This window comes from Sphaerisporangium flaviroseum (assembly GCF_039537005.1).
Lineage (GTDB): Bacteria > Actinomycetota > Actinomycetes > Streptosporangiales > Streptosporangiaceae > Sphaerisporangium > Sphaerisporangium flaviroseum.
Genome location: NZ_BAAAZR010000008.1, coordinates 1 through 57,671, shown reverse-complemented (window position 1 = coordinate 57,671; position 57,671 = coordinate 1). Strand labels below are relative to the sequence as shown.

The window sequence follows — 57,671 nt, the reverse complement described above, 5'->3', positions numbered from 1 at the left end:
ATGCCAGCGCATCCAGTGATCGCCGCCCAGCTCTCGCGTGCGGGTGAGGACGAACGACGTGCCGCACCCGAGTAGAGCGATCACCACGTGCTGCAGGCAGGTGCCCGGCGCCGCGTGCACCACCACGAGTTCCGGACGACCGGCTTCGGGCCGGAGCCGCGCGACCCAGCCGGCGTTCCTCGGAAGGTCGAACAGACCGAGCGCGATCGCGCGGGCCACCGCGTGGCTCTGGGTGCCGACGCCGAGCTTCTGGTAGAGGTGCCGCTTGTGACTTTCGACGGCGCGTGGGCGGATCTTCAGCCGCTTGGCGATCTCCGGGACACTGTACCCGCAGCCGATCAACGAAAGGACGGTCAACTCCAGGCCGGTGAGAACATTGACCGATTTGCCACCGGCATCAGGCGGATGAAATACATGGCCGGTCTCGTCCATGATGGCTCAGGCTTCGTTCGTCATGCGGTCCGCCACCCTGTCCTGGTGGACGCTCCGGGAGGGTGCGATCATCCCTACAGAGTCGAACGATTAACCCGGGTTGTCAACAAATATGACTCTTCCGATAGGTCGATCAGGCTACGGATGGGAAACTTTCAGCAGCCCACGCACCAGAGGCTCTTCGGATGCCTAGCGATGTGAGTGAGCGACATCCACCCAAGAAGCAGGGGACATCCGCCGCAGTCGGCCTGACCTCCGCCACACCATGTGACAGCGGTCAGCCCAGGTAAGCGGCGCGGACCGAGGGGTCGTCCCTTATCTCGGCCGGGGTGCCGGTGGCGATGACCTTCCCGAGGTCCAGGACGATGAGGCGGTCGCAGGTGTCCATCACGAAGCCCATGTCGTGCTCGACCAGCAGCACCGTGGTGTCCAGGGCCGCGATGATCTCCTTCAGGCGGGCGGTCTGGTCGCCGTCCAGACCGGAGGTGGGCTCGTCCAGCAGGAGAACCTCCGGCCGGTCGGCCAGTGCGCGGGCCAGCTCGACCAGCCGGCGGCGGCCGATGGGCAGCGTGGCGGCGTAGGCGTCGCGGAGATCGGCGAGCCCGCACAGGTCGAGTACCTCATCGACCCGCCGGCGTCGCTCTCCTTCGCGGGCCCGGCGTGCGGGCCAGGCCACCAGGTCCGCCGGCAGCCCTCCGCCGCCGCCGCGCCACTCCATGGCCGCGAGCACGTTGTCGGCCACGGTGAGGCGGCCGAACACCTGGGTGCGCTGGAAGGTGCGGCGCACGCCCGCACGGGCGCGCCGTACGGCGGGGACGTCGGTCACGTCCCGGTCCCCCAGGCGGACCGAACCGCTGCTCGGCCGCCGCAGCCCGGACACGACGTCGAACAGCGTCGTCTTCCCGGCGCCGTTGGGGCCGATGACCCCGCAGATCTGCCCGGCGGGCACCTCGAACGACACCTCGCCGAGCGCCTTGACCCCTCCGAACGACACCGAGACGTTCTCGACGGCGATCATGAGACTCCCAGGTAGGCGGTGGTGAGACGGTCCGGGTCGACGTCGGAGCGCGGCCCGGTCCAGGTGATGCGGCCGAGTCGCATGAACGCCACCCGGTCGGCGACGCGCAACGTCTCGGTGGCCTTCTCCTCGACCAGCAGCAGGGCCACCCCTCGCTCCCTCAGCTCGGTGAACAGGGTGAAGATCTGCTCGACGATGAGCGGGGCGAGGCCCAGCGACGGCTCGTCGGCGATCAGCACCCGGGGCGGCCGGATCAGGGCCGGCGCCAGGGTGAGGAGTTGCTGCTCGCCGCCCGAGAGCGCTCCGGCCGCGAGATGGCGGCGGGCCGCGAGCTGCGGCAGCCGTTCGTAGACCGGATCGGGGTCGGAGAGCCATGTCCGGAGGTTCTCCTCCACCGTCAGCCCGGGGAACACCCCCCGGCCTTCGGGGGCGAGGAGCACCCCCTGCCTGGCCCGGCGGTGGGCGGGCCAGGCCGTGACGTCGATCCCGTCGAGCCGTACGCGTCCGGCCGTGACGGGCAGATCGCCCGCGGCGACCGCACAGGTGGTGGACTTGCCCGCGCCGTTCGCGCCGAGCAGGGCCACGACCTCCCCCGGCCAGACGACGAGGTCCACGCCCCGCAGTACGGTCACGTCGCCGTACCCGGCCACGACCGACTCCAGCGCGAAGACCGGCGCCCTGTCGTGATCGGTCGCCTGGGGCGCGGACACCTGGCCGGCCTCTCGCGGCGCGGGCGCGCGTTCCTGGGCGGATCCCCCCTCCAGCGCGGTGGCCCGGGATCGGGCGACTTCGCGTTGCGGGGCGGTGGCGCTCGTCCGGTCGAGGCGGCGTCGCCGCCTGCGGTGACGGATCTCGGCCATCTGGGCGAGCACGCCGTCGGGGTGCTTGGCGAGGATCATGCCGCCGGTGCCGAACAGGATCGCCCCGACATGCGCTGATACTTCGAAGTTGGAGAGGATCTCCGGGAACGCCGCCGCCACGACTCCCGCGAGCACCGCGCCACCGATCCGGCGCACGCCCTGGAGCACCACCACGGCGAGCCACAGGAAACCCGCGAAGGCGGGCAGGTCGGTGGCGGTGACCGAGCCCTTGAACGTGGCGAACAGCACGCCGCCCAGACCGGCGATCATCGAGGCCAGCGCGAACAGAAGGATCTTGGTCCGCGGCGCCGAGATGCCGGACGTGGTCGCGGCGGCGGGCGCCGATCGTACCGCCAGGATCGCGCGGCCGGACGCCGACCGTTCCAGGTTGCGGACCAGCACCCCGATGAGGCCGATCAGGACCAGCGGCAGCACCACCCGCACGCGCGGGTCGGTGGTGTCGGCGAAGCCGAAGCCGAGCGCCGGCAGCGGCCACCCGATCGTGCCGTTGCTGAAGGCGTCGATCTGGAACAGCACCTGGTCGGCCAGCAGCGCGAGGGCCAGCGTCGCGAGCGTCAGTATCCGCCCGCCGAGCCGAAGGGCCGGCAGCGCGACCAGGACGCCGACCGCGGTGGCCGCCAGCACCCCGATCGCGATGGCCAGGATCAGCGGCAGCCCGGAGGAGAAGGCCCAGCCGCAGGTCAGCGCCGCCATCGCCGCGAACGACGCCTGGGCCAGGTTGACCATGCCGCCGATGCCGGTCACCACGACGAACGAGCAGAAGATCAGTGCCAGGACCAGCCCTTGCGCCAGGATGCCGACGTAGTACTCGTCTGCGGTGAACGTCCAGGCCAGCAGCGCCACGGTCGCGACGATCCAGGGGGCGCGGCGCCGCCAGAGCGGCAGGTCGGCCAGGTAGTCGGGCGGTGGGGCGTCCTCGGAGGCGGATCCGGCCACCCGTTCCCGCGAGCGGTTCAGCAGGACCAGCCCGACGAACAGCAGGAGAACGGGCACGGCTGTACGCAGGCCGGTGACGTTCTCCGCGAAGTCGGCGTAACCCGCGACCAGGTTCTGCACGACGCCCAGTCCGAGACCGGCGGCGAACGTCACCGGGATCGAGCTCAGCCGCCCGAACACCGCCGCGGTCGCCGACACGAACAGCATGACCGTGAAGGCCGTCGAGTCCAGGCCGATCGTGGGGACGGCCAGCACGCCGGCGAGCCCGGCCAGCGTGGATCCGAGCATCCAAGCGAGCGCCGAGGAGGCGTCCGCGTCGATCCCACGCAACGTGGCGAGCCGCCGCCGGTCGACGGAGGCCCGCATGCGCAGGCCGTACGGCGTGTGCCGCATGAACGCCCACAGCCCGGCGGCGGCGAGCACGGCGAAGCCGAAGGTGATGAGCTGGTCGGAGTCGAGCCGGACGCCGCCGAACTCGACGGTGACCGGCGGGTACGGGCCGAGGCCGCGCGGCAGGGCGGTGGCGTCGGCCGCCGCCAGCACCCCGCCGGACAGTTCGACGATCCACAGGCCGATGGCGGGAAGGGCGATCGTCAGGCCGATGGTGCCGACGATCTGCGCCGTCTCGCCGGCCTGGGCGAGACCCCTGAACATCGCCTTGTGCAGCACGTAGCCGAGCCCGGGGGCGAACAGGACGAGCGAGACCAGGCCCGCCGCCCACGTGGGCCGGCCGAACCCGACCGTGAGCTCGTAGAAGACGAGAGCGGTGAGGAAGCCGATGGCGCCGTGGGCGAAGTTGAACACGCCCGTCGCCGAGTACGACAGGGTCAGTCCCGACGCCATCACCGCGAAGATGGCGCCGGTGACCAGACCGCTGAGAATGTAGCCGAGAAGCTCCGACATGGATCCCCCTGGTGTCAACCATCAGACGCCGGAGTCGCCTCCGGCGCCAGATGGCCCGCCGGTCACTTCAGCGGAACGTTGTCGAAGCACTTCATGTTCTTGGCGACCTGGAAGGCGCCGTCGACGAGCTTGACCAGGGCGCCGCAGCCGTTCGGCTCGCTGTGGTCCTTGGGGTACTCGATCCGGCCGAAGCCGGCGTTCTGGTAGGTGAAGCCCGAGTTGGCCGTCCGCAGGAAGCTCTCCCTGGTGACGTCCTTTCCGGTCTTCTCCAGCACCTTCAGGAAGATGTCCGCCGCCCAGTAGCCGATGGCCAGGTGCTGCGTGAGCGTGGTGCCGGGGGCGACCTTCTCGACGTCGGTCTTGAGCTGCGCGACCTCCGGGGCGGTCGACTCGAACGGCTCGAACATCGGCGCGGCGACGACGCCCTCCAGCGCCTGGGCGGTGGCCGGGTCCTTGAGGATGGCCGCGTCGTAGCTGGTCGCGTCGGTCAGCATGCCCTTGTAGCCGGCCTTCTTCAGCGCCGAGTAGAGCCCGGTGTTGAACTTGGTGCCCGCGATGATGGACACGACCACGTCCGGCGCCTTGCCCCCGTTCGACTTCATGATCTTGTTGACGTACGGCAGCCAGTCGGGGGGCGGCGCGGCGGCGGGCAGGCCGGAGTTGACGCCGACCAGCTTGAATCCCGCGGCCTGGAACGACTGGGAGATCGTGGTGCCGCCGTACTTGCTGCCGCTGGAGTCGGTGGTCTGGACGTAGACGGTCTTGCCCTGTGCTCCGCCCACGAGTTCGGCGAACTGGTTGCCCCACCAGGTCTGGGAGCCGGCTCCGGGCTTGGGCGCCAGGCAGCCGTTGTAGCCGAAGCCGGTGGTGGTGCCGCACCACTGGGGGCCGGTCGCCCAGCCGAACCAGGGCACCTTGTTCTGTTCCAGGAACACCGCGCCGCCGAAGTTGGGCGCGTGCACGGGGACGACGGCGAAGACCTTGTCCTTCTGGACCAGCTTCTTGGCGGCCGCGTCGCCCTTGGACGCGTCCTGGTTGTCGTCCTCGGCGCCGACGAACTCGATCGTGCGGCCGTTGACGCCGCCCTGGGCGTTGGCCCGCTCGAAGCGCGCCTTGGCGCCGATCTCGGCGTCCTTGGTGGAGTATCCGCTGGCGCTGGTCTTGGTGAGCACGCCGCCGATCTTGATCGTGGTGGCGGTCACGCCCTCCGTGCCGGACGCGCCCGGTGCGGCGCCGCCTCCGCCCGCCTTCTGCTCGGCCGCGCATCCGACCAGCGCCGCGACCATCACCAGCCCAATGAGCGCCTGCCGTCGCATACTCACTCCTTCGCGCCTTGTAACCGAGCGGGCTCCAGAGTTTTGGCCTAGCGCTCGCTTGGTTTCACGCAGACTAAATTCACGCCGTGAGCGTGTCAATGGAGGTACGGCGCACGGAGACCGCGGCCGATCGCCGGTCGAGCGGCGGACACGACCGTCGCTCACCTGCCAAGCGTTTGCTTGCTTTGATCTGGCCGTGTCGCTAGCGTTCGCATCGGAGCCATGGCTGACCCCGTGGGAATTCAGGTGGACGGAGCCCGGCGGATGTTGATGCGCGCAGCCGTACTGACCGAGTTCAAGGCCCCGATGGAGATCCGCGAGATCGAGATCGCCGACCCCGGTCCCGGCGAGGTCCGCGTGCGGATCGCCGCCTCCGGCGTCTGCGGCTCCGACATCAAGGCCCTCGACGGCAAGAGCCCCGTCGTCCGGCGGCTCCCCTTCGTCCTCGGCCACGAGAGCGCGGGCGTGGTCGAGAGCGTCGGGGCGGGCGTCACCGCCGTCGAGCCGGGCGACCACGTGATCGTCGCGATGAACGGTGCCTGCGGCCGATGCCGCAACTGCGGCGCCGGCCGCTTCCACCTGTGCGCCGGCCCGGCGAGGATGGCCGCCATCATGGGCACCATGCGCGACGGCGGCACCCGCCTGAGCGTCGACGGCACCCCCGCCCGCACGATGATCGGCATCGGCTCGTTCGCCGAGTACGTCGTGGTCAACGAGCCCATGTGCGTCAAGATCGGCAAGGACGCTCCGATGGACCTCATGTGCCTGCTCGCCTGTGGAGTGATCACCGGGGTCGGCGCGGTGCTGAACGTCGCCGAGGTACGGCCCGGGTCCAGCGTCCTGGTGGTCGGCTGCGGCGGCGTCGGCCTCAACGTCGTCCAGGGAGCCGTGCTCGCCGGAGCCACGACGATCATCGCGGCGGACGTCGCCGAGTCCAAGCTGAAGCTCGCGGAGAGGTTCGGCGCGACCCACACGATCCTGGTGGAGGACCTGGCCGGACAGGTCGGGGAGATCGTCCGTGGCGGGGTCGACTACGCCTTCGACGTCACCGGCGTGGCCGGCGTGCTCGGCACCGCGTTCGCGGCCACCCAGCCCGGCGGCACGACCGTCATGGTCGGCAGCCCGCCCGCCGGGAGCCCCCTGAGCATCGAGCCCTCCCTGCTGTTCGCCTCCCGCCGCCTGATGGGCACCCAGGGCGGCGACGCGGCGCCCGTACGGGACCTGCCGATGCTGGCCGAGCAGTACCGCCGGGGCCGCCTCGACCTGGACGCCCTGGTCAGCGAGCGCGTCCCCCTCGACCAGATCAACGAGGCCGTGGAGCACGTACGCCAGGGCGCGGTCGCCCGCAGCGTCATCGTCTTCGACTGAGGACCGAGGGACTGCGGCCGCGGCGGCCGGCCTAGGCGTCGAGGCCGAGCAGCCGGACCGCGTTGTCCTTGAGGATCTTGGGCCGGACCTCGTCCTTGATCGGCAGCTTCTCGAAGTCGGCCAGCCACCGATCTGGCGATATGAGCGGGTAATCAGAGCCGAACAGCACCTTGTCCTTGAGCAACGTGTTCGCGTACTGCACGAGCTGCGGCGGGAAGTACTTCGGCGACCAGCCCGAGAGGTCGATGTGGACCCGTGGCTTGTGCGTGGCCACGGCCAGCGCCTCGTCCTGCCAGGGGAACGACGGATGCGCCAGGATGATCGGCAGCCCGGGGAAGTCGACGGCGACGTCGTCCACGTACAACGGGTTGGAGTACTTCAGCCGCACTCCCCCGCCTCCCGGAACCCCGGCGCCGATGCCGGTCTGGCCGGTGTGGAACAGCGCCGGCACCCGCAGCTCCTCCAGGACCTCGTAGAGCCCGTACGCCATCCGGTCGTTGGGGAAGAACGCCTGCAGGTTCGGGTGGAACTTAACGCCGCGCACGCCGTACTCCTCGATCAGGCGCCGCGCCTGCCGGACCGCCGCCTTCCCCTTCCACGGGTCCAGCCCGGCGAAGGGGATGAGCACGTCGGCGTTGTCCGCACAGGCCTGGGCGATCTCGTCGTTCGGCACCGGAGGGTGCCCGGTCGCGGTCTCCGCGTCCACGGTGAACACGACGGCCGCCATGTTCCGCTCGCGGTAGAACGCGGCCATCTCCGGCACGGTCGGCCGCCGCTGCCCGGCCAGCTTGAAATAATCGTCGGCACCGCTCTTCAGCGCGCCGGAGAGCGACTCCCCGCCCTTCTCGGAGACCTCCGCGTGCGCGTGCACGTCGATCGCGACCAGGGAATCGACGTTCATCTTCGCCATCACATCCATGTCCCATCATTCGAATGCCGTACGACGCGTTCCTGCCCCGGTCACGCGGCCACCCTCACGTCCCGCCGCCGACCGGCCCGTAGAGCGACCGGAGCCGGGCCTTGAGCACCTTGCCCGACCCGTTGCGAGGCAGGGCCGGCACGAACTCCACCTGCTTGGGGATCTTGTAGTTCGCCAGCCGCCCGGAGAGGTGGCCGAGCACGTCGTCCGGCTCGGCCGGCACGCCGGGCCGCAGGACGACCAGGGCCTTGCCCACCTCGCCCCACTTCTCGTCCGGCACGCCGATGACCGCGCACTCGGCGACGGCCGGATGCCCGTACAGCACGCTCTCGACCTCGGCGGGGTAGATGTTCTCGCCTCCCGAGATGATCACGTCCTTCACCCGGTCGACGATGCGTATATATCCGTCTTCGTCGGCTACGGCGATGTCGCCGGAGTGGAACCACCCGTCCGGCGACACCACGCTCGCGGTCTCCTCCGGGCGCCCCCAGTAGCCCATCATGACGTTAGGCCCCTCGACGACCACCTCACCGGGCTCGCCGGGAGCGGCGTCGGTCCCATCGGCGGTGACCAGCCGGACGTCGGAGAAGAAGCAGGGCACTCCCGCGGTCCCCGCCTTGCGTACGGAGTGCTCGGCCGCCAGGAACAGCGCCCCGGGCGAGGTCTCCGTCATGCCGTACCCCTGCAGGAAGGTCAGTCCCAGCTCCTGATAGGTGTGGATCAGCGGCTCCGGCACGGGCGCGCCGCCGCACAGCAGGTTGCGCAGGCTGGACAGGTCCGCCTCGCGCCACCGGGGCGACTGGGCCAGGAAGTTGAACATCGCCGGGACGCCGAACATCAGCGTCACCCGCTCCGACTCGATCAGGTCGATCACCTGGTCCACGTCGAACGACGGCAGCAGGATGGCCTTGCCGCCCTTCAGCACCGTGGGCACCAGCGTCTGCGCCAGAGCGGCGATGTGGAAGAGCGGAGCGCTGATCAGCGTGACCTCGTCGTGCGCCAACTCGACGTCGACCAGGAGGTTGACGGTGTTCCAGGTCAGGTTCGCGTGGCTCAGCACGGCGCCCTTGGGCCGCCCCGTCGTGCCCGAGGTGTACATGATCAGGCACGGCTCGTCCGAGCCGACCGGCTCGTCCAGCGACTGGGCGTCCCCGGCGGCCAGCAGGTCCTCGTACTCCGTGGCGACCGACACGCGACGCGCCACGGGCAGCGCCGCGCCGATCTCCGCGTGCTCGGCTCCGCAGAGCAGGACGCTCGCGCCCGCGTCCCCCACGATGTACGACAACTCCGGCGCGGTGAGGCGCGTGTTCAGCGGGACGAACACCGCTCCCAGCGCGCCCGCCGCGAAGAAGGTCTCGACCAGGGCCGGATGGTTGAGCCCGAGGAACGCGACGCGGTCACCATGACGCACGCCGAGCCCGCGCAGCGCGGAGGCGAGCCGGTTGACCCGCTCGTGCAGCTCCCCATAGGTCCATTCGCGTCCGCCGTGGCTCAGCGCCACCCGCTCCGGCGTCATCCGCGCCCGCCGTCCCGGCCACGACCCCAACCCCTGATTGCGCATGACGCTCCCTGACGGTCAGGTGATCTCGCCATCAACTTAGGCTAGGCGGTGACGGCTGTCACTGTTCTGCCCAACCAACGGCGGCGTCGGGAACGGTCTCCAGGACGTGCGTGGCGATGGCGAGGGCCTCGCCCCGGAACCGCTCGTGCAGGGCGCGGCACACCCGCTGCGCGTGTTCGGCGGGCCAGCCGCGCGGCAGGTATCGCACGGGAAGCCGCGGATCGGTGCGGATGATGCGCAACCACTCGGTCAGCATCACCAGGGAACGTGCCAGATCGTCGGGCGCCTCCGGCATCGGGGCGGGCCGGTCCCACCGGTCGAGGAAGGCGCGGTACCGCCCGCCGAGATGGTCGAGGTCGTAGGCGTCCCGGATGAGGCGTTCCATGTCGGTGGGCTCCCGGGGCTCGGCCAGGAACACCTTCACGTTGGCGTCGGGCCCAAGGTCCAGATCTCGCACCACCGACTCCACGTCCACCTCGGCCGGAGAGATCCACAACCCGTTCTGCAGCGGGCCGAACCCCGCCCAGATCAGCCGCGAGCGCAACTCGTGCCGCTGGCGCTGCCAGGACTCGGGCAGGGAGAAGCCGATGAGCGTCCACCGGTCCTCGGCCGTGTCGTTGACGACACCGGTGTGCCAGATGCGCCGCTCGCCGTCCCTGAGGATCTCAAGGGTCCGCGGCGTGAGTCCGAAATACATCCGGCGGCCGTGCCGCTGCCGCCGCAGCAGCCCGCGGGAGGCCATCCGGCTCAACGTCGATCGCGTCGCCTCCTCCGAGACCCCGACCCGGGCGAAGACGTCGATGAAACTCCCCGAGAACACGCAGACGGGCCGGTCGTACACGTGGTTGCCGAGGAATGTGAGCATCACCGACTGGGATCGCAGAGCCGGCCCTGTGAGAGTGCTCTGAGCACGTGCCATCAACGCCCCCCTCCAAGATGTTCGGCATTCTATTGACAGCCGTAAGTGACATGCCTAAATTCAGGGCCGTCGGGGGTCCGGATCACACCGTCTTTTCATCACGCGGTGGCCGAACCAGCGCTTGATGGAGGCATGCGCGGGCGTCTGTCGCCGCGAAACCACCTCCAGGAGGCACACGTGCGCAAGCTCGTCCCAGCGATCGCCTGTCTCGCCCTGGCCGTTACCGCGTGCGGTGGAGGCGGTGGAGACGGAGCCACCGGCGGAGCCTCCGCAGACCCCATCCGCGTCGGCCTCATCGTCTCCCTCACCGGCAACTACACGCCCCTCGGCAGCGAGGACAAGAAGGCCGTCGAGCTCGCCGTCGAGCAGGTCAACGCCAAGGGCGGCCTGCTCGGGCGCAAGATCGAGCTGGTCCAGCGCGACGACAAGACCGCGCCCGACCAGGGCATCGTGGCCTTCAACCAGATCAAGGGCCAGATCGACGCGCTCATCGGGCCGGTGTTCTCCAACTCCGCGCTCGCCATCGAACCGCTGGCCCAGCGCGAGAAGATCCCCTACCTCTCCCTCGCGCCGGCGCAGGAGCAGGTGGAGCCGATCAAGTCGTACATCTTCGTCACGCCCGCGCTGTCCAGCATGTACGCCGAGCGGTACCTGCAGTACATGCAGGCCACCAAGGTCACCAAGATCGCGGTCGCGCACGACACCAAGAGCGCCTACTCCGTCGCCGGGCACAAGTCGATGGTCGCCCTCGCGCCGAAGTACGGCGTGACCATCGTCCGCGACGAGCCGTACGAGACCACGACCTCCGACTTCAGCGCGATCTTCACGCATGTGAAGGACTCCGACGCGCAGGCCCTGGTCTTCTGGGGTTCGGGCGCCCCCGGCGTCACGGCGGGCAAGCAGTACGCCGCCTCGGGACTGAAGGTGCCGCTGTTCCTGACCGCGTCCCAGGCCAGCAAGCTCTGGCTGGAGCCGATGGGCGCCGCCGCCGAGGGCATGACGGTGCAGAGCGCGATCGGCGTCGTGGGCGACCACCTGCCGGCCAGCAAGCAGAAAGAGGTCATCGACCAGATGGCCACGCCGTTCAAGCAGAAGTACGGATACCCGCCGCCGCAGTTCGCCCAGGACGGCTACAGCGCGAGCCTCCTGCTGTTCGAGGCGATCAAGAAGGCCGGGAGCACGGACAAGACCAAGGTCCAGCAGGCCCTGGAGAGCATGGACCTGGTGACCCCCAACGGCCGGTTCCGCTACTCCCCCACCGACCACTCGGGGCTGAGCCCGGACTTCATTTCCGTCAACACGGTGAAGGACGGGCAGTTCGTCCCCACCGAATGGGCCGAGGAACAGCTGTCCAAGACGGTCTCGGCCGAGTAGGTTGCCAGGTGCCGGGGGTCACGAACAGCCAACGACGGCAACGGAGTCACAGGACGTGCTGAGCGTCAACGGGGTCTCCCGCTCCTTCGGAGGGGTCTACGCCGTCCGCGAGGTGAGCCTCGACATCGCCGAGGGCGAGGTGCGCGGCATCATCGGGCCGAACGGCGCCGGGAAGTCCACGCTGTTCAACCTCATCACCGGCCACCTCCTCGCCGACCAGGGCACCATCTCCTTCCGCTCCACACCGGTGGACCGCCTGCCCCCGCACCGGCGTGCGCGGCTCGGCATCTCCATCGTGTTCCAAGGCGCCCGCGTGTTCCGTGGCATGACGGTCAGGGAGAACGTCATGGTGGGCGCGCACACCCGCACGCGCACCGGCTTCGCGGCGGCCGCCCTGCGCCTGCCCCGGCACCGGCGCGACGAGCGTGAGATCGCGAGGCGGGCCGACGAGGCGCTCGCGCGGGTCGGCCTCGGCGCGTGGGCCGACCGCCAGGCGGGCCTGCTCCCCCTCGGCCAGCAGCGTTCCATGCAGGTCGCCCGCGCGTTGTGCGCCGAACCGCGCCTGCTGCTCCTGGACGAGCCCGCGTCGGGGCTGCGGGCCGGGGAGCGCGAAGCCCTGGCGGTGCTGATCGAGGAACTGCGCGCCGCGGGCCTGACCATCATGCTGGTCGAGCACGACGTCACCTTCGTCACCCGGCTCGCCGACCGCGTCACCGTCCTGGACCTCGGCCGGGTCATCTCCGAGGGCACGCCCGGCGAGATCCGCGCCGACCCCCTGGTGGTCTCCGCCTACCTCGGAGACGCCTCGTGAACGAATCCGATACGCCCCCTGAACCATCCAGGACCGGCGGCACCATCGAGGTCACCGACCTGGTCGTCACCTACGGCTCGGCGACCGCGCTCGACCACGTCCGGCTGTCCGTGCGGAGCGGGGAGATGGTGGCGCTCCTCGGGCCGAACGGAGCGGGCAAGTCGACACTGGCCGACACGCTGTCGGGCATCCTCACCCCGCGGTCCGGCACCGTCGAGGTCGGCGGCAGGCTGGCGCACATCCCCGAGGGCCGCCAGCTCTTCCCCGACCTCACCGTGGAGGACAACCTGAGCCTCGGCGGCTGGCGCTCGCGCGAGCGCGATCCCGCCTTCGTGTTCGACCTCCTCCCCCGGCTCGCGGAGCTACGGAAGCGGCGGGCCGGCGTGCTGTCCGGAGGCGAGCAGCAGATGGTCGCGTTCGGCAGGGCGATGATGTCCCGCCCGGACGTGCTCGTGGTCGACGAGCTGTCCCTCGGCCTCGCCCCCATGGTCACCCGGGACCTCGCCGCCCACCTGGTGGCGCTCAACAGAGAGCAGGGGCTCACCGTACTGCTCATCGAGCAGAACGCCCGGCTGGCCTTCGGCGTGTGCGAGCGGGCGTACGTCCTGGAAGCCGGACGGGTCGTCGCCGAAGGGCCGTGCGCGGAGCTGGCGGAGAGCCCGCGGGTCGCCAGCGCCTACCTCGGCGGATCGATCGAGGAGACCCAGATATGACCGGGCCCGGGGATCCCGCGCCGGCCGCGCCGGCCGCGCCGGGGATGCGACGACGAAGGACCGCGACGTGAGAGAGCTCCTGACCTATCTCGTCAACGGCCTCGCCGTCGGCTGCGGGTTCGCGCTCATCGCCAGCGGGCTGGTCGCCGTCCACCGGGTGACCGGCGTGGTGAACTTCGCCCAGGGCATGTTCGCGGTCGTCGCGGGGCTGAGCGCGTCGTGGCTGCTCGGCACCGGCCTCCCGCACGGGCTCAGCGAGGTGGCCGCCGTGCTGATCGCGACGGTGACCGGGCTGCTCACCGGCCTGCTGGCGATCGGCAGGCGCGGCACCACGCCCCAGTCGTCCCTCATCATCACCCTCGGCATCGGCGTGCTGGCCTACGCGATCGAGATCTTCGTCTGGGGGGACCAGCCGCGGTCCTTTCCCGGCCTGCCCGGCTCGGTCACCCTGGGCGGAGTCGGCGTCCAGCGGCAGCACCTGCTCGTCATCGCCGCCACGGCCGTGACGTTCCTGCTGCTCACCGCCTTCTTCGGCCGCACCTACCTCGGCAAGGCGCTCAGCGCCTGCGCCTCCAACCCGTATGCGGCCCGGGTCATCGGCATCGACGTCACCAAGATGGGGCTGCTGGCGTTCGCCCTCGGCGGCCTGCTCGGCGGCGTGGCCGGGGTGCTGGTGACCCCGCTGCGCCCCATCTCCTTCGACACCGACGTCACGCTCATCGTCAACGGCTTCGCCGCAGCCGTGTTCGGCGCGCTGACCCGCCCGGGTCTGGCCCTCGTCGGCGCGCTGCTGCTCGGCGTCGCCGAGTCGATGGCGGCGGGATACGGCTACGCGGCCTACCAGACCGAGCTCGCCCTCGGCCTGATGCTCGTCATCATGGTCGTCCAGTCCACCCGGCGCGGGCCCGTCCTGGAGGAGACCGCATGAGCGACCGTATGAGACGCCTGCTGCCCGGCCTCGCCGTCGCCGCCGTCACGCTGGCCCTCCCCGCGTTTCTGGACGACAGCGCGCTGTCGGTGTACATCTTCCTCGGCCTGGCCGCGATGGTGACGGTCGGCGTCTCGCTGCTGATGGGGTACGCCGGCCAGGTCTCGCTCGGGCAGGGCGCGTTCTACGCCGTGGGCGGCTACACCGCGGGGATACTCGCCGTGCACGGCGGCCCCCCGGTGGCCGGGCTGCTGGCCGCGCCGGTCGTCGCGGCGGCGTTCGCCGTCGTGGTCGGCGTCCCGCTGCTGCGCCTGCGCGGGCACCATCTGGCGTTCGCCACGCTCGCCACGCAGCTGATCCTGCTGTCGCTGGCCGGACAGCTGGAGTTCACCGGCGGTGACATCGGGCTCCAGGGCATCCCGAGGTTCGGCGCCGGGTCCTTCGAGCTGGGCGACGCCTCCGGTTACGCCTATCTGACCTGGGCCGGGGTGGCGCTGGTGATGCTGGTGACGCGGAACGTCATCGCCTCCAGGCCCGGCCGGGCCCTGCGGGCGCTGGCCACCAGCGAGACGGCGGCGGCGTCCTCCGGCGTCCCGGTCGGCCGCTACAAGCTCGTGGTCTTCGCCCTCTCCGCGGCCTTCGCCGGGCTGGCCGGCGGGATCTACGCGTTCTACGTCGGGTACGTCGCCCCGGGGTCCTTCCCGGTGCTTCTGTCCATCGAGTACATCGTGATGGCCGTGGTCGGCGGGCTCGGCACCATCTGGGGAGCGGTGGTGGGCGCGGCCGCGATCACGCTGCTCGTCCAGGCGCTGAACGTCCTGGGCACGGCGCCCGGGATGCCGAGCTACGCCCCGAGCGTGCTGTCCTACGCGGTCTACGCGCTGCTGCTCATCGTGGTCGTCCTGTTCCTGCCCCACGGGCTGCTCCCCGCCGTGACCAGGCGCCTCTCGTCCCGGCGCGCCCGCGAGGCCGACGCGCGGCCCTAGCGCGCCGGCGGCGTACGGATCGCGAGCGCCGGTCGGCTCCGGCCGGTGGTCACCAGCCGCCGGTCAGCTCCGGCCGGTGGTCACCAGCCGCCGGTCAGCTCTGGCCGGTGGTCACCAGCCGCCGGTCGGGGCCGGGCGTCACCGGCTCCTCATCGTGGTCCTCGGCGTGATCGGTGATGGACAGGTTGGGCAGGATCCGGTCGAGCCACGCCGGGCACCACCAGTTGAGCCGCCCGAGGAGGACCATCGTGGCCGGGACGAGGAGCCCGCGGATGATGGTGGCGTCCACGGCGATCGCGACCGCGAGCCCCACGCCGAACACCTTGACCAACGGGTCGGGGTAGGCGATGAACGCGACGAACACCACCACCATGATGAGCGCGGCCGAGGTGATGACCCGGCCGGTGGCGCCCAGCCCTTCTGCGACCGCGAGCCGGTTGTTCCTGGAGCGCAGGTACGCCTGGCGGACCGAGGTCAGCAGGAAGACCTCGTAGTCCATGGACAGCCCGAACAGCACGGCGAACAGCATGAGCGGCACGTAGGAGTCGATCGGCACGGTGAAGAACAGCGTCGCCAGGTAGGAGCCGTCCATCGACACCGGTGGGTCCATGCCCACAAGCCTGCTGCCGAGCCCGTAGGAGAAGACGATGGCCAGCGCTCCGAACGCCGCGCCGAGCGAGATGAGGTTCATCAGCGCCGCCTTGATCGCCACCACAGGCGCGCGGAAGGCCAGCAGCAGGAGCAGGGCGCTGAGCAGCACCACGACGCCGATGACGGCCGGGGTGCGCTCGGCGATGCGGTCGCCCGCGTCGGTCATGCCCGCGACCTCGCCGCCCACGTGCAGCCCGACATCGGGCACGTGCAGGCCGCGGACCGCGCGGACCACGCCGGCCGTCCGGGGATCGCTCGGGGCGTACTCGGGCACGACCTGGAACAGCACGGCCGTCCCCGACGCGTTGATCTTCGCCGGGGCCACGTACGCGACGCCGGGGACGTACGTCAGCCGGTTCTTCAGGTCCTTCACCACCGGAGGCGGCGGGTCACCGGCGGGCGCCTTGGTGCCCAGCTCGCCGACCACGATCAGGGGGCCGTTGCTCCCCGGGCCGAAACCGGCCTGCATCAGCTCGTACGCCCGCCGGGACGACTGCCCGCGGTCGGCGTACCCGTCGTCGACGGTGCCGAGCTTGATGGCGAGGGCCGGGGCGGCGAGCGCGCCGAGCACGATCACCGCCGTCGCGAGCACCCGCCACGGGCGTCCCGCGACCCAGGTGCCCAGCCCGGCCCAGCCGTTCGCCGCCGAGTGCGCCCGGTCGCGCCGGGGGCCGACCAACGGCAGGCGCAGCGCGTTGACGCGGTGACCGAGAACGCCGAGCAGCGCGGGGACCAGGGTGAGCGAGGTGAGCACCGCGCACACCACCGAGATGCCGGTGATCCAGCCGAGCGTGCGGAGCATCGGGAAGCCGGCCAGCATCAGCGCGCTCAGCGCGATGACGACCGTGCCCCCGGCGAACAGCACGGCCCCGCCCGCGCCGGCGGCCGTGCGGCGGACCGACTCGTGCACGGGGACGCCGTCGGCGAGGAGCTTGCGGTGCCGTGACAGCAGGAACAGGGCGTAGTCGATGCCCACGCCGAGGCCGATCATGGACGCCATGACCGACGCCTGCTTGGGCACGTCCACGATGTGACCGAGCAGGCCGATCACCCCGAGGCCGACGGCGAGGCTGATGACGGCGGTGAAGATGGGCACCATCGCGGCGACGAGCGTGCCGAACGCCAGAAGCAGCACCAGCAGCGCGCAGGCCACGCCGATGATCTCGCTGGAGCCGGTCTTGATCTCCTTGTCGGCGGGGGTCCCGTTGTCGGCGGGAACGGCCTCGATGCCGGCCTGCCGTACGGGCTCGGCCGCCGCGGAGACCTGCTTGGTGGTCTCCGCGAGCTTGCTCGAGTCGTTGCCGGAGAGCCGGACGGTCATGACGCCGATCATCATGTTGGAGGAGAGGCCGCCCACGCGGTACGGGGTGTCCACCTGCACCACATGGGGGACCTTCCTGACCTCCGCCATGGCCTTCTCGACCGCGCGCTTGCGCTTGGCGTCGAGGAGCGGCCCGTCCTTGGAGTACAGGACGACCTGCATGGTGCCGCCGGGGTCGTACCCTGGTCCGAACCCGTCGCGCATGAGGTCGTGCGCGCGCTGGGCGTCGGTGCCGGGGATGGAGACGTTGCTGTTGACGGGACGTCCGAACACCAGCGTGCCGGCTGTCAGCACGCCCGCGACGATGATCCATAACGCGAGCACGGCACGGCCGTGCCGTGCGCACCATCCACCCAATCGACCCAGCAAGCTAGCCATCGGTGACCGTCCCAGACACTATTGAGGGATTGGAAACGTATGTGAAACGTTTGTTCTGTACGGCCGTGCAGGACGTCCGTTTAAGAGCTTAGGCGCGAACATCCAGAAACGCTCGACCGCGCTGAGAAGTGAGACGATGACCACATTCGACCGTGGCAGTGACACCCGTAGCAGGATCCTCACCGCCGCACGGCAACTGTTCGCCGAGCGGGGCTACGCCGCCACCTCCCTGGCCGACATCGCCGCCCGCGTGGGCCTGACCAAGACCGCCGTGGCCTACCACTTCCATCCGAAGGACAAGCTGGCCGCGGAGTTGGTCGCACCGGCGGTCGACGACGTCATCGCGCTGCTCGACGGCGACTTCGGCACCGATCCCCGCCTCTTCATCGAACCGCTGACGGACTTCGTGGTACGCCACCGTGCCGTCATCCGGCTCCTCATGGAGGACATCGGCGGAGCGGACGACGCCCCTCCGGGATCCCCCGGGGAGACGATCCGAGCATTTCGCGACGAGATCTACGCCAAGCTCACCGGCCCCTCCCCCGGCGACGCCGCGCGCGTCCGCGCCTGGGCGGTCATGGGATCCCTGCAGTTCGCCGTCGTCAAGACCATGGACCTTCCGCAGGAGACGGTGCGCGAGTTGCTCCTGAGCGCCGCCCTCGCCATCCAGGACGCGGCCCTGACCGGCGACCAGGGACGGTGACGGGTGCCGACACCCCCCGCGACCCCACACCAGCCCGACCCCGCCACCCATCACCACCCCACCACGCCCGACCCCGCCACCCATCACCACCCCACCGCACCAGACCTCCCGAGATCGTCCGGGCCCGCCGCACCGGACCTCCCCACACCGTCCCGACCCACCGCACCGGACCTCCCCGGACCGTCCGGGCCCGTCGACGCGCCCGGCCCCTCGGACCGGCCCGGCGTCCTGCGCCGGTGTGAGTCCGCGCTGCTCCGCCCGCCCGTGACCCTGCTGATCCACGGCGAGGCGGGCATCGGCAAGACCCACCTGCTGGCCGAGACCGAGGCACTCGCCAGGTCCATGGGCTACCGCGTGCTGCACGGCCAGGCACGCGACTTCGGCAGCGGCCTGGCCTACGCCTCGCTCGCCGACGCGCTGGGCCCGCTCCACGCCGACCCGGCCGCGCGGGAGCCGCTCAAGGAACTGCTGGACGCGATCGACCAGGCCGCGCTCGGCCTCACCGGCGCCGCCCCGGCCGTGCGCACGGCCAACCTCCTGGAAGGGCTGCCCGGCCGCACCTTCCTGGCCATCGACGACCTGCACCTCGCCGACGCCGACACGCTCGGCGTGCTGTCGTACCTCCCCCGCCGGGTGCGAGGTCTCGCGGTCGTGGGCACCGCCAGGCGCCTGCCCCCGATGGACGCCGACCTGGTGGTCCGGCTCAGCCCGCTGTCGTTCGAGGAGGTCACCGCGCTGGTGACCGGCCTACTCGGCCGCACCCCCAGCGAGCAGATCCTGCGGCGCGTCCACGAGGAGAGCCGGGGCAACCCGTGGTTCGTCCGCGAGGCGGTGCTCACGCTCGTGCAGGGCGGTGCGGTCCAGTCGGCCTATCCCGGCCCGCGCAGAGGCGCCATCCTCAGCCGCCTGTTCCAGCGCGACCAGGGCGGCCGCAACCTCGCCAGAGTGCTCGCCGCGCTGCGCCGCACCCGCCCGGCGGGCATGGCCGACCTGGACGCGCTGGCGGAGGTCGCCGGTCTCGACGGGGCCGACGCGGAGCGCGCGTTCGACGGGCTGGTCAGGGACGGCCTGGTCATGCCGACCGATCAGGGCTCCTACGAGTTCGCCCATCCGCTGGTCGCCGAGGCGCTGTACGCCGATCTCGGCCCCGCCGAGCGGCGCCGGGTCCACGCCCGCATCGCCGAGCTGCTGCACCGCCAGGGCCTCAGCGGGACGCGCCGGGTCCTGGAGTGGGCCGCTCACGTCGCCGAAGGCGGCACGAGCGCCGAGGCGCTGCCCGCCATGCTCCGCGCCGCCGAGCTGACCCGCTGGACCGCGCCCCTGTCGGCCGGTCACTGGTACGGCAGGGCCGCCGAGCTCGCCCCCGCCGAGGAGCGCGGCGTGCTGCTGGCCAGGCAGGCGCTGTCGTACTGGAAGGGCTCTCGACCGGCGGACGCGCTGCGCGCGGGCCGGGCGGCCCTCGCCCTGCTTCCCCAGGGACGCCGGCACACCCGCACCGCCCACACGATGGTCAACGCCGCGCACTCCATGGGGCAGTACGAGGTCGCGGTGTCGCTGGCCGCCGAACAGCTTCCCTTCTGCGACGACCCGACCGCCCTGCTCGCCCAGCAGGCGGTGGTGAGCACCCAGCTCGGCCTCGACTCCACCGAACTGGCCGGCAGGGCCTGGCAGGCGCTCCCGGGATGCCCCCAGGAGGACCTGGTGATCGCCCTCAGCGCGCTCGCCGGCGACGCGATCATCAAGGGCAGGTGGGAGGAGACCGAACGCGCGCTGGACATCCTGCTCTCGGCCTCCGCGGCACTTCCGCCCGCGGGCAGGCTGGCCTCCCTGGAGTCGGCGGCGCACATCCTGGCGAGCGGAGGGGTACGCACCCGCACGCTCGGCCTGCTCTCCCAGGCCGAGCAGATCTACCGTGGGCTCGGCTGGAACAACATCGCGGGACAGCACGTGCGCACCATGGCGGTGGTGCGCCGGCTCGGCGGCGAGTGGGAGCACGCGCTGCGGGACATCCGGTCCGACGCCTTGGCCCTCAGCGACGCCGGGCTGTGGGAGAACGTCGCGCTGCTGCGGAACATCGAGCTGGACATCCTGCTCGACCAGGGGCGGTACGACGAGGCGGAACCGCTGCTCGCCGACCCGCCGCCCAACTGCGTGCTCCAGCTCTCCCTGCGCGCCATGTTCAAGGCCAGGCGCGCGCTGGGGCTCGGAGACCGGGCGACGGCCTCGCGGCTGCTCGATGAGGCCCTCGCGAGCGGCCCGCCGGACGTCGTCCATCGCGTGCTCGGCTTCCGCGTCATGATGTACGAGTCGGCGGGAGACGTGGAGGCGGCCCAGGCGGCGGCCATCACCCTGGCCGAGGCGGCACGGAGCGGCACGCCGCGGGCCCGCATGATTTCCGAGCTGGCGTCGGCGGTCGTCTTCAAGGACGTGGCCAGAGCCGAGGCCGCACTGGAGAGCGCCAGGGCCGATGGGCTGAAGTTCGAAGAGGGCCGGGCACGCCTGGTCCTCGGCGTCCTGGGGGACGGCGCCCAGCTCGTGCGGGCGCACGGCATCTTCACCGACCTCGGCGCCGCGCCGTGGGCCCAGCGTACGGGCCGCCGCCTGAAGCAGGCCGGGCTCGCCCCCACCCGGGCCGCCGCCCTGACACCGGTCGAGCGGCGCGTGATCGAGCTGGTCGCGGGCGGCCTGTCGAACCCGCAGATCGCCGACGAGCTGCACTACAGCCGCAAGACGGTGGAGGTCTACCTGTCCCGCGTGTACGCCAAAACCGGCCTACGCTCCCGCGTGGAACTGGCCCTCGCCTACGAACGCGGCGAGGTGTGACCCACCGGCTATCGCGCTATACGTTCCGGTAAATATCCCGGCCGAATCCTGTATGGGAGGAGCAGACGCCCGGCAGTCGTAAGGCGGTAAAGATCCAAGATGTAGGGATATCCCTACTGCTGTTCGCGGTGGCGGCTGGGGCACGCTGGTCGCATGACATCACCGATCCTTGACCACGCGGACGCCGTCTGGGGCGGGTCGGTGACCCCGCAGGAGGTGCCGCTGCGGGACCTGCGCTCGAGGGGGGTGCAGGAGGTGGCCGAACGCGTGGTCATGTGGCCCGGGTTCGGGAACGTCTACGGCATTCGGGGCGATGGCGGCCTGGCTCTGTTCGACACCGGCAACAACGTGGACGCGGGGACGATGCACGCGGCCATGAGAGCCTGGTCGGACGAGCCGGTCCGCTACGCCATCTTCTCCCACGGCCACTTCGACCACGTCGCGGGGATGGACCCCTTCGACGCCGAGGACGCCCCGCGCCCGAGCGTCATCGCGCACGAGGACGTGGCGGCGCGGTTCATCCGGTACGCCAGGACCGCCGGCTACAACACCGTGATCAACCAGCGCCAGTTCGGCTTCACGCGGATGACCTGGCCGACCGCCTACCGGCAGCCCGACCTCACCTACCGGGACGAGCTCCGCGTCTCGCTCGGCGACGTGACCTTCGAGATGCACCACGCCCGTGGGGAGACCGACGACGCCACGTGGGCGTTCCTGCCCGAGCGCGGCGTGCTGCTGACCGGTGACCTGTTCATCTGGGTCACCCCGAATGCCGGTAACCCGCAGAAGGTCCAGCGGTACCCCGACGAATGGGCGACCGCGCTGCGGAAGATGGCGGCCCAGGACGCGGAGGTGCTGCTCCCCGGCCATGGCCTGCCCATCGTCGGCCCGGCCAGGGTACGGCAGGCGCTGACCGACACCGCGGACTACCTCGACTGCCTGGTCGAGCAGACGCTGGAGATGATGAACGCGGGCGCCCGCCTCGACGAGATCATCCACAGCGTGAAACCGCCGGCGGGACTGGCCGGCCGTCCCTACCTTCAGCCGCACTACGACGAGCCGGAGTTCGTCGTGCGCAACATCTGGCGCCTCTACGGCGGCTGGCACGACGGCAACCCGGCCCACCTCAAACCGGCGCCCGACGAGGTGCTCGCCACCGCGCTGGCCGACCTGGCCGGAGGCGCCCCGGCCCTGGCCGCCCGTGCCGCCACGGCGGCGGCGGAAGGGGACCTGCGCCTGGCCTGCCAGCTCGCCGAGCTGGCCATGCAGGCGGACCCGCTCGACCACAAGGTGCACGAGATCAGGGCGCGCGTCTACACGCTGCGGGTGCGGCAGGAGACCTCGACCATGTCCCGCGGGGTGTACACCTGGGCCGCCGCCGAGTCGCGAAGCGTGACCACCTCAAAGGACCTGCTCGACGTCTACCACGAGATAGCGGGCGGCCACACGTGGTGGGTCCCCCCGGCTCAGAGAAGCGCGGAGTAGCCGTCGAGCACCGGCAGGACGGTGGCGGCCGACGCGCTCGGGACGCTGCACACGACCTCTTCGATGCCCAGCTCGGCGTAGTAGTCGAGCTTCCCCTTGCTCGGCACGGTGCCGAACGGTACGACCCTCACCGTCGCCGGGTCGCGGCCGGCCTTGTCGTAGGCCTCGCGGAGGGCGGGCAGCGCGTCCTTCACGCCCTTGCCGCCGATCGGCATCCAGCCGTCGGCGTACTCCGCGACATGCGCGAACATCTTGGGGCCCGCCGCACCGCCGATGAGGACCGGCGGCCCGCCGACCGGCTTGGGCCAGGACCAGGACGGCTCGAAGCTCACGTGCCGTCCCTCGAAGCCGGCGACCTCCCGGCTCCACAGCTCCTTCATGGCCAGCACGTGCTCGCGGACGACGTCACGACGCGAGCCGTACGACACGCCGTGGTCCTCCATCTCCTCGACGTTCCAGCCGAACCCGACGCCGAGCACGAAGCGCCCGCCGGACAGGTGGTCGAGGGTGGCGACGGCCTTGGCCGTCACGATGGGGTCGCGCTGGGCCGCCAGCAGGATGCCCGTCCCGACGGTGAGGCGCTCGGTGACGGCCGCCGCGTAGGCGAGCGCGACCAGCGGATCGAGGGTCCGCTTGTACTCCTCGGGCAGCACGTCCTGTCCCGCGGCGGGCGGGGTTCTGCGTGAGACCGGGATGTGGGTGTGCTCCGGCACGTACAACGAGGTGAAGCCCCGTTCCTCGGCGGCGCGTGCCAGGTCGCTGACCGGCATCGCCTGGTCGGTGGTGAACATCGTGACGCCTAGCCGCATGACGCCGTCCTCTCCGTGACCTGTCGCGCGTGGCTAAACAAGCGATTGCTCGGTTAGCATTCCTAGGGTAGCTTGCCTGGCGGGTAGTCCTCATAGGAGGGGCGGTCATGGCATTCGCCGATGTCGACGGCGTGCGACTGTTCTACACGGATGACGGTGGCTCCGATTCGGTGCTGCTCCTCGTCCACGGCTGGGGATCGGACTCTCACGAATGGACGCACCATATCCCGGCGCTCCGCGAACGGCACCGTGTGATAGCCGTCGATCTCCGAGGCCATGGATACTCCACCTCCCGCGACACGGGCAACACCCCGCGCCGCATGGCCGCCGACCTGGCCGAACTGCTCGCCGGGCTGGGCACAGGCCCCGTGGTGGCCGTCGGCCACTCCATGGGCGGTCAGGTGGTCTCCCACCTCGCGGTCGAGCACCCCGATTCGGTGCGCGCGCTGGTGACGGTCGACCCCGGGTACGGCTTCACAGGCGCCGTCGCGTCGGCCTTCCCCGGCATGGTCGAGGCGCTGCGTGGCGGGGACACCTCCGCCGTCGCTGTGGACATCGACCAGTGGTCGTACACGCCGGCCACCCCCGCCTGGCTGCGCGAGTCGCACCGGCGGCGCACGCTGGCCACCCCGCCGCACGTGCTGGTGGAGGCGTTCGAGGCGATGTTCGCGGTGCCGGGCGCCATCGGGGTGCGGCCCAACTCCGACGGTTACCTGGCACGCCGGCCGTGCCCGGTGCTGACTTTCTGGTTCGACCCCGACCAGGCCGCCTGGGAGTCGGGGTTGTTCAAGGACCCCCGCTCGCGGGCGGTGGTGTGGGAGGGCAGCGGCCACCGGCTACACGAGGAACGTCCGGCGGAGTTCCTCCTCGTCGTCAACAAATGGCTGAAGGCGCTCGCCGGCGCTCGTGCATGAGGAGAAGTTTGCCGTGAAATTTTCCATAATGCTCAACCCGCAGATCCCGGGCTCCGGGTACAGCCAGGAGGAGAACGCCCGGGCCAGACGACCCATCGGCCGCGACACCGAGTCGTACCAGAAGCTGCTGGACGAAGTGCGCGAGATCGCCGTGCACGCCGACCAGATCGGCTTCGACGCCCTCATGATGACCGAGCACCACTTCCACTCGGAGGGTTTCGAGTTCTCGGTGAATCCGCTGATGGTCCTCACCGACCTCGCGGCGCGCACCGAGCGCATCCTGCTGGCGCCCCTCGGGCTCGTGCTGCCCGCCTGGGACCCCATCCGGGCGGCGGAGGACGTGGCCCTGCTCGACCAGTTCTGCAAGGGACGGCTCCGGCTCGGCGTGGCGCGCGGCTACCAGAACCGGTGGATGAACGTCCTCGGCCAGCGCTGGCGCGCGTCGGCGGCCCGGTCGGACGGATCGGCGTCCGACAACCGCAACTTCGACGTGTTCGGCGAGATCCTGCACATCATGAAGCTGGCCTGGACCCAGGAGACCCTCCGCTACAAGAGCGAGATGCTCGACTACGAGGTTCCCTCCCCGTACGACGGCATCGAGGGCTGGCCCGCCCTGGAATGGACCAAGACGTTCGGCGCCCCGGGCGAGGTGTCCGAGGACGGCAAGATCCAGGCCGTCTCGGTGAGCCCCAGGCCCTACCAGGACCCCTACCCCGAGCTGTGGCAGCCGTTCACCATCAGCGACCGCTCGGTGGTGCGGGCGGCACAGGAGAACATCCTGCCGTGGATGTTCACCCCGAACCCCGACGAGCACGCCGCCAAGGCGAAGCTCTACCAGGAGGAGTCGGCCAAGTGCGGCCGTGACTACAAGCTCGGCGAGCACACCGGCATCCTGAAGATCGTCGGCATGGCGGACACCCGTGAGGAGGCCATCGCCACCTACGGCCCCATGTCCAAGGACTTCGCGGCCTTCTTCGGCCCCTTCGGCTACCTGGAGGTCCTGCGCAAGCAGGAGGACGACAAGCACAAGCCCATCTCCCCGGAGAAGGGCGACTACAAGCGCATGAACGAGGTCGAGCTCGCCCTGCTCGGGACGCCCGACGACGTCAAGCGCGGCATCCAGCGCATGCTCGACCGCATGCCCGACCTGGAGTGGTTCGGGCTGTTCATGCAGGGCCAGCAGGGAGTGCTGCCGCTCGACACGGTCAAGCGCAACCTGGAGATGTTCGCCACCAAGGTCATCCCCGAGTTCGCCGACTGAGGACGGGCAGGCATGCGCTTCTGGCTGGGTGCGTCGTTCACCGACACCGACCAGTTCATCGAGCTGGCCAAGGCGTCCGAGCGGTGCGGCATCGACACCCTCACACTGTCCGACCACATCTTCTACGCCGACTACGAGTCGCCCTACCCCTACTCCCGGACCGGTGCGCCGCGCTGGAACGCCGCGACACACTGGCCGGACGTGTGGGTCACCATCGGAGCCATGGCCGCCGTCACCGAGCGGCTGCGGTTCGCCCCCAACGTCTACATCGCCCCCGCCCGCGACCTGTTCACCGTCGCCAAGCAGGTCTCCACGGCGGCCGTGCTGTCCCGCGACCGTGTCGCCTTCGGCGTGGGCGTCGGCTGGTGCAAGGACGAGTTCCTGCAGACCGGGCAGGACTTCCACACCCGGGGCAGGCGGCTGGACGAGATGATCCCGGTCCTGCGGGAGCTGTGGGCCGGCGGCACGGTCGAGCACCACGGCACCCACTTCGACTTCGGCCCGCTGTCGATCGCCCCGACCCCGGCGCGTCCTGTGCCGTTCTTCGTCGGCGGTGACAGCGAGGCCGCGCTGCGGCGCGCGGCGCGGCTCGGGGACGGCTGGATCGGCAACCGCGTCTACTCCGAGGAGCAACTGGACGGGGTGCTCGCCACGTTGCGCGCCTACCTGAAGGAGTACGGCAGGCCAGAGGACGACCTGGAGGTGATCGCCGCCCTCGCCGTCATGCCGGACGCGGCGGCCTACCGCAGGATCGCCGAGAAGGGCGTCACCGGCACCATGACCGCTCCGTGGTGGCTCGCCACCCCCGAGGAGAAGGCCAAGTTCGGCGAGGGAAGCCTCGACCTCAAGATCGCGACCATGGAGCGCTTCGCGGAGGAGGTCATCGCGCGGATGTAGCCCTGCGGACCAGGCGCCCGAGGAGGTTCTCCAGCTCGGCCGCGGGATCGGCGGCCAGCCCCGCGTGGACGGGGCCGGTCTGCACGATCGTGCTGCGCGGCGCGGTCAGCCACCGGAACCGGCTGCCCAGCGACTCCTCGCGCAGCGGTCCCGAGTCCTCCGAGCACGCGCGCTCGACGGCGGCGAGCGCCTGCCTGATGCCCGCGACGTCGGCGCCGTCGTCGAGCGCGCGCAGCCGGTCCTCGTCGAGCTCGGTGCGGGCGCACAGGTAGTCGCACGGCTGCGAGTAGACGATCACTCCGGCGTTGATCAGCTCACCCCTGACCACGCACGGCACGATCCGGATCACCGCGTACTCGTAGATGTGCAGGTCGCTCATCGCGCCACCGCCGGCAGCCAGGCGCGCGGGCCGTGGGCGCGGGCGAGCAGGTGGTCGACGTAGGCGCGGCGTACGGCCTCCGCGTCGGGGAACCCGGGCTCGCCGTCGAGCCACTCACCAGGGACGAGGTCGACGACCGTGCGGATCAGCTCCTCGGTGATGCGCCCGGTAAGCTCGGCGTCCGCCTCCTCGATGCGCGTCGCGAACGGCGCCAGTACGTGATCCCCGGCGTCGAAGGCGCGCTGCGGGTCGGCGGTGCGCCAGTTGTGGTGGAACCACAGAGCGGCGCCGTGGTCGATCAGCCAGGTGTCGCCGTGCCAGACGAGCAGGTTGGGGTTGCGCCAGCTTCTGTCGACGTTGTGGATGAGCGCGTCGAACCACAGCACCCGGGAGGCGAACCCGGCGTCGGGGGTCCACGCGAGGGGGTCGAAGCCCAGCGCGCCGGGGAGGAAGTCCACCCCAAGGTTGTGGCCCTCGCTGGCGTTGAGAAGATCCTGGATCTCCTGGTCGGGCTCCCTGGCCCCGATCTGCGGGTCGAGGTCGACGATCCGCAGGTCAGGGGTGCGCAGCTCGAGCCTGCGGGCCAGCTCGGCACAGATGATCTCGGCGACGAGCACGCGCCGACCCTGCCCCGCACCACGAAATTTCACGACATAGGTACCAAGGTCATCTGCTTCGACGACGCCCGGCAGGGACCCGCCCTCCCGGAGCGGGGTCACGTATCGCGTCGCGGTCACCTGTTCGAGCACTCGCCAAGGGTACCGACGCCGGCCAGCCGCCCGGATCCGGCCCGTCCACCGCGACGGACCAGGTCAGAACAGCACGGACATGAACGTGTCGACTTCCTTGAAGCCCACCTTGCGATAGGCCGCCCGCGCGGGAACGTTGAAGTCGTTGACGTACAGGCTGACCACCGGCGCGAAGTGCCGCAGGGTCAGGTCGACGACGGCCGCCATGCCCGTCACCGCATGTCCCCGGCCACGCCGTTCGGGATGCACCCACACACCCTGGATCTGGCAGACCTGCGGCGTCACCGCCCCGACCTCCGCCTTGAAGACGACCTGGCCGTCCTCGATGCGGGCGTACGAGCGGCCGATGCGGATCAGTTCCGCGACGCGGGACCGGTAGAGGGCGCCGCCGTCCCCGAGATCGGGTGAGATGCCGACCTCCTCGGTGAACATCGCCACGCATGCGGGGAGCAGCGTGGCGAACTCATCGGGCCGGACCTGCCTGACCAACGGGTCCGGCGGCACCGGCGACGGCGAGGAGGTGGCCATGACGGGCTGGGCCCAGCGGATGGCCCGCGCCGGGCCCCAGTAGGGCTCAAGCCGGTCCCACAGCTTCTCGACGGCGTCGGCGGGGCCGACGATCGACGAGCAGCGCCGGCCCTGCTTGCGAGCACGGTCGGCGAAGGCCTGGACGGCCTCAGGGCCGGCGTTGACCGGGACCAGGTTGGCTCCGGCGTAGCACAGTGAGGTCAGCCCGCCGCGCGGGCCGAATCCCCACATCTGTCCGCCGAGCCGAGCCGGGCTGAGCCCGACGGACCGGACCCGGGAGGCGACGAAGACGTTGGCGACGGGGTCCGCGTCGAGGATCGAAAGCACCTCTTCGCGGTCCTGATCGTCGAGCACGCGCGACGCCGATGTTCGCAGCATCACGCGCTTAGCCTACGCGACCGCCCTGATTTTGGAACGAACCGACCCTACTGGCCGAGAATGGCCTTCGACAGCCGCAAGTGACCGGGGCTCGCCGGGGCAGGGGCCACCGGCCGCGGCTCCGGCCCCGTCGGGCACGTGGCGTCGGCCTGCCGTCCGGTGTGCCGCTCCGAGCCACCCGGGACGCTACCGTCCCGCAGGTAGGCGGCGAGGTGCCGGTCGACGCAGATGTTGCCGCCCAGGGACACTCCGTGGTTGCCTCCGGTCTCGACGAGCAGCCTCGAGCTGGGGAACCGTCCGCGCACCCGCAGCGCCCCGGCGTACGGCGTGGCGGCGTCCAGCTTCGACTGCACGAGCAGGATCGGGGGCAGGTGGGCGACGTCACCGACGTGGATCGGCGTCGTCCCCTTCTCCGGCCAGAAGGCGCAGGGCGCGTTGTACCAGGCGTTGGGCCACGCCATGAACGGCGCCTTGGCGTTCACCTTGGTCGTGTCGGCCCACCAGCGTGCCCAGTCGCGCGGCCACTCCGCGTCCCGGCACTGGACGGCCAGGTAGACCGCGTAGTTGTTCTCGGCCGCCGCGTCATGGTCGACGTGCACGCGGTAGGCCGACACCAGGCCCTCGGCCTGTCCCTTCCTGGCGTAGGCGGAGAAGGCGCCGGCGAACCGGGGCCACACGAGGTTGGTGTACCCGCCGACGGTGAAGATGTCGTCCAGCTCGCTCGGCCCGATGAGGCCGCCGGCCGGCCGGGCGCCCAGGCGCTCGCGCATGGAGTACCACGCCGAGGAGACCTCGCTCTGGGTCCGGCCCAGGTGGTACACGTCGTTGTGCCGTGCGACCCAGGCCAGGAAGTCACGGTGCCGCCGGTCGAAGGCGTAGTCCTGGGCGATGTTCGCGTCGTACCACACCCCTTCCGGGTCGACCACGCTGTCCAGCACCAGCCGCTTCACCCGGTCGGGGAACAGCGTCGCGTAGACGGCGCCGAGGTAGGTGCCGTACGAGTAGCCGAGGTAGCTGATCTTCTGCTCACCGAGCGCCTGACGGATCTTGTCCATGTCACGGGCGGAGTTCTCGGTGGTGAGGTGGGGCAGCAGCCACGACCAGCGGCTGCCGCACGCGTCGGCGTAGTGCTTGGCCCGCGCGAGCAACGCCTGCTCGGCCGCGTCGTTCTTCGGCACCTGGTCGAGGCGCGGAGCGGCGAAGTGCTTCTTGGGGTCGGCGCAGCTCAGTGCGGGCTCGCTCAGCCCCACACCGCGCGGATCGAACCCGATCACGTCATACCGCGCCGCGACGTCCTTGGGCAGCGCGACGGCGACGTACCGCGCGAGGTTCACACCCGAGGCCCCGGGACCTCCGGGGTTGACCAGCAGCACGCCGAGACCGTTACGGCCGTGGGACGCCGAGCCCTTGATCCGGTTGAGGGCCAGCGAGATGGTCTGCCCTTCCGGCCGGGTGTGGTCGACCGGGACCTTCACGGTCGCGCACTCCACCGCGACCGCCGTCTTCTGCCCGGGGCACGGGGCCCAGGCCACCTCGTCGCGCGGAGCGGCTACCTCTCCCCTCGCCCCTCCTGTCAATGCGGTGACCAGCACCGTAACGCTTGTTCCAACCAGGAAAACCCGCTTCACCCGTCACTCCCTCTGCTCCTGTGGCAGAGGTGATGCTTCCGGATGGGACCCCGCGGTCACCGTCGACCCAGCCCAAAGTTTACCAATGTGTAGTCATTCGATTGCAGCCAGTAGCCTTCTACGGTTCGTCACAGAGGTCAGGGTGAAGTGCGTTTCAGAGGGAGTTCACCCACCCGGTGCCTCATTCGGGAAGGCGCTGGATGGCCACCATGGCGGCATCGTCGCCCAGACACCCGCCGACGTAGGCGAGCAGATCGTCCCTTACATGCTCGACCAGCGTCTCGGGCCCGTCCCTCCGCCACATCGTGATCCGCTCGGTCAGCGGGTAGAACGCGCCCGACGGGCCGCGGGCCTCGATGACGCCATCGGTGTAGAGCAGCAGGGTGTCGCCGGCTTTGAAGTCGAAGGTCTCGACGTGGTAGGCCGGGTCGGCGAGCGCGCCCAGGCCCAGCGGGGGCACGGGATCGTCGACCTGCAGGGCCATGACCTCGCGATCACGGATGAGCAGCGGCGGCGGGTGCCCGCAGTTGATCATGTCGATCACCGGCCGGTCATCGGGGATGTCCAGCACCGCGGCGGTGATGAAGTTCTCGCCGGCCTCCCGGCACCCCTGCGCCTGCTCCTCCAGGTCCGCGCTCACGCTCTCGTCCAGGTGCAGCACGACGTCCGGCAGTTCCGCGTGGCGGCGCGCCGCCTCCCGGAAGGCGCCCAGGAGCAGGGCCGCGTCGGACACCGAGGGAAGACCCTTTCCGCGCACGTCGCCGATGACGATGCGGGCCCCGCAGGGCGTACGGGCCGCCGCGTACAGGTCGCCGCCGATCTGGGCCTCCTGCTCGGCGGCGAGGTACATGGAGGCGAGCCGTACCCCCGCGAGCTGCGGGGGCAGGGGCCTCAGCAGGGCACGCTGCGCGGCCTCCGCGACCGAACGCACCCGGGTGAGCTCCATGCGGTGCCGATCGCGTATGTAGGTGAACAGCACCAGCAGCGCCGAGACCACGATCAAGGCCGCGAGCTGCGTCTGCATGGTGCGGGTGCCCAGCGAGTCGCTCCGCAGGTCGAGGAGTATCAGGTCCACGACGGCGATGCCGCCCACCATCCCGGTGAGCCGGGGCCCCCCGAACGAGGCCGTGATCGCGGGGGCCATGACCAGCAGCGGGCTCAGCTGGACCTCCGGCGGCGACCAGAGCTCGGCGATGGTGATCAAGACCATCAGCGCGAGCGGAAGCCCCACGAGCGCGTGGCCCGAACGCCACGGCCGCCGCTGATCAGAGCGGACCCGCTGTAGTGGCACCCTTCCTGCATACACCCGCACATCCCCGCCCAGGAAGACCACCACCGCCCCGACCTGCCACAACACCATCGTGACAGGCACGAGGGCGACGGTCATCCCCGGGAAAAAGCGACGGTCATCCGGGCGGGAGAGTCACCTTCATCCGCGCCTGGAGTGACCATCTTCCCGGCGGGAGAGCGACGGCCATCCCCTGCGGGGCCTCTGGATCCGGGTCAGCCGACGACGACCTCGGGGCCGAGGGCGTCCTCGTCGTCGAGGTCGACATCGACGCCCATCTCCTCGGCCAGGCGAAGGGCCTCCTCGATGAGGGTCTCCACGATCTGCGACTCGGGCACGGTCTTGACGACCTCACCCTTGACGAAGATCTGGCCCTTGCCGTTGCCGGAGGCGACGCCGAGGTCGGCCTCACGCGCCTCGCCCGGGCCGTTCACGACGCACCCCATCACGGCCACCCGCAGCGGGACCTTCAGCCCGTCGAGACCCGCGTGGACCTGCTCGGCCAGGGTGTAGACGTCGACCTGGGCCCGCCCGCACGACGGGCAGGACACGATCTCCAGACCGCGCTTGCGAAGGTTCAGCGACTCGAGGATGCCGATGCCGACCTTGACCTCCTCGACCGGAGGCGCGGACAGGGAGACGCGGATCGTGTCTCCGATGCCCTCGGCCAGCAGGGCGCCGAACGCCACCGCCGACTTGATCGTGCCCTGGAACGCCGGGCCGGCCTCGGTGACACCCAGGTGCAGGGGATAGTCGCAGCGCATCGCCAGCTGCCGGTAGGCCTGGATCATCACCACCGGGTCGTGGTGCTTCACAGAGATCTTGATGTCGCGGAAGCCGTGCTCCTCGAACAGCGAGCACTCCCACAGCGCCGACTCCACCAGCGCCTCGGGCGTCGCCTTGCCGTACTTGGCCAGCAGGCGGGGGTCGAGGGAGCCGGCGTTCACGCCGATGCGGATCGGGGTGCCGGTGTCGGCGGCGGCCCGCGCGATCTCGCCGACCTTGTCGTCGAACTTCTTGATGTTCCCCGGGTTGACGCGCACGGCGGCGCACCCCGCCTCGATGGCCGCGAAGACGTACTTCGGCTGGAAGTGGATGTCGGCGATCACCGGGATCTGCGACTTGCGCGCGATCATGGGGAGCGCGTCGGCGTCGTCCTGCGAGGGGACCGCCACGCGGACGATCTGACAGCCCGACGCCGTGAGCTCCGCGATCTGCTGCAGCGTCGCGTTCACATCGGCGGTCAGCGTCGTGGTCATGGACTGAACCGAAACCGGCGCGTCCCCGCCCACCGGGACCGAGCCGACCATGATCTGCCGCGACACCCGCCGCTCGGCGATCGGCTTGCTCCGCACGGACGGAATGCCCAGATCAACAGATGTCATCTTTTCCAGCACCTTGGGTGTTCGACGACGCGCTCAGACCTCACCAGTCTAGGTAACTCCACGGACCACCGGGTTACGGATGCGGAGAAGGCGCTTTACCCCACCGTGGCCGTAGGGGTCGAGCGTTACCCGGCGGTCAGCTCGCGGGCTCTGGTGCGGGCCCAGGCGTCCGCGTCGAGCACCTCCTCGACCGTGTCGGCGGGTGAGACCGTGTGCTCGCCCACGACGGCGGCGACGGTGTCCACGATGCCGAGGAAGGGCAGCCTGCCTGCGAGGAAGGCGTCCAAGCAGACCTCGTTGGCCGCGTTGTAGACCGCGGGAGCCGTGCCGCCCTGGGACCCGACGTGCCGGGCCAGCGCCACCGAGGGAAAGGCCTCGTCGTCCAGAGGCTCGAAGGTCCAGGTGTGCGCCGTGGTCCAGTCGACGGCCCTGGCCGCGCCCGGGATCCGGGAGGGCCATCCGAGGGTGAGCGAGATCGGCAACCGCATGTCCGGCGGGCTCGCCTGGGCGATGGTCGAACCGTCCACGAACTCCACCATCGAGTGGATGACGGACTGCGGGTGGACCACCACGACGATCCGGTCGAAGGGGATGTCGAACAGCAGGTTGGCCTCGATGACCTCGAGCCCCTTGTTGACCAGCGTCGCGGAGTTGAGCGTGATCACCGTGCCCATGTCCCACGTGGGGTGCTTCAACGCCTGCCCGGGGGTGACCCGCGCGAGGTCGGAACGCTTGCGGCCCCGGAACGGACCACCGCTCGCCGTCACGATGAGCTGCCGCACCGCTTCCGGGTCGTACCCGGACGGGCCGGCGGCCCACAGGCACTGCGCGAGCGCCGAGTGCTCGGAGTCCACCGGCAGGATCTGGCCGGGACCGGCCAGCCGCTTCACCAGCGGGCCGCCGATGATGAGGGACTCCTTGTTGGCGAGCGCGAGCACCCGCCCCGCCTCCAGCGCCGCGAGGGTGGAGGTGAGCCCGACCGCGCCGGTGATGCCGTTGAGGACGATGTCGCAGGGCCACGCGGCCACCTCGGCGACTCCCTCAGGACCGGCGAGGATCGGCACCGAACCGATCGCCTCGCGCAGCGCGGGCACGGCGCGCTCGTCGGCGACGGCGACCACCTCCGGGCGGAACCGCTCGACCTGGCGGGCGAGCAGGTCGACCTGCCCACCGCCCGCCACGAGCCCGGCGACCCGGAAATGCCCCGGATCGCGCTCGATGACATCGAGCGCCTGCGTGCCCACCGAGCCCGTGGAGCCCAGCAACACGATCGATCGCGGCTCTGCCGGTCCCGGAAGCTCCGCCGGGCGCACGAGCTGGGACGGCCCGGCGGCACCCGGACGCTCGGACGGCCTGCCGGTGCCCGCGCGACCGGCTCGACCGGCGGTGCCCGCGAGCTCCGCCTCACCGGGCGCGCCCGCCGGATCGGCCTGACCTGCGTGCGGGACCGGGTCTGCGAGAGGGGTCTGCATGCTCCCCATTATCACGGTGACTCCCCCTGCCCCCTCCGCACACCACCCCGCGCCTCCTCACATCAGCGCCGCATCCACCCCTTCCCTGCGCCTTTTCCTCGCCCCGCCCCCGCATCTTCCTGACTTGACCCCTGCGCCTTCCTGGCACCGCCCGCCCACCACCGCCCCTCCCCCGGGCCGACCGCGCCGCCCGCCCGGCCGGGGCTCCGTACGAGCCGGCTCGGCGGGTGTGGCGCGTGCCGCGCCGGGGTGCCGTGCGGGCAGATTTCCGTCACCACAGCGACGGGTGAGGAAGCAGCAGCTAAATGCCCGAATCTCGTCATACCCGTCTCGGCGAATCGCGAGAAATGCGGCAATCAGCCGCACTACCTTCCCCCGTCAGGACATGGCACCCGATCAGAGCGGGAGCCGGGCACGAGCAAGCACCAAGCGCGCCGGTCCACGGACGGGCGCGACCCCGCGGGAGCGTGCCCGGCCGGCGCGATCATCAGCATGGAGGAAACGCATGCATCGCAAGGCACGACGTCTCATCCCCATCCTCGCGATCTCGCCCATGGCCGCAGCGGGGATCCTGCTGAGCGCCTCCACCGCCGAGGCCGCCAAGCCGTCCGCCCCGCCACGGCCCATCGTCCACGACGCGGCCGACAGCAAGACCGAGCAGCGCGTGGTCAAGCAGTTCTGGACCCCCGCCAAGATGGCCGCGGCCAAGCCGCTCGACCTCGTGAGGTCACGCGGCGGGCGCACGACGACCGCGCCGAGCGGCAGCGGCGGCGGGGTGGCGGTCAAGCCGGGGTCCAACAGCGTGAAGCGTGCCGACACCCCGTCCGACCCCAGCACCCCGGCTCCGTCCGTCACCCCGTCCGTCACCCCGAGCGCCTCCCCCTCGCCCAGCGCCACGCCGTCGCCACGGGCATCCCTGCTCGCGGCCCGGTCCTCCGGCAGCCCCTGGACCGCGGGCGGCACCATCGTGAAGACCGAGGGACGCGTCTTCTTCACCTACCAGGGGCGCAACGCCTCCTGCTCGGGCACCGCGGTCACCAGCGCGAACAAGAGCGTCGTCATCACCGCAGGGCACTGCGTGAAGCTCGGCGGCGCTTTCCACACCAACTGGGTGTTCGTCCCCGGCTACGACAACGGCAGCCGCCCGTACGGAACGTGGGTGGCCACCAACCTGCTGACCACGACCCAGTGGAACGCCAGTGAGGACATGAACTTCGACATGGCCGCGGCCGTCGTCGCCCCGCTGAACGGCCAGAACCTCGTCGACGTCGTCGGCGGCCAGGGCGTGGCCTTCAACCAGCCGCGCGGGCGTCAGATGTACGCCTTCGGGTACCCCGCCGGAAGCCCGTACAACGGATCCAGGCTCATCTACTGCAGCGGCAGGGTGTTCAACGACTTCCTCGTCTCCACCGACCAGGGCCTCACCTGCGACATGACCGGCGGCTCCAGCGGCGGCGGCTGGTTCCTGAACTTCAACGAGAGCACGGGAGCGGGCACCCTGAACTCGGTGAACAGCTTCAAGTACAACTTCGCGTCCTACTGGATGTTCGGCCCGTACTTCGGCCCGGAGGCCCAGGCCGTCTACACCGCGGCCCAGAACCAGGAGGCCACCTGATTTACCGAAAGTATCCGCAAGGCAACCATCGGTAGTCCAAACTCGGGAGCCATGACCCCGATCCTCCCCCTGATCGCCGCCGTGCCGCTCGTCGCCGGGCTGGTGGGCGCTCTGCCCACCGGCTCGGCGGCTCCCCGCGGAGCCGGCCAAGCCGTCATGAGGAACGAAAGGACATCCCTCTCCACCGCGGCCATCTCGTCGATCGCGTCGAGCGGTGTCGTCCAGCACATCGCCGCCCGCACAGGGGCCGAGCAGCGCCGCGTTCTGGACTACTGGACTCCCCGGCGGATGGCGCGGGCGCTGCCCGCGGGCGTGCTCGGCTCGGCCGCCCAGATCGGTGACGTCGCCTCCGGCGCGCTGCCTCTGCGCATCGCCGCCGCCGAGCCTGCGTCCGCCGCTTCGCCCGCGCCCTCCGCGTCGGCCGCGAGCGCGCCCCGGCTGAAGACCAGGGGCGCCCGGTGGGCGGCCGGAGGAGCGGTGACGCGCACCACCGGCCGGGTGTTCCTCACACTGAGCGGTGTCGACTACGTCTGCTCGGCGAGCGCCGTCAAGAGCAGGAACATGGACGTCGTCGTGACGGCCGGGCACTGCGCCAAGGACGGGGTGGGAGCCTGGGCCGAGAACTGGACGTTCGTGCCCGGATACGACGCGGGCCGCCGGCCCTACGGCGTCTTCACCGCCCGGCGGATCTTCGTCCCCGAGCCCTGGTCGGCGAAGGGCGACGACAGCTACGACCTGGCCATGATCGCGGTCAATCCCTCCGACCGCCGCCACCTGAACGAAGCGGTCGGTGGCCAGGAGATCGCGTTCGACGTGCCGCGCGGCAGGCCCGCGTTCGGGTTCGGCTTCCCCGCCGACCCGCCCTACGACGGCCGGCACCTGATCTACTGCGCGGGCGAGGTCCACCGCGATCCCCACAAGCAGACCCACGACCAGGGCATGCGGTGTGACCTCACGGCCGGGTCGAGCGGCGGCCCGTGGCTGAGCTCGTTCGACCCCGCCACCGGGCAGGGCGTCGTCACCTCCGTCAGCAGCTTCAAGTACAGCGACGACCCGGCCACCATGTACGGCCCCTACTTCGGGGCGCAGGCCCGTCAGATCTACGAGGCGGCCCAGAACGCCTGACCCCGGCCTCGCCTCACACGAAAGGGCTCCCCAGGCGGCGGACCGCCCGGGGAGCCCCGCGTACGCGTCGGATCTAGAGGGTGAGGCCGGTGAGGACCATCACCTTCTCGTAGGTGAAGTCCTGCATGGCCGAGCGCAGGCCCTCGCGGCCGATGCCCGACTCCTTGACGCCGCCGTAGGGCATCTGGTCGGCGCGGTACGACGGCACGTCCCCGATGATGACCCCGCCGACCTCCAGTTCCTTGTTGGCTCGGAAGGCCACGTCGAGGTCGCGGGTGAACACGCCGGCCTGCAGGCCGTACTTCGAGTCGTTGACCGCGGCGAACGCCTCGTCCACCGAGGCCACCGGCTGGATGACCAGCACCGGGCCGAACACCTCCTCCCGGATGACCTTGGAGTCCTCCGGGACCTCGGACAGCACGGTCGGCGCGACGGTGGCGCCCTCACGGCCGCCTCCGGCGAGCAGGCGTGCCCCGCCGGCGACCGCCTCGGCCACCCACTGCTCGACCCGCTTGGCGGCCTCCACCGATACCAGCGGGCCGACCTGCGTCTTGTCGTCGGCCGGATCGCCGACGACGAGGTTCTCGACGGCGGCGACGAGCTTGGAGGTGAACGCCTCGGCCACGGACCGCTCGACGATCACCCGCTGGACGGCGATGCAGCTCTGGCCGGCCTGGTAGTTCGAGAACAGCGCGATGCGCGTGGCCGCCCAGTCGAGGTCGGCGTCGGCGAGTACGACGGCGGCGGCGTTGCCGCCGAGCTCCAGCGTGACGTGCTTGCGCGGCACCTGGTCCTTGATGGCGAACCCGACAGGGCCGGAGCCGGTGAACGACACCACCGGAAGGCGCGGATCCTCCACAAGAGCGCCGGCGCGGTCGTTCGGCACCGGAAGGACCGAGAACATGCCCGCGGGCAGCTCCGTCTCGGCGAGGAGCTCGCCGAGCAGCAGCGCCGAGAGCGGCGTCGCCGGAGCGGGCTTGACGATCACCGGCGCGCCGACCGCGATGGCGGGCGCGACCTTGTGGGCCACCAGGTTGAGCGGGAAGTTGAAGGGCGTGACGGCCAGCACCGGCCCGTACGGCTGGCGCGACACGTAGGCCAGGCGGCCGTTGGCTGCGGCCTCGGTGTCGAGCCGCTGGACCTCACCGCTGAAGCGCCGGGTCTCCTCGGCCGCGAAGCGGAAGGTGGCGACCGCGCGGCCCACCTCACCGCGCGCCCAGAAGATCGGCTTGCCGTTCTCCGCGCTGATCAGCTGGGCGATCTCTTCCGCGCGCTCGGACAGGCGGCGCGACACGTGGGCGAGCGCCTCCGCCCGCACGTGGATGGGCAGGGAGGCGGCCTCCTTGCGGACCGCGTGCGCGGCCGCCACGGCCTGCTCGACCTGATCGGGGGTCGGCACCGAGCCGACGCCGACGACACGGCCGTCATGGGGGTTGGTCACCGTGAGCTCGGCGTCGCCCGTGGCGGGCGAACCAGCGAGCCAGAAGGGGCGTACGTCCATGTCCCCGACGGTATGCCACCAGATCACCGATGGCGTTACTCCAGTACGGACAAGCGGCCCCACTCACCACTACATTCCGCATAAGGCACGTACTTTCCCCTTTCTATAACAGACATGCCGCGATTTCAGGATGTTTTCTGTTGCGTGACGGTTTGAAGGTCTCGACACGTGGTTAAGTCACCTTGCGGGTCCGCGCGGGGATCCTTAGGGGAGAAGGGGCTGGGTCACTCATGGGTTCGCCGGCGCCGCTCGGTCTCCAAGGGGCGTACGCGCTTGGCAATCAGACTTCTCAGGACGAACTACGCGCGCGTCTCATCGCCGTCGCAGGAGAGCTTCTGCTCACCCAAGGGGCCGACAGCCTCACGATGCGGCGTATCGCCACCGAGGCCGGATGTTCCACCACGGTCGTGTACACGATGTTCGGCAACAAGGAGGGCCTCGCCGAGGCGCTCTATCTGGAAGGCTTCGAGCGATTCCGGCGCCGGCTCGCGGCGGTTCCGCGCCACCCCGACCCGCTGGAGTACCTCACCTCTCTCGGACCCGCGTACCGCGAGGCCTGCCTGGCCGAACCGGGTTACTACAGCGTGATGTTCGAGAAGGCGATCCCGAGCTTCGAGCCGAGCGAGCGGGCGCGCACCCTGGCCAGGGCGGCGGTCAACATCCTCGATCGCGCCATCGCCGACTGCATCTCCGCCGGCTATCTCGTCCCCACCCAGCCCCGCAAGATCGCCGACTGCCTGTGGGCGGCGGCCCAGGGGGCCGTCAGCCTCGAACGCGCCGGGCACCTCAGGGACGACCGCGTCTACGCGTCGGTCACCATGGCGGCCATCAGCCGCTACCTGGTTCATAAAGACACCATCCCGATGGCCTTCTAGCGGTCCCGGTCCCCCGGCGCGGGTCCGGGGGGCCCGCCCGCCGACAGCGCGATCCACAGCTCGGCACGGGCCGCGGGATCGTCCAGGTCGCGCCCGAGCAGCTCGCCCACCCGCCGCATGCGATAGCGCAGGGTGTGCCGGTGGACGCCGAGCCGCTGGGCGGCGGCGTCCCAGTGGCCGTTGCAGGCGAGGTAGGCACGCAGGGACTCCACCAGGTCGGCGCGCGAGCCGTACTCCCGGAGCGGGGCCAGGAGCGAGGTGGCGAAGCCGGAAAGCAGGCCCGGATCGACCAGCGAGAGCAGTCCCTGACCGGCGAGGTCGGAGAAGCGCATGACGGGGGCGGCGGAGGCGAGGGCCCTGTTCGCCTGGTCGAGAGCGGTGGGCAGCCCGGCGAGCTCGGCCGGCCCGCTGATCCCGACCCGGCCGGCCGTGGCCGCCATCCCGGCGAGGTGGTCGGCCCGCTCCGCCTCGGCCAGGACGACCACCAGCGTGCCCCACGGCGCGGCGAAGCCCGGCAGCGTGTCCAGCAGTTCGTCCGCGTCGCGCGGCTCGCAGGCAAGTACCACGAGCGGGCCCGTGGGCAGCCCGCCGCCGACCATCTCCGCGGTCTCCTCGGCGGCCCGCCGATCGCCCGCCAGCAGCAGGCTCAGCACGGCGGACCGCACCCGCCGCACGGCGGCGAGCTGGTCCCTGCCCTGTTCGAGGGAGAGGGTGAGCAGCGAGTTGGCGGTGTTGACGACGGTGTGCCCGACAGGCGAGAACGACCGTCCCGAGCCGACGGCGAAGAACCCCCTGACGCGCCGCTGGTCACCGAGCGGCTGCACGATGACGTGTTCGTACGGCCCGGAAAGCGCCAGGCTCGCGGGCGAGCCGGGGGCGCGTAGCCGCTCCAGGTCCTCCTGGACCAGCCCGGCGCCCTCGACGGCCCCCTCGCCGGCCGTGTGGAGCACCGCTCCCGACTCGTCCAGCAGCACGGCCCAGCCGTGGATCTCCTTGGCCAGCCGCTCGACGACCGCCTTCCTGCCGCCGGTCTGGAGCGCGGCGCGGGTCAGCCGCCCCTGGGCGGCGAGGGCGTTGCTCAGCTCGTCGTAGCGCTCGGCCGCCAGCAGCTCGCTGACGGCCTTGCCGACCGCGATGAACGGCGTCTCCCTCGGTACCTCGACCAGCGGGAGCCCCGCCCGGGCGGCGACCTCGGTGAACTCAGGGGGGACACGGTCATGGCCGAGCCCGACGCCGAACCCGAGCCCGGCCACCCCCCGGGCGACGAGCCGGGAGATGTACGGCTGAGCGTCTTGCGCACCCAGCCGCATCCCGATGGTGAGCACCAGCTCGTCGCCCTCGAGGAAGGGCGTGGGATCCTCCAGCTCGCTGACCGCCACCCAGCGCACGGGCCGGTCCAACGCGCACTCCGCCGCGAGCACCCGCAGGCGCAGCGGCGCCATCGCCACCAGGCGTCGCAAGGTCGGAGCCATCCAGCCCCCAGGGACGGTCGGTACTTGTACAACCTGGACAAGGAGAACGGCAATATTGTGACATGTCGCCAGGTCGGCAGGCGGGGGTGGTGGCCGTACCGTCGCAAGCATGAGCATCGAGCGCGACGTACACCAGCAGCCGGGCGTGCCTTCGCAGCCCATAACGCAAGGCGGCCCCTCACTTCCCCAGGAGCGACGCCTGGTCACCGAGGTCCCTGGCCCGAAGTCGCGGGAGATGTTCGCTCGCAAGCGGTCCGCCGTGCCGCCGGGCATCGGCACCACGCTGCCGGTCTTCGTGACGCACGCCGGTGGCGGCGTGGTGGTGGACGCCGACGGCAACTCGCTGATCGACTTCGGCTCGGGCATCGCGGTCACCACCGTGGGCAACGCCGCGCCGCGGGTGGTCGAGCGGGTGCGAAAGCAGGTCGCCGCCTTCACGCACACCTGCTTCATGGTCACGCCGTACGAGTCGTACGTCGAGGTCTGCGAGAAGCTCAACGCGATCACCCCTGGCGACCACGAGAAGCGCTCGTTCCTGCTCAACTCCGGCGCGGAGGCCGTGGAGAACGCCGTCAAGATCGCCCGGCACGCGACCGGCCGCCAGGCCGTCGTGGCGTTCGACCACGGTTACCACGGCCGGACGCTGCTCACCATGACCCTGACAGCGAAGAACATGCCGTACAAGCACCGGTTCGGCCCGTACGCCCCCGAGGTGTACCGCATGCCCATGGCCTACCCCTTCCGGTGGCCGACGGGCCCGGAGAACTGCGCCGAGGAGGCGGCGGCGCAGGCCATCGACGCGATCAACAAGCAGATCGGGGCCGAGAACGTCGCCGCCATCGTGATCGAGCCGATCCAGGGCGAGGGCGGCTTCATCGAGCCGGCCCGGGGCTTTCTGCCCGCGCTGGTGGAGTACGCCAGGGCCAACGGCATCGTCTTCATCGCCGATGAGGTGCAGACCGGTTTCGCCCGTACCGGTCACCTGTTCGCCTGCGAGGACGAGGGCATCGTGCCCGACATCATCTGCACGGCCAAGGGCATCGCAGGAGGCCTGCCCCTCGCCGCCGTGACCGGCAGGGCCGAGCTTCTCGACGCCGTGCATGTCGGCGGCCTCGGCGGCACCTACGGCGGCAACCCGCTCGCCTGCGAGGCCGCGCTGGGCGTTCTGGAGACCATCGAGGCCGAGAACCTCGTCGAGCGGGCGCGGCGGATCGGCGACCTCATGCTGCCGAGGCTGAGGGCCCTGGCCGAGCGCTTCGACATCATCGGCGACGTACGCGGGCGGGGCGCCATGATCGCGATCGAGCTCGTCGTGCCCGGGTCGAAGGAGCCCGACGCGGCCGTCACAGGAGAGATCGTCAGGCGCTGCCACGCGGAGGGCCTGGTCGTGCTCACGGCGGGCACCTACGGGAACGTCCTGCGCTTCCTGCCGCCGCTCTCCATCTCCGACAACCTCCTCGAAGAGGGGCTGGGCATCCTGGAGAAGGCCATCTCGGCCGTTTAGGAACGCACCAAAAGGGGCACCCGGCTTGCTGTCGGGTGCCCCTTTTGTCATACACGGCGGGCGTGATGCTCGCGATTTAACCCGTCCTTGACATCGACCTAGTCGATCACAGCGCGTAATGGGGCTATAACGGTTCGGGTACGAGACACTCGATCAGCGGGAGCGTGATGAGCTGGGAACCGACCGGAGCGGCACGGCTCAATCTGACGTTCGACCCAGAAGATCTCACCGGGCCGCAGCGCGACGGGGACGCCTGCGTGGTCTGCCACAAGAAGTGGCCGCGACCTCGGGTGCGAGTCGGCAGGCTACCCGACGACGCACCCGTTGTGGCCTGCGAAGACTGTGCCGAGGCCCTGCTCCCCGGAACCCCGGCGCCACGGCGCAAGCCCTCCAGGAGAAGAGCCGTGTTCCCCTGAGCTGACCGCGCTCACCGCCCTCCACCAGGACGCCGCCCGCCCGCATCATCACTCACCTGAGCGCTCGCTGAGGTCACTGCTCCCGCAGGTGCCAGGGGGAGCCGTACTCGTTCAGCAGGTCGAGGAACGGGACCGGGTCGAAAGCCTCGGGACCCAGCACGCCCCGGCCCTTCCAGGTTCCCCGGGCGAGCAACTCCAGCGCGACGACGGGGTGGACGGCCGTCTGCCAGACCACGGCCTGGGCGCCGTACTCCCGCATCGACCACTCGTTGTCCACGACGTGGTACAGGTAGACCTCACGGGGCCGGCCGTCCTTGCCGACGCCCTTGACCCACGTGCCCGCGCAGGTCTTGCCGCGCATGCGCTCGCCGAGGGTCGCAGGGTCGGGCAGGGAGGCCGCCACGACGTCACGCGGCGACACCTCGACGCCCTTGACCCTCACCGGCTCGGTGGAGTCGAGGCCGAGCTTGTGGAGCGTGCGCAGGACACCGATGAACTCGTCGCCGAGGCCGTACTTGAACGTCACCCGGCGGGCGTTCACCCAGCGCGGCACCAGGAGCACCTCTTCGTGTTCCACGTTCACGCACTCCACCGGGCCGATGCCCTCGGGGAAGTCGAAGACCTCCGGCTCGCTGAACGGCTCGGTGGTGTGCCAGTCGCCGTTCTCCCAGATGACTGGCGGGTTGAGGCACTCTTCGATCGTCGTCCAGATCGAGAAGGTGGGGGCGAAGGTCTCCTCCCCGTCGGGGCCCTCGACGACCAGGTCGGCTCCGTCCCGGATGCCGATCTCGTCGATGCTCTCGAAGAGGTGGTCGGCCGCGTACCTGGCGAACACGTCGGCCAGGCCCGGTTCGACCCCCATGCCGACCAGGGCGATCCGGTCCTTGGCCTCCCACTCGGGCGAGAGCGCGAACTGCTCGTCGCCGAGCTTGACGCCCGTCAGCTCGTACGGCCGCGAGGGGTGCGGCCGGGAGAGGGACATCGCCATGTCGAGGTAGTGCGCCCCGGCGTTCAACGCCGCGCGGAACAGCGGCATGTCGAACCGCGGGTCCACGGCGTTGAACAGGACATCGCAGTCGTGCTCGCGGAGCGCCGCCTCCACCGCGTCCTGGTCCGAGGCGTCCAGCCCGATGGCGCTGAACCTCGCGTCCGCCGGCGAGGTCGCTTCGGCGGCCCCCTGTCCCGGCTTCACCTGTTTGGAGACCACGGCCTGGGCTCGTGAACGGTCATAGTCGGCGACGACGATGTGGTCGAAGAAGTCTCGGCGGGCGGCGATGGGGACCACTGCGGAACCCACGCCACCAGCGCCTACGAGCAGGATGCGCATGCCAGCGACCGTATCAACTGACTGGTTGGCCATTCAACCTGTAGGCGGTGCCAAATACCGGAACAGCGACGGAATCCGTTGCGAATCTCCCGCCGACCTGCCGGAAACCGAGTTCCACGGCCCTCACCGCCACGGATCGCCAGAGCCGGCTAGAGGTGGTCAGATCAGGCGTCGGATGAAATGAGGAGGCGCTCCGGAGTCGGGGGGAGCATCCGGAGCGCCTTGGCGGGCGGCGCCCAGCGGGGGAACGGGCGCGCCCGCGGCCTTCTGGCGCCCATTGGTAAAGCCCGCCCCGTCTACTTCACGAGCTGCTGCCATCTGGCGGCCCACTCGGCATAGTCGGTGCATTCCCCGTCGCGGCCTTCGCAATCGCTCACCGGGCGGACGGCAAAATGGATCTTCTTCAGCCACGCGGTGTCGCCCACCCGGTAGCCGGCGCAGATGCGCGAGGCGCGCTCGGTCTGCCGCCTGGACTTCTCGGTCTCGTAGGACTTCTTGGGAGCCCAGGTGCACGCATCGGGATTGGCGGGTGCCAGCCCGTTCCACACGGCCGCCTGCTGCTGCACCTTCGCGGAGCCGATCCAGTCGAGCCATTTGTACGCGCAGTTCGGCGAGGGCGCCTGCGCCGAGACCATCCAGGAGTCCACCCAGCCGGTCGTCGGCCCATCGTCGAGGACCTTCACCGGCCAGCCGGCGCCGCGCAGGAGGTCGAGGTGGTACGGCAGGGCGCGCCCCATGCGCACGGACTCGCCGGCGAAGCCCTGCAGCGCGTCGATCGGGTCCTTCCAGAAGGACCGCTCGACGCCGCGCCGCTCGGTGATCAGCGCCATCGCCGCGTCGAGCTGGCGCGGAGTCAGCTCGAACGGGTCCTTGACGCCCAGCTTCGGCCGCTGCTTCTTCAGCGCGAGAGCGGCGTCCGCGATCGACAGCGGGCTGTCCCGGAACATGACGGGCCCGCGATCGGAGTAGATCGTGGCCCCCTTCCCCGGATGTGTCCTGGCACTGTCGTAGAGCGTCATGTACGACCCCCAGAGGTACGGCAGGCCGTACACCTGATCGCCGCCGGCCGTGGCCGACCGCTGCGATCGCAGCCACTGGGGAATGTCGTCGTAGCCGGGGATGAGCGAGGTGGTGAGCGGCACGACCTTCTTCTCGGCGATCAGGCGCCCCGCGATGTCGGGAGGCGCGGACACGACGTCGTACGCCGTCTGCGCGAGAAACTTGTCCATCTGGTCGCTCGCCTGGGGGAAGCGGAGGTTCACCCGGCAGCCCGTGCTGCTCTCGAACGGGCCCACCCAGTTGAACTGCGGATCGCTCCCGCCGTACTCGGCGTAGCCCCGGTAGGTCAGCACGGTGACCGAACCCTCCAGCGGCCCCAGTGCCTTGGGCGAGACGAGCGGGGAGGGGCTGACGGAAGCACTCGGCGGAGCCGCCGAGGGGCTGTCGGAACCCGTCGCCGTCGGGGTGGGTGCGGTGGGGGTCGCGGTCGTGGTGACGCCGGGGAGGGCACGCGCGGGTGCGAGGCCGGACCGCTGCGCGGCGCCATCAGGCCCGCCGCACCCCGCGAGCGCGACGGCGGCCGAAGCGAGCAACGCCGTGAGCCCGGAACGGCCTCGCCTCACCCTGGTCACGCCGGCCCCCTTGTCTCCGCGCTTTCCCGGGCAGCCTATCGGCCCGCGCCGGCACCGAGCCTGCGCCTACGCCGGGGAGCCGGCCCGCCAGGAGGACGGGCCGGCTCGGTGCCGCGGCCACTTGCCGGTGGGTAACCCGAGGTTCACGCCCACTTGTGGGTGGGACCCCGAGGTTCACGCGGGTCCCCGAGGTTGACGTGGGACCCGAGGTTCACGCGGGACCCCGAGGTTCACGCCTACTTGTTGGTCGGGAACCCGAGGTTCACGCCGCCGTGGCTCGGGTCGAGCCAGCGTGAGGTGACGACCTTGCCGCGCGTGTAGAAGTGAACGCCCTCGGCGCCGTGGACATGGGTGTCGCCGAAGAGCGAGGACTTCCAGCCACCGAAGCTGTAGAAGGCCATCGGCACGGGGATCGGCACGTTGATGCCGACCATGCCGACCTCCACCTCGTTCTGGAACCGCCGGGCGGCGCCTCCGTCGTTGGTGAAGATGGCGGTGCCGTTGCCGTACTCGACGTCGTTGATGATCTGCAGACCCTCGTCGTAGGAGGAGACCCGCACCACCGACAGCACCGGGCCGAAGATCTCGTCACGATGGACCGCCGAACCCGGCTTGACCTGGTCGATGACCGTGGGCCCGAGCCAGAAGCCGGGCGTCTCCGCGGCGGTCGCGCCACCCTTGACCAGGGTCTCGCGCCCGTCGACCACGAGCTTGGCGCCCTCGGCGAGCGCCGTGTCGAGGTAGGAGGCCACCTTGTCGCGGTGTGCCCCGGTGACCAGCGGGCCCATCTGGGCGTCCGGGTCGTCGCCGGGACCGATGGTGAGCGTGCTCACGCGCTGCACGATCTTGTCGACCAGCTCGTCGCCGACCGGGTCGACGGCGAGGACCACCGAGATGGCCATGCACCGCTCCCCCGCCGAGCCGAATCCCGCGTTCACCGCGGCGTCGGCCACCAGGTCGAGATCGGCGTCGGGCAGCACGAGCATGTGGTTCTTGGCTCCGCCGAGCGCCTGCACCCGCTTGCCGTGCCTGGTACCCGTCTCGTACACGTATCGGGCGATGGGCGTGGAGCCCACGAACGAGACGGCGCGTACGTCGGGGTGTTCCAGCAGCCGGTCGACGGCGACCTTGTCACCCTGGACGACGTTGAACACGCCGTCGGGCAGGCCGGCCTGCTTCCACAGCGACGCCATCAGCAGCGCCGCCGACGGATCACGCTCGGACGGCTTCAGCACGAAGGTGTTGCCGCAGGCGATCGCGATGGGATACATCCACATCGGGACCATCGCGGGGAAGTTGAACGGAGTGATCCCCGCCACGACCCCCAGCGGCTGCCTGATCGAGAACGAGTCCACATTCGTCGAGACGTTCTCGGAGAAGCCGCCCTTGAGCAGATGGGGGATGCCGCAGGCGAACTCCACGACCTCCAGCCCGCGCGCCACCTCGCCCAGCGCGTCGGAGTGCACCTTGCCGTGCTCGGCGCTGATGAGGGCCGCCAGCTCGTCGCGATGGCCGTACATCAGCTCGCGGAAGCGGAACAGCACCTGCGCCCGCTTCATCAGCGAGGCGTCCCGCCACGCGGGGAACGCCGCGGCGGCCGCGGCCACCGCCGCGTCGACGTCCTCGGGGCCGGCCAGATGAACGTGACCGCCCACCTCGCCGGTGGCCGGGTTGAAGATCTCCGCCCGCCGGGCGGAGCCCCCCGCCACCTCGGCGCCGTTGATCCAGTGGGTGACCTGCTTCGCCGGCCGGCCGTGCGTCACTTGCCCGTCTCCTTGTTGATCGTCTCGAGTGCGGCGAGGATGATGCCCAGTCCCTCGCGCGCCTCGTCGTCGGTGAGCGTCAGCGGCGGTGCCATCCGCAGCACGTTGCCGTACAGGCCGCCCTTGCCGGCCAGCAGGCCGAGCTTCTTGGTCTCCTCCATGAACCGCGCGGCCAGCGCCGGCGCCGGGGCGCCGGTGGCCGGGTCGACCAGTTCCAGGGCGAACATCAGCCCCTTGCCCCGGACGTCGCCCACGATGGGCAGGCGGCCCCTGGCCTCGCGCAGCCCGTCGATGAGGATCGCGCCGGTGATGGCGGCGCGGGACTGGAGGTCGTTGTCCAGCACGTAGTCGAGGGTCGCGTTGGCGGCCGCCATGGAGATCGGGTTGCCGCCGAAGGTGGCCAGGCCGATGGCGTGCGGAGCGTCCATCAGGTCGCCCCGGGCGACCACGCCTCCGACCGCGAACCCGTTGCCGAGGCCCTTGGCGAAGGTCATCATGTCCGGCGTCATCCCGTGGTTCTGGATGCCGAAGAAGGCCGACCCCGTACGGCCCCACCCGGTCTGGACCTCGTCGGAGATGAAGAGGATGCCCTCCTCGTCGAGGACCTCCTTGTAAGCCTTGAACAGGCCGTCGGGGGCCATGGTGAATCCGCCGACACCCTGGATCGGCTCGGCGATGAGCGCGGCCACGTCGTTGGACACGGCGGTGGCGAGCACGTGGCGCAGGTCCTCGACGCAGGCCTTGATGTAGTCGGCGTCCGACATGCCACCGAACTGCGGCAGGTGGCGGTCGGCGCCGTGCAGGAAGTGCACGTTGAACGGCGAGAGGGAGTTGTTCTTCCAGGCGCGGTTGCTCGTGACCGACAGCGCGCCGAAGCTGCGGCCGTGGTAGCTCTGCCGCATGGCGAGCACCTGGTCGGACTTCCGCACGTACGTCGCCAGCAGCAGGGCCGTCTCGTTGGCCTCGGTGCCGGAGTTGGTGAAGAAGACCTTCGCGTTCTCGATGCCCGACAGCCTGGCGATCTTCTCGGCCAGCTCCACCTGGGCGCGGAGCAGGTAGACGGTGCTGGTGTGCACGACTCCGGTGGCGAGCTGGCGCTCCACCGCCTCACGGACCTCGGGGACGTCGTACCCGATCATGTTGGTGAGGATGCCGGCGAAGAAGTCGAGGTAGGTGTGGCCCTCGGCGTCGACGACGCGGTTGCCCTTCCCTCGTACGATCTCGATGGGCTCGTCGTAGTAGAGAGACAACCAGTTGGGCATGACCGCACGATGGCGCGGCAGAAGGTCCGACATACTCCGATTATGGCTACTTATAGCCACCGCTCCCACCTCCAAGGTGTCGGCACACCAGCACTTCACGTTACATGCTGCAAATCCCAAGCTATTAATGTCCTGAAGGTATATCTACCTGATGTCTAGACATATTCTCAGGGTCACGCGACGGGCTGGGGCTGCGGCTCGGCCACGGGGGCCGTACGAGGCCGCAGGACCGTGAAGGCGAGCGCCGCGGCGGCGACCGTGAACGCGACGCCGACCCACGACCCGAGCGACATCGCGGACACGAAGGCGTCCCTCGCCGTCCTCGCCAGGCCCGGATCTCCCAACTCGATGGCGGCGCCGATCGAGTCCCTGGCCGCGGCCGGAGCGCTCTCGGGCATCCGGGCGGTGTAGACCCCGGCGAGCACGCTGCCGAGGATCGCCACACTCAGCGCCATGCCGACCTGCTGCACGGTGTCGTTGAGCGCCGAGCCGACGCCCGCGTGCTCCTGCGGCACCGCGCCCATCAGCGTCGCGTACGCGGCCGGTCCCGCCAGGCCGCCGCCGACCCCCATGATCAGCAGGCCGGTGATGAGCATGCCGTACCCGTCGGACGGATCGATGAGCGCCAGCACCACGAACCCTCCGGCCAGCACCAGCAAGCCCAGCGCGATCAGCACGCGGTTGCTGACCCGCTGCCCCAGCCCGGCGCCGACCCCGTTGAACACCGCCGCCGCGACCGCGTACGGCAGCAGCGCGAGACCCGCCTTCATGGGCCCGTAGCCCAGCACGAACTGCAGATACTGGGTGAGCATCAGCAGCAGCGCCCCCGTGCCGAAGGACATCAGCACGATCGAGAACGACGCGCCGCTGAAGTTCCGGTCGCGGAACAGTGACAGCGGCAGCATCGGATGGTCCGACCGTCGCTCCCAGAGTACGAACCCCGTGAGCGCCACCACGCCCACGGCCATCGCGACCAGCGCCCGGGGGGAGGTCCATCCCTCGCGGGGCGCCGCGATGACCACGTAGACCAGCGCGGTCATGCCCACCGTGGACAGCAGCGCGCCGAGGGGGTCCGTACGGCGGGCCGGGGCGCGGGACTCGGGCATCAGCAGCACCGCGGCCAGGATGGCGACGGCGGCGATCGGCACGTTCAGCAGGAACACCGAGCCCCACCAGTAGTGCTCCAGCAGGAAGCCGCCAAGTGTCGGCCCCACGATCACGCCGACCATGGCGACCGCGCTCCAGGCCGCGATGGCCTTGCGGCGCTCGGAGTCGTCGAACACAGTGACCAGGATCGACAGCGTGCTCGGCATCAGGAACGACCCGCCCACGCCCATGAGCGCGCGGGCGCCGATCAGCTGCCACGGTTCCTGGGCGAGCATCGCCACGACCGAGGCCCCGCCGAACAGGGCGAGCCCGATGATCAGGAAGCGCCGCCGCCCGTACCGGTCGGAGAGGCTTCCCGCCGTGAGCAGGAGGCCGGCGAAGACCAGGATGTAGGCGTCGATGATCCACTGGACGTCCGCCGGCCCGGCCCCGAGCTCCCTGACGAGGGAGGGGATCGCGAGGTTCAGCACCGTGTTGTCGACGACGAGCACCAGCAGGCTCAGGCACAGTACCCCGAGGATCCACCACCGCCGGGGATCTTTGGTCCCCGTGTCGCCGCTCTCTTCTCGTACACCATTCGAGTTCACTCGCACAGCGTACGATAGTACTCGGACGGTGTGCGAGAGATTTATCCTTGGGCGAACGAAGGAGATTCTCACGTGCCTGGTAAGCCCCGGTTCACCTCGGTCTGGGCCCGCGAACCCGCGCCGAAGCGCGCCCGGGAGCAGCCTGCGCTCAGCCGCGACCAGATCGTCCGGGCCGCGCTGGAGCTGCTCGACGCGGAAGGCCTGGAGGCGCTCAGCATGCGCAGGCTCGGCGCCCGGCTCGGTTCAGGGGCCACCAGCATCTACTGGCACGTGGCCAACAAGGAGGAGCTGCTGGAGCTCGTGCTCGACGAGGTCTACGCCGAAGCGCGGGTTCCCGTCCCGGCCGAGTACGGCTGGCGCGACGTGGCCGCGGTGTTCGCCTACGGCCTGCGCGGCGCGATGATCAACCATCCCTGGTCGGTCACGCTCGTCGGCTCGATGCCCAGCCTCGGACCGAACGCCCTCGCCGCCGCCGACAAGCTGACGAAGGCGTTCGAGCTCGCCGGCTTCTCCGGCATGAGCCTTGACCACGCCGTCTCCGCCGTCCTGGCCTACACCCTCGGCGCCACGATGCCGGAAGTGAGCTGGATGAACACCATCGGCCGCGCGAACGTGGACACCGAGGCATGGATGGAGAGCATGCGCCCCCAGATGCAGGTCGCCGCCGCCGACTATCCCGAGTTGCTGGCCCGCTACAAGAGCTTCGAGAACGTCGACATGACGACGTCGCGGAACCTCTGCTTCGACTTCGGCCTGGTGTCCATGCTCGACGGCCTGGAGGCCCGGCTCCGCCAGCGCTGAGCATCGTCACCACCGATCGGCGGTCCACCACCACCGACCACCGCTGACCATCGTGAAGACCTCTGCCGGCGACCGGCCCGGACTCGACAGTGTGTCAGGTAGTGAGAGGTCGGTCTTACATATTGATCGGCTAGGCTCGGACATATGCTACCGACCCTCAGCGACGTCCTGGCACTGGACGCCGTCCGTCGAGGCAGCCCGCAAGTGGTCGCGGGTGCCGATCGGCTGGACACGCGCGTGCGCTGGGTGCATGTCGGGGAGGTCAGCGACATCGCACACCTGCTACGCGGCGGCGAGCTCATCCTCACCACCGGCGTCGCCCTCCCCGACGAGCCCGACAAGCTGGCCGACTACATCGCCGACCTGGCCTCCGTGGGCGCCTCCGGGCTCATCGTCGAGCTGGGCCGCAGGTTCATCAAGGAGTTGCCGCGTGCGGTCGTCGAGTCGGCGGAGACCCACGGCCTCCCGCTGGTCACGCTCGCCCGCGAGACGCCTTTCGTGCAGATCACCGAGTCGGTGCACGCCCGCATCATCGACATCCAGTTGGAGGAGCTGCGCGCCTCCGAGCAGCTCCACGAGGTGTTCACCGAGCTGTCGGTCGAGGGGGCCTCGCCCGCCGAGGTGCTGAGCCAGGTCTCCCGCCTGTCGGCCCGGCCGGTGCTCCTGGAGAACCTGGCGCACCAGGTCCTCGCCTGCGAGTTCGCGGGCCGCGACACCGGCATGCTCCTGGCCAACTGGGAGACCCGGTCGCGCGCGGTGGCCCCACATGAGCGCACCGCCTACGACCCGTCGTCCGGTTGGCTGGTGACCATGGTCGGCGCGCGTGGCCACGACTGGGGGCGGCTCATCCTGATCTGCGAGGCGACGCCCGGGCCACGCGACATCGTGCTCGCCGAGCGGGCCGCGACCACGCTGGCGCTCGGCCGGCTGCTCGAACGCCACCAGGAGAGCCTCGAGCGGCAGGCCCACGGCACGATCATCACCGGCATCCTGACCCACGCCTACTCCGACCCGGAGGAGGCGGCGGCCCGCGCCCGCGCCGTCGGCGTCCCGCTCACCGGCCGGAAGCTGATCAGCGTGGTGCTCCGGCTCACCGACTCCAATGAGACGGCGCTCAACCTCCAGGCCCAGCTCGGCGAGCTGGCCGAGGCCACGGCCGCCGCCTGCCGCGACGCCAGGCTGCCCGCCCTCGTAGGCGCGCTCGACCAGAACCGCATCGGCGTCCTGCTTCCCCTGCCGCCCCGCACGCTGGCCGAGGGCGCCCTCACCGCCCTCGCCGACCGGCTCCGTACGGCCTTCGCCGCCCCCTTCGTCCTTGCCGCCGGCTCCGTCGTCGACTCCATCCGGGACGTACGCCGCAGCTTCCTCGAGGCCGAGCAGGTCGCCGAGGCCGCCGCGCGCCAGCCCGACCGGCGTCCGTTCTACCGGCTGCCCGACCTGCGGCTCCGCGGCCTGCTCCACCTGCTCCGGGACGACGCCCGGCTGCAGACCTTCGCCGAACGCGAGCTGGGGCCCCTGCTCGCCCACGACGCCCACCGCGGTGGCGACCTGACCGGCATCCTGCGCACCTACCTTGACGCCGGGCGCAACAAGGCCGTCGCCGCCCAGCGCGCCCACCTGTCACGGCCGGCCTTCTACGACAGGCTCCGCCGCCTCGAGCGCATCCTCGACACCGATCTCGACGACGTCGACTCCTGCCTGTCACTCCACGTCGCCCTGCTGGCGCTGGAGTCGTTCCGAAGGGAGAGCCGTTGAGCCTCGGCGACGTCACCGCCATGCGGGCACGTGACCACGGCATCGTGATCGGCACCGGCACCCCCGGATCGCACAACGCCATCACCGACGTCGCGGGGGTCCGGGTGGGCCACACCACCCTCATCCACGGCGACGGGGCCCGCGTCGTCGGGCAGGGCCCGGTGCGCACGGGCGTCACGGTGGTACTGCCGCATGGCGGTTCGGCGTTCGACGAACCGGTGTACGCGGGCTACCACTGGCTGAACGGCAACGGCGAGATCACCGGCATGGCCTTCCTCGACGAGTTCGGCATACTCGGCTCACCCATCGGGCTGACCAACACCGCCTCGGTGGGCGTGGTCCGCGACGCCCTCGTGGAGATCGAGGTGGCGTCCCTGGGCAAGGGCCGGCAGGCCTGGTCTCTGCCGGTGGTCGGCGAGACCTGGGACGGCACGCTGAACGACATCGACGGCCGGCACGTCAGGACCGAGCACGTGAAGGCGGCCTATCACGCCGCCTCGACCGGGCCGGTCGCCGAGGGCGGGGTCGGCGGCGGCACCGGCATGATCTGCCACGGTTTCAAGGGCGGCATCGGCACCGCTTCCCGGGTTCTGGGCGAGGAGGACGGCGGCTACACCGTCGGCGTGCTCGTCCAGGCGAACCACGGCGCGCGAGAGCGCCTGACGGTCAACGGCGTCCCCGTGGGCCGCGGCCTCGACGACGTGCCGAGACCCACGCCGCCGAAGTTCGAGGGTGCCGGGTCCATCATCGCCATCGTCGCCACCGACGCGCCGCTGCTTCCCCACCAGTGCCGCAGGCTCGCCCAGCGGGCCGGTCTGGGTGTCGCCCGTACGGGCGGCGCCGGCGAGAACTCCAGCGGCGACGGCTTCCTGTGCTTCTCCACCGCCAACCGCAACCTGCCGGCCAACGTGCTCGACGCCGACCCGCCGCGCACCTTCGACGTGACGGTCCTCGCGGACGACCACATCGACCCGCTGTTCTACGCCGTGATCGAGGCGACCGAGGAGGCCATCGTCAACGCCCTGGTCGCCGGACAGACCATGACCGGCGCCGACGGTGTCACCGTCCACGGCCTTGAAGGGAAGCGGCTCGCCGAACTGGTGAGGTGACCCGGCGCCGCGCAGGCCGGTCGGGCGGACAGGCCGTCTCCGCTCTCGCGGGGGGGCGGTCAGGCGCCGCATTCAGGGGCAGACGGGTGGGCCGGTCAGGCGCCGCTTTTTCGGCCTGTCTCGGCGTGCGCCGCGTCGTCCGCACAGACGTACGCATCCCAACGGCGGGGGCGGGCCATGATCACTCCGACGATGAAGCCAAGGCTCATGCTCGCCAGAATTATGAGGAAAAGAACGTTGAGCCCCATGACGGGTGCCTCTCAAGGAAGGTGTGCCGCCAACTCCGTGATTGCGGCCTAACGAACCGTAACGCCGCATTGTGGGGCCCCGCAGGCGATCGTGGCGCGCTGACCCGGAATGACCAGGCTATTGACCCGATTTACGTAGCCCCTTGCGGCCAACCCCGCGACCCGTGTCCGGACGCAAGGCGGTGACGCGCTCAACGGAAGAGGCGTGACGGGCGGCCTGGCCTGGCGCGTTGGGCGAATACGGACCGTGGCCGCTCGTTTCGAACACGGGAAGACGGCCGGTTACATTCTCGTAGACGTTGGCGTGTTTACCCGTACTTGGTGAGTCCTTGCCAAGACCATGGTGCATCAAGGATTGAATCACCCACGGGAGCCCTTGATGCCACGTCGCCTCATCGCCGGTCTTGCCGCCCTGTCGCTGCTCGCGACCGCCGCCCCCGCACCGGCGAACGCGGATTCGGTCAGCTCGAGGCTGCCGACGGCGAGCTTCCCGCTGGGGCAATCCGGCGCCGTCACCCAGAAGCAGAAGGCGGTCGCGGCGGGCATCGACCTGTTCACGGTGGTCCATGGAAAGCCCACCGACGGATACACGGTGTCGCTGCTCATCAAGGGCAAGGATTACGGCACCCAGGCGGAGGCGGAGGCCGCGGCGGAAACGGCTCGGGGCGCGGGATTCGAGGCAGGCGTCCAGCAGTTCACCCGGCCCGGCGTAGCCGACTATCCCGAGGGAAGCGGCTATACGGCTCGCATCGGCTTATGGACTCTGAAAGAGCGCAGCAAGGCCGAAAAGGTGGTAAAGCAGCTCAAAGATGCCAATATCAAGGCAAAGGTCGACTACCTCGGGGATGACGGGCTGCAGACCACCGGCCCGTGGAACCTGCGAGTGCTCACCGTCGACCCCCGTGCCTTCCGCGGCTCCTACCACGCCAGCATCGGAGCGAACGTCGCCAAACGGGAGACTCCATCCTCGATGGCGAAGCGAGTCGGCGCGATCGCCGCGGTCAACGGCGGATTCTTCAACATCCACACCGCGAAGAACCTCCGAGGCGAGCCGGTGGGCATCTCGGTGGTCGACGGCCGCCTGCTGAGCGAAGCCGTCGTGGGCCGCAGCGCGCTCATACTCAAGGGCCGCACCGCGCGCATCACCGAGGTGAAGAGCACGACCACCGCGACCTCCTCCGACGGGGAGAAGTCGACCATCAACGGCGTCAACCGTATGGCCGGGCCGGACGAGCTCGTGCTCTACACCGAGGAGTATGGCGCGAAGACCCCCGCCGACGACGGGGCGGAAGCCGTCCTGGACGACAAGGGCCAGGTGCTGGAGCTTCGCCCGGCCGGCGGCAAGGTCCCGCGCGGCACCCGCGTACTGCACGGCACCGGGATCATGGCCGACTGGGTCTGGTCGCACGCTTGGGAGAAGTGGAGCCTCAAGGTCACCACCAAGGTGACGGACCTGCGCACCGGCAAGGGCATCCCGCTCACCCCCGAAACCAGCATCATCGGCGGCGGCGTCGGCCTGGTCCGTAACGGCCACGAGCGCATCACCGCCAAGGCCGACGGTCACGCCAACGTGAACATGATCCTCCGGCGGCATCCTCGCACCATGGCGGGCGTCACCAAGTCGGGCAAGCTGATCCTCGCCACGGTCGACGGCCGTAAGCCGGGCGTCACCGTGGGGGCCTCCATGGTCGAGGCCGCGCAGCTGATGCTCTGGCTCGGCGCCCGCCAGGCCATCAACCTCGACGGCGGCGGCTCCAGCGCGATGGTCGTCAAGGGCAAGGTGGTCAACCACCCCTCCGACGGCGCCGAACGCGGCGTAGGCGACGCCCTTTTGATCCTTCCCTAAGACGGCGTGGTCGGGGTCAAGGCTGAAATGGCGTGAGGTCTGTGGCGGTGAGAACGACAAGAACCGCTGGGAAGAACGGCCGACCAGAATAGGCCCCGACTCACCCGCCCACCCCGGGGGTGCCCGCCGTACTCGGCGCCGCAATTCACGGCCCGGGCAGGGGAGGTGATCGACACCCACATCAGCCGCAACCCGACCACCGGCGAGCATCAACGGCCGGAATGGTCGGCCAGAAGGGGCCCCGACTCACCCACCCACCCCAGGTTGCCCGCCGCACCACGGCACCGAGATCACCGCGTCACCTCCCACCGCCTCGGCACCGCAACACACCACCCGAGGCGCCGAAGGTGATCAACGCCCGCATTTCGCCGCGACCCGACCATCGGCGAGCATGAATATGCCGAAGGGTCGGCGAGAATGGGCCCCGACTCGCCCACCCACCCCCGGTCCCCACCGCGCATCGACATAACCTTCACCGCGACACCTCCCACCGCCTCAGCGCCCCAATTCAAGGTCCGGGCAGCGGAGGGGATCGGCGCCGGCATCGCCCGCGACCCGAGCCTCAGCGAGCATGAACCGGTGGAATCGTTCGGTGAGGAACTCATGGAATGGCTTGGTGAGGAACCCATGAAATGGTTCGGCGAGAATGGGCCCCGGCTCGCCCACCCGCCCCTGGTTCCTCGCCGTAGACGGCGCCGGATTCACCGCCCCGCCTCCCGCCGCGTCGGCGCCGCAAGTCACGGCCCGGGCACCGGACGTGATCCGCGCCCGTCCCCTCGACCACACCACCAAGACCTCACCACAATCCATCCCTGTGGCCGTCTTCAAGATCCGTGCTGGCGATCGTGTCTCGTCGCGATGGGCTCGCGGCCGGTAGTCCCCGTTCCATGCGGGACTTCCCAACCGGCGCCCGGTAGACCTTTAGCCGGCGCCGATGCGGCGGGAAGCGGGGCGGCGAATCCGGCGCCGTTTACGGCGGGAAACGGGGGTGGGCGGGTGAGCCGGGGCCCATTCTCGCCGAACCATTCCATGAGTTCCTTGCCGAACCATTCCACCGGTTCATGCTCGCTGAGGCTCGGGTCGACGGCCCGCGGGCGCGGATTACCTCCGGTGCCCGGGTGGTGTGGTGCGGCGCCGATGCGGCGGGAGGCGGGGCGGCGAATCCGGCGCCGTTGTGCGGCGGGCCACCTGGGGGTGGGTGGGTGAGCCGGGGCCCATTCTCGCCGAACCATTTCATGGGTTCCTCACCAAGCCATTCCATGGGTTCATGCTCGCTGAGGCTCAGGTCGACGGACCCAGGGCGCGGATTACCTCCGGTGCCCGGGTGGTGTGGTGCGGCGCCGACGCGGGGGGAAGCGGGGCGGCGAATCCGGCGCCGTTTACGGCGGGAAACCTGGGGGCGGGTGGGTGAGCCGGGGCCCCTTCTGGCCGGAGCTTGTTGATCGATTGCTCACCACTGCCGGCGGGAGCCCGCCGGCTCCCGGCTGGGGTGGTTGGACGCCAGCCATTGAGGCCGTGTCAAAGGATGACGACGAACCGTTGCAGGCGGTGGCCAACGACGAGGTGCTCGGCGGACATGACGAGGGGGACCTGGACGGTGAAAAGGGGTTCGG

General features: G+C 70.5%; 43 protein-coding genes (1 of these 43 running past the window's edge). 20 read left to right on the top strand and 23 right to left on the bottom strand.

Annotated features, from left to right (window positions below; genetic code table 11):
* The 4 genes from ABD810_RS16645 to ABD810_RS16630 all read right to left on the bottom strand — a co-directional run.
* A protein-coding gene (locus ABD810_RS16645; RefSeq protein ID WP_344940170.1) for a LuxR C-terminal-related transcriptional regulator crosses the window boundary here: on the bottom strand, nt 1–432 show its 5' portion. Its footprint begins 498 nt before the window's first position; only the first 432 of its 930 coding nucleotides appear in the window; the start codon lies at nt 430–432; its stop codon lies off the left edge, out of view.
* A 277-nt stretch (nt 433–709) separates the two neighbouring features.
* Nucleotides 710–1,450, bottom strand: a complete 741-nt coding sequence (locus ABD810_RS16640) for an ABC transporter ATP-binding protein (protein ID WP_344940167.1) — start codon at nt 1,448–1,450, stop codon at nt 710–712.
* Nucleotides 1,447–4,170: an ABC transporter permease subunit gene (locus ABD810_RS16635; RefSeq protein WP_344940164.1), complete on the bottom strand. Its 2,724-nt coding sequence runs from the start codon at nt 4,168–4,170 to the stop codon at nt 1,447–1,449. The genes ABD810_RS16640 and ABD810_RS16635 overlap by 4 nt, the downstream gene beginning before the upstream one ends.
* Nucleotides 4,171–4,232: 62 nt before the next feature.
* A complete protein-coding gene (locus tag ABD810_RS16630) occupies nt 4,233–5,486 on the bottom strand; it encodes an ABC transporter substrate-binding protein (protein ID WP_344940161.1) in 1,254 nt (417 codons plus the stop codon).
* Between the two features lie 264 nt (nt 5,487–5,750).
* Here ABD810_RS16630 and ABD810_RS16625 point away from each other — a divergent pair, with 264 nt between their 5' ends.
* Nucleotides 5,751–6,854, top strand: a complete 1,104-nt coding sequence (locus ABD810_RS16625) for an alcohol dehydrogenase catalytic domain-containing protein (RefSeq protein WP_344940158.1) — start codon at nt 5,751–5,753, stop codon at nt 6,852–6,854.
* A 31-nt stretch (nt 6,855–6,885) separates the two neighbouring features.
* On the opposite strand, the gene ABD810_RS16620 is transcribed toward ABD810_RS16625, so the two are convergent.
* From ABD810_RS16620 to ABD810_RS16610, 3 genes are read right to left on the bottom strand one after another with little or no spacing between them, the layout of a single operon-like run.
* On the bottom strand, nt 6,886–7,773 hold the full coding sequence (locus ABD810_RS16620; protein WP_344940155.1) for an amidohydrolase family protein: 888 nt from the start codon (nt 7,771–7,773) through the stop codon (nt 6,886–6,888).
* A gap of 55 nt (nt 7,774–7,828) precedes the next feature.
* Nucleotides 7,829–9,334, bottom strand: a complete 1,506-nt coding sequence (locus tag ABD810_RS16615) for an acyl-CoA synthetase (RefSeq protein WP_344940152.1) — start codon at nt 9,332–9,334, stop codon at nt 7,829–7,831.
* A gap of 58 nt (nt 9,335–9,392) precedes the next feature.
* On the bottom strand, nt 9,393–10,202 hold the full coding sequence (locus ABD810_RS16610) for a PaaX family transcriptional regulator (RefSeq protein ID WP_344940149.1): 810 nt from the start codon (nt 10,200–10,202) through the stop codon (nt 9,393–9,395).
* 228 nt (nt 10,203–10,430) lie between these two features.
* Between ABD810_RS16610 and ABD810_RS16605 the strand changes: the two genes are divergently transcribed.
* The 5 genes from ABD810_RS16605 to ABD810_RS16585 all read left to right on the top strand — a co-directional run bounded on the left by ABD810_RS16605 (nt 10,431) and on the right by ABD810_RS16585 (nt 15,065).
* A complete protein-coding gene (locus ABD810_RS16605) occupies nt 10,431–11,627 on the top strand; it encodes an ABC transporter substrate-binding protein (protein WP_344940146.1) in 1,197 nt (398 codons plus the stop codon).
* Nucleotides 11,628–11,682: 55 nt separating this feature from the next.
* A complete protein-coding gene (locus ABD810_RS16600; protein ID WP_344940144.1) occupies nt 11,683–12,438 on the top strand; it encodes an ABC transporter ATP-binding protein in 756 nt (251 codons plus the stop codon).
* Nucleotides 12,435–13,151: an ABC transporter ATP-binding protein gene (locus ABD810_RS16595; RefSeq protein WP_344940139.1), complete on the top strand. Its 717-nt coding sequence runs from the start codon at nt 12,435–12,437 to the stop codon at nt 13,149–13,151. The genes ABD810_RS16600 and ABD810_RS16595 overlap by 4 nt, the downstream gene beginning before the upstream one ends.
* A 67-nt stretch (nt 13,152–13,218) precedes the next feature.
* Complete coding sequence (locus ABD810_RS16590) at nt 13,219–14,079, top strand: branched-chain amino acid ABC transporter permease (RefSeq protein ID WP_344940137.1); 861 nt, start codon at nt 13,219–13,221, stop codon at nt 14,077–14,079.
* Nucleotides 14,076–15,065, top strand: a complete 990-nt coding sequence (locus ABD810_RS16585) for a branched-chain amino acid ABC transporter permease (protein ID WP_344940134.1) — start codon at nt 14,076–14,078, stop codon at nt 15,063–15,065. Before ABD810_RS16590 ends, ABD810_RS16585 begins: the two co-directional genes overlap by 4 nt.
* Before the next feature lie 94 nt (nt 15,066–15,159).
* On the opposite strand, the gene ABD810_RS16580 is transcribed toward ABD810_RS16585, so the two are convergent.
* Nucleotides 15,160–17,415: an MMPL family transporter gene (locus ABD810_RS16580; protein WP_344940131.1), complete on the bottom strand. Its 2,256-nt coding sequence runs from the start codon at nt 17,413–17,415 to the stop codon at nt 15,160–15,162.
* Nucleotides 17,416–17,551: 136 nt separating this feature from the next.
* Here ABD810_RS16580 and ABD810_RS16575 point away from each other — a divergent pair, with 136 nt between their 5' ends.
* From ABD810_RS16575 to ABD810_RS16565, 3 genes are all read left to right on the top strand, one after another.
* Entirely contained in the window at nt 17,552–18,118 is a 567-nt protein-coding gene (locus tag ABD810_RS16575; protein WP_344940128.1) for a TetR/AcrR family transcriptional regulator, read from the top strand.
* Nucleotides 18,119–18,121: 3 nt separating this feature from the next.
* Nucleotides 18,122–20,941 carry a LuxR C-terminal-related transcriptional regulator gene (locus ABD810_RS16570; RefSeq protein ID WP_344940125.1) on the top strand — a complete coding sequence of 940 codons (2,820 nt, stop codon included), beginning with the start codon at nt 18,122–18,124 and terminating at the stop codon, nt 20,939–20,941.
* 153 nt (nt 20,942–21,094) lie between these two features.
* Nucleotides 21,095–22,426 (top strand): alkyl sulfatase dimerization domain-containing protein, encoded by a 1,332-nt coding sequence (locus tag ABD810_RS16565; protein ID WP_344940122.1) that lies wholly within the window; start codon nt 21,095–21,097, stop codon nt 22,424–22,426.
* Here ABD810_RS16565 and ABD810_RS16560 read toward each other — a convergent pair.
* Nucleotides 22,408–23,235: an LLM class F420-dependent oxidoreductase gene (locus ABD810_RS16560; RefSeq protein WP_344940119.1), complete on the bottom strand. Its 828-nt coding sequence runs from the start codon at nt 23,233–23,235 to the stop codon at nt 22,408–22,410. The two genes, ABD810_RS16565 and ABD810_RS16560, sit on opposite strands and share 19 nt — an antisense overlap.
* Nucleotides 23,236–23,342: 107 nt before the next feature.
* Between ABD810_RS16560 and ABD810_RS16555 the strand changes: the two genes are divergently transcribed.
* Genes ABD810_RS16555 through ABD810_RS16545 form a run of 3 tightly spaced genes read left to right on the top strand, consistent with a single transcriptional unit; the run spans nt 23,343 to nt 26,307 of the window.
* Complete coding sequence (locus tag ABD810_RS16555; RefSeq protein ID WP_344940116.1) at nt 23,343–24,149, top strand: alpha/beta fold hydrolase; 807 nt, start codon at nt 23,343–23,345, stop codon at nt 24,147–24,149.
* Nucleotides 24,150–24,162: 13 nt separating this feature from the next.
* Nucleotides 24,163–25,410: an LLM class flavin-dependent oxidoreductase gene (locus ABD810_RS16550; RefSeq protein ID WP_344940113.1), complete on the top strand. Its 1,248-nt coding sequence runs from the start codon at nt 24,163–24,165 to the stop codon at nt 25,408–25,410.
* A gap of 12 nt (nt 25,411–25,422) precedes the next feature.
* Nucleotides 25,423–26,307: a TIGR03619 family F420-dependent LLM class oxidoreductase gene (locus ABD810_RS16545; RefSeq protein WP_344940110.1), complete on the top strand. Its 885-nt coding sequence runs from the start codon at nt 25,423–25,425 to the stop codon at nt 26,305–26,307.
* On the opposite strand, the gene ABD810_RS16540 is transcribed toward ABD810_RS16545, so the two are convergent.
* The 7 genes from ABD810_RS16540 to dxr form a co-directional block, all read right to left on the bottom strand.
* Nucleotides 26,291–26,686, bottom strand: coding sequence for a DUF3037 domain-containing protein (locus ABD810_RS16540; protein WP_344940107.1), 396 nt, complete (start codon nt 26,684–26,686; stop codon nt 26,291–26,293). The genes ABD810_RS16545 and ABD810_RS16540 overlap by 17 nt on opposite strands.
* Nucleotides 26,683–27,435, bottom strand: coding sequence for a HipA family kinase (locus ABD810_RS16535; RefSeq protein WP_344940104.1), 753 nt, complete (start codon nt 27,433–27,435; stop codon nt 26,683–26,685). Before ABD810_RS16535 ends, ABD810_RS16540 begins: the two co-directional genes overlap by 4 nt.
* A gap of 63 nt (nt 27,436–27,498) precedes the next feature.
* On the bottom strand, nt 27,499–28,341 hold the full coding sequence (locus tag ABD810_RS16530; RefSeq protein ID WP_344941953.1) for a GNAT family N-acetyltransferase: 843 nt from the start codon (nt 28,339–28,341) through the stop codon (nt 27,499–27,501).
* A 47-nt stretch (nt 28,342–28,388) separates the two neighbouring features.
* Complete coding sequence (locus tag ABD810_RS16525; RefSeq protein WP_344940101.1) at nt 28,389–29,933, bottom strand: alpha/beta hydrolase; 1,545 nt, start codon at nt 29,931–29,933, stop codon at nt 28,389–28,391.
* A gap of 217 nt (nt 29,934–30,150) precedes the next feature.
* Nucleotides 30,151–31,341 carry a PP2C family protein-serine/threonine phosphatase gene (locus ABD810_RS16520; RefSeq protein ID WP_344940098.1) on the bottom strand — a complete coding sequence of 397 codons (1,191 nt, stop codon included), beginning with the start codon at nt 31,339–31,341 and terminating at the stop codon, nt 30,151–30,153.
* A 131-nt stretch (nt 31,342–31,472) separates the two neighbouring features.
* A complete protein-coding gene (ispG, locus tag ABD810_RS16515) occupies nt 31,473–32,642 on the bottom strand; it encodes a flavodoxin-dependent (E)-4-hydroxy-3-methylbut-2-enyl-diphosphate synthase (protein WP_344940094.1) in 1,170 nt (389 codons plus the stop codon).
* A gap of 125 nt (nt 32,643–32,767) precedes the next feature.
* Complete coding sequence (gene dxr, locus ABD810_RS16510; RefSeq protein ID WP_344941950.1) at nt 32,768–33,910, bottom strand: 1-deoxy-D-xylulose-5-phosphate reductoisomerase; 1,143 nt, start codon at nt 33,908–33,910, stop codon at nt 32,768–32,770.
* Between the two features lie 709 nt (nt 33,911–34,619).
* On the opposite strand from dxr, the gene ABD810_RS16505 reads away from it, so the two are divergent.
* Both ABD810_RS16505 and ABD810_RS16500 read left to right on the top strand, forming a co-directional pair.
* On the top strand, nt 34,620–35,729 hold the full coding sequence (locus ABD810_RS16505) for a trypsin-like serine peptidase (protein WP_344940090.1): 1,110 nt from the start codon (nt 34,620–34,622) through the stop codon (nt 35,727–35,729).
* Between the two features lie 51 nt (nt 35,730–35,780).
* Complete coding sequence (locus tag ABD810_RS16500; protein ID WP_344940087.1) at nt 35,781–36,854, top strand: trypsin-like serine peptidase; 1,074 nt, start codon at nt 35,781–35,783, stop codon at nt 36,852–36,854.
* Between the two features lie 73 nt (nt 36,855–36,927).
* Here the strand turns inward: ABD810_RS16500 and ABD810_RS16495 are convergent, their stop codons facing one another.
* A complete protein-coding gene (locus ABD810_RS16495) occupies nt 36,928–38,355 on the bottom strand; it encodes an aldehyde dehydrogenase family protein (protein WP_344941947.1) in 1,428 nt (475 codons plus the stop codon).
* A 230-nt stretch (nt 38,356–38,585) separates the two neighbouring features.
* On the opposite strand from ABD810_RS16495, the gene ABD810_RS16490 reads away from it, so the two are divergent.
* Entirely contained in the window at nt 38,586–39,230 is a 645-nt protein-coding gene (locus ABD810_RS16490) for a TetR/AcrR family transcriptional regulator (protein ID WP_344940085.1), read from the top strand.
* Here ABD810_RS16490 and ABD810_RS16485 read toward each other — a convergent pair.
* Nucleotides 39,227–40,702, bottom strand: a complete 1,476-nt coding sequence (locus ABD810_RS16485; RefSeq protein WP_344940082.1) for a PucR family transcriptional regulator — start codon at nt 40,700–40,702, stop codon at nt 39,227–39,229. The genes ABD810_RS16490 and ABD810_RS16485 overlap by 4 nt on opposite strands.
* Nucleotides 40,703–40,811: 109 nt before the next feature.
* On the opposite strand from ABD810_RS16485, the gene gabT reads away from it, so the two are divergent.
* Entirely contained in the window at nt 40,812–42,206 is a 1,395-nt protein-coding gene (gene gabT / locus ABD810_RS16480; RefSeq protein WP_344940079.1) for a 4-aminobutyrate--2-oxoglutarate transaminase, read from the top strand.
* 489 nt (nt 42,207–42,695) lie between these two features.
* Here the strand turns inward: gabT and ABD810_RS16470 are convergent, their stop codons facing one another.
* From ABD810_RS16470 to ABD810_RS16450, 5 genes are all read right to left on the bottom strand, one after another.
* On the bottom strand, nt 42,696–43,949 hold the full coding sequence (locus tag ABD810_RS16470) for a saccharopine dehydrogenase family protein (RefSeq protein ID WP_344940073.1): 1,254 nt from the start codon (nt 43,947–43,949) through the stop codon (nt 42,696–42,698).
* Between the two features lie 296 nt (nt 43,950–44,245).
* Nucleotides 44,246–45,580 carry an extracellular solute-binding protein gene (locus ABD810_RS16465; RefSeq protein ID WP_344940070.1) on the bottom strand — a complete coding sequence of 445 codons (1,335 nt, stop codon included), beginning with the start codon at nt 45,578–45,580 and terminating at the stop codon, nt 44,246–44,248.
* 236 nt (nt 45,581–45,816) lie between these two features.
* Nucleotides 45,817–47,343, bottom strand: coding sequence for a CoA-acylating methylmalonate-semialdehyde dehydrogenase (locus tag ABD810_RS16460; RefSeq protein WP_344940067.1), 1,527 nt, complete (start codon nt 47,341–47,343; stop codon nt 45,817–45,819).
* The gene (locus ABD810_RS16455; RefSeq protein ID WP_344940064.1) at nt 47,340–48,638 is read right to left on the bottom strand and encodes an aspartate aminotransferase family protein; all 1,299 of its coding nucleotides are present in this window, start codon (nt 48,636–48,638) and stop codon (nt 47,340–47,342) included. Before ABD810_RS16455 ends, ABD810_RS16460 begins: the two co-directional genes overlap by 4 nt.
* Nucleotides 48,639–48,778: 140 nt before the next feature.
* Entirely contained in the window at nt 48,779–50,299 is a 1,521-nt protein-coding gene (locus ABD810_RS16450; protein ID WP_344940061.1) for an MFS transporter, read from the bottom strand.
* Between the two features lie 72 nt (nt 50,300–50,371).
* Between ABD810_RS16450 and ABD810_RS16445 the strand changes: the two genes are divergently transcribed.
* From ABD810_RS16445 to ABD810_RS16430, 4 genes are all read left to right on the top strand, one after another.
* Nucleotides 50,372–51,100 (top strand): TetR/AcrR family transcriptional regulator C-terminal domain-containing protein, encoded by a 729-nt coding sequence (locus ABD810_RS16445; RefSeq protein ID WP_344940059.1) that lies wholly within the window; start codon nt 50,372–50,374, stop codon nt 51,098–51,100.
* A gap of 144 nt (nt 51,101–51,244) precedes the next feature.
* Nucleotides 51,245–52,855 carry a PucR family transcriptional regulator gene (locus tag ABD810_RS16440; RefSeq protein WP_344940056.1) on the top strand — a complete coding sequence of 537 codons (1,611 nt, stop codon included), beginning with the start codon at nt 51,245–51,247 and terminating at the stop codon, nt 52,853–52,855.
* Nucleotides 52,852–53,964, top strand: a complete 1,113-nt coding sequence (locus ABD810_RS16435) for a DmpA family aminopeptidase (protein ID WP_344940053.1) — start codon at nt 52,852–52,854, stop codon at nt 53,962–53,964. The genes ABD810_RS16440 and ABD810_RS16435 overlap by 4 nt, the downstream gene beginning before the upstream one ends.
* A 627-nt stretch (nt 53,965–54,591) precedes the next feature.
* Nucleotides 54,592–56,058, top strand: coding sequence for a phosphodiester glycosidase family protein (locus ABD810_RS16430; protein ID WP_344940050.1), 1,467 nt, complete (start codon nt 54,592–54,594; stop codon nt 56,056–56,058).
* Nucleotides 56,059–57,671 lie beyond the last annotated feature (1,613 nt).

Bases quoted from the DNA above. Each gene is read 5' to 3' on its own strand.
- ABD810_RS16565 (WP_344940122.1), top strand. From the start codon at position 21,095: ATGACATCACCGATCCTTGACCACGCGGACGCCGTCTGGGGCGGGTCG.
- ABD810_RS16640 (WP_344940167.1), bottom strand. From the start codon at position 1,450: ATGATCGCCGTCGAGAACGTCTCGGTGTCGTTCGGAGGGGTCAAGGCG.
- ABD810_RS16580 (WP_344940131.1), bottom strand. From the start codon at position 17,415: ATGGCTAGCTTGCTGGGTCGATTGGGTGGATGGTGCGCACGGCACGGC.
- ABD810_RS16555 (WP_344940116.1), top strand. From the start codon at position 23,343: ATGGCATTCGCCGATGTCGACGGCGTGCGACTGTTCTACACGGATGAC.
- ABD810_RS16505 (WP_344940090.1), top strand. From the start codon at position 34,620: ATGCATCGCAAGGCACGACGTCTCATCCCCATCCTCGCGATCTCGCCC.
- ABD810_RS16635 (WP_344940164.1), bottom strand. From the start codon at position 4,170: ATGTCGGAGCTTCTCGGCTACATTCTCAGCGGTCTGGTCACCGGCGCC.
- gabT (WP_344940079.1), top strand. From the start codon at position 40,812: ATGAGCATCGAGCGCGACGTACACCAGCAGCCGGGCGTGCCTTCGCAG.
- ABD810_RS16530 (WP_344941953.1), bottom strand. From the start codon at position 28,341: ATGCTGCGAACATCGGCGTCGCGCGTGCTCGACGATCAGGACCGCGAA.
- ABD810_RS16585 (WP_344940134.1), top strand. From the start codon at position 14,076: ATGAGCGACCGTATGAGACGCCTGCTGCCCGGCCTCGCCGTCGCCGCC.
- ABD810_RS16495 (WP_344941947.1), bottom strand. From the start codon at position 38,355: ATGGACGTACGCCCCTTCTGGCTCGCTGGTTCGCCCGCCACGGGCGAC.
- ABD810_RS16490 (WP_344940085.1), top strand. From the start codon at position 38,586: ATGGGTTCGCCGGCGCCGCTCGGTCTCCAAGGGGCGTACGCGCTTGGC.
- ispG (WP_344940094.1), bottom strand. From the start codon at position 32,642: ATGACATCTGTTGATCTGGGCATTCCGTCCGTGCGGAGCAAGCCGATC.
- ABD810_RS16540 (WP_344940107.1), bottom strand. From the start codon at position 26,686: ATGAGCGACCTGCACATCTACGAGTACGCGGTGATCCGGATCGTGCCG.
- ABD810_RS16630 (WP_344940161.1), bottom strand. From the start codon at position 5,486: ATGCGACGGCAGGCGCTCATTGGGCTGGTGATGGTCGCGGCGCTGGTC.
- ABD810_RS16470 (WP_344940073.1), bottom strand. From the start codon at position 43,949: ATGCGCATCCTGCTCGTAGGCGCTGGTGGCGTGGGTTCCGCAGTGGTC.
- ABD810_RS16615 (WP_344940152.1), bottom strand. From the start codon at position 9,334: ATGCGCAATCAGGGGTTGGGGTCGTGGCCGGGACGGCGGGCGCGGATG.
- ABD810_RS16430 (WP_344940050.1), top strand. From the start codon at position 54,592: ATGCCACGTCGCCTCATCGCCGGTCTTGCCGCCCTGTCGCTGCTCGCG.
- ABD810_RS16545 (WP_344940110.1), top strand. From the start codon at position 25,423: ATGCGCTTCTGGCTGGGTGCGTCGTTCACCGACACCGACCAGTTCATC.
- ABD810_RS16455 (WP_344940064.1), bottom strand. From the start codon at position 48,638: ATGTCGGACCTTCTGCCGCGCCATCGTGCGGTCATGCCCAACTGGTTG.
- ABD810_RS16485 (WP_344940082.1), bottom strand. From the start codon at position 40,702: ATGGCTCCGACCTTGCGACGCCTGGTGGCGATGGCGCCGCTGCGCCTG.
- ABD810_RS16620 (WP_344940155.1), bottom strand. From the start codon at position 7,773: ATGGATGTGATGGCGAAGATGAACGTCGATTCCCTGGTCGCGATCGAC.
- ABD810_RS16440 (WP_344940056.1), top strand. From the start codon at position 51,245: ATGCTACCGACCCTCAGCGACGTCCTGGCACTGGACGCCGTCCGTCGA.
- ABD810_RS16560 (WP_344940119.1), bottom strand. From the start codon at position 23,235: ATGCGGCTAGGCGTCACGATGTTCACCACCGACCAGGCGATGCCGGTC.
- ABD810_RS16500 (WP_344940087.1), top strand. From the start codon at position 35,781: ATGACCCCGATCCTCCCCCTGATCGCCGCCGTGCCGCTCGTCGCCGGG.
- ABD810_RS16575 (WP_344940128.1), top strand. From the start codon at position 17,552: ATGACCACATTCGACCGTGGCAGTGACACCCGTAGCAGGATCCTCACC.
- ABD810_RS16625 (WP_344940158.1), top strand. From the start codon at position 5,751: ATGTTGATGCGCGCAGCCGTACTGACCGAGTTCAAGGCCCCGATGGAG.